At 36.2% G+C, this 57,671-nt stretch carries 49 protein-coding genes and 2 pseudogenes (2 of these 51 running past the window's edge); 25 read left to right on the top strand and 26 right to left on the bottom strand.

The annotated features are described in order from the left end of the window. From ACZ1GR_RS16765 to ACZ1GR_RS16755, 3 genes are all read right to left on the bottom strand, one after another. Window positions 1-408: the 5' portion of a hydantoinase B/oxoprolinase family protein gene (locus ACZ1GR_RS16765; RefSeq protein WP_472609994.1), read on the bottom strand. It extends 1,257 nt beyond the left edge of the window; the window shows 408 of its 1,665 coding nt (coding positions 1-408); the start codon lies at window positions 406-408; the stop codon falls past the left edge of the window. A 10-nt stretch (window positions 409-418) separates the two neighbouring features. Then, window positions 419-2,473 carry a hydantoinase/oxoprolinase family protein gene (locus ACZ1GR_RS16760; protein ID WP_377768207.1) on the bottom strand — a complete coding sequence of 685 codons (2,055 nt, stop codon included), beginning with the start codon at window positions 2,471-2,473 and terminating at the stop codon, window positions 419-421. Window positions 2,474-2,571: 98 nt separating this feature from the next. Next, a complete protein-coding gene (locus ACZ1GR_RS16755) occupies window positions 2,572-4,926 on the bottom strand; it encodes a TonB-dependent receptor (RefSeq protein WP_472609993.1) in 2,355 nt (784 codons plus the stop codon). Window positions 4,927-5,039: 113 nt separating this feature from the next. On the opposite strand from ACZ1GR_RS16755, the gene ACZ1GR_RS16750 reads away from it, so the two are divergent. Next, window positions 5,040-6,275, top strand: a complete 1,236-nt coding sequence (locus ACZ1GR_RS16750) for a hypothetical protein (protein ID WP_377768205.1) — start codon at window positions 5,040-5,042, stop codon at window positions 6,273-6,275. A 140-nt stretch (window positions 6,276-6,415) separates the two neighbouring features. Here ACZ1GR_RS16750 and ACZ1GR_RS16745 read toward each other — a convergent pair whose 3' ends face one another. The 18 genes and pseudogenes from ACZ1GR_RS16745 to ACZ1GR_RS16660 form a co-directional block, all read right to left on the bottom strand. Continuing rightward, entirely contained in the window at window positions 6,416-7,696 is a 1,281-nt protein-coding gene (locus tag ACZ1GR_RS16745; RefSeq protein WP_472609992.1) for an NRAMP family divalent metal transporter, read from the bottom strand. Between the two features lie 5 nt (window positions 7,697-7,701). Next, the gene (locus ACZ1GR_RS16740) at window positions 7,702-8,370 is read right to left on the bottom strand and encodes a bifunctional 4-hydroxy-2-oxoglutarate aldolase/2-dehydro-3-deoxy-phosphogluconate aldolase (protein WP_472609991.1); all 669 of its coding nucleotides are present in this window, start codon (window positions 8,368-8,370) and stop codon (window positions 7,702-7,704) included. Between the two features lie 8 nt (window positions 8,371-8,378). Then, window positions 8,379-9,419 carry a PfkB family carbohydrate kinase gene (locus tag ACZ1GR_RS16735; protein ID WP_472609990.1) on the bottom strand — a complete coding sequence of 347 codons (1,041 nt, stop codon included), beginning with the start codon at window positions 9,417-9,419 and terminating at the stop codon, window positions 8,379-8,381. A 44-nt stretch (window positions 9,420-9,463) separates the two neighbouring features. Beyond that, window positions 9,464-10,219, bottom strand: coding sequence for an SDR family NAD(P)-dependent oxidoreductase (locus ACZ1GR_RS16730; RefSeq protein ID WP_472609989.1), 756 nt, complete (start codon window positions 10,217-10,219; stop codon window positions 9,464-9,466). 10 nt (window positions 10,220-10,229) lie between these two features. Beyond that, on the bottom strand, window positions 10,230-10,994 hold the full coding sequence (locus ACZ1GR_RS16725; protein ID WP_472609988.1) for an SDR family NAD(P)-dependent oxidoreductase: 765 nt from the start codon (window positions 10,992-10,994) through the stop codon (window positions 10,230-10,232). Window positions 10,995-11,017: 23 nt separating this feature from the next. Beyond that, entirely contained in the window at window positions 11,018-12,304 is a 1,287-nt protein-coding gene (locus tag ACZ1GR_RS16720; protein WP_472609987.1) for an MFS transporter, read from the bottom strand. Window positions 12,305-12,517: 213 nt separating this feature from the next. After that, the gene (locus ACZ1GR_RS16715; RefSeq protein ID WP_472609986.1) at window positions 12,518-13,225 is read right to left on the bottom strand and encodes a FadR/GntR family transcriptional regulator; all 708 of its coding nucleotides are present in this window, start codon (window positions 13,223-13,225) and stop codon (window positions 12,518-12,520) included. A 180-nt stretch (window positions 13,226-13,405) separates the two neighbouring features. Next, a complete protein-coding gene (locus tag ACZ1GR_RS16710; protein WP_472609985.1) occupies window positions 13,406-14,353 on the bottom strand; it encodes a polysaccharide lyase family 7 protein in 948 nt (315 codons plus the stop codon). Between the two features lie 10 nt (window positions 14,354-14,363). Then, a complete protein-coding gene (locus ACZ1GR_RS16705) occupies window positions 14,364-15,263 on the bottom strand; it encodes a polysaccharide lyase family 7 protein (protein WP_472609984.1) in 900 nt (299 codons plus the stop codon). Between the two features lie 22 nt (window positions 15,264-15,285). After that, complete coding sequence (locus ACZ1GR_RS16700) at window positions 15,286-16,293, bottom strand: PKD domain-containing protein (RefSeq protein WP_472609983.1); 1,008 nt, start codon at window positions 16,291-16,293, stop codon at window positions 15,286-15,288. Between the two features lie 16 nt (window positions 16,294-16,309). After that, window positions 16,310-17,743, bottom strand: a complete 1,434-nt coding sequence (locus tag ACZ1GR_RS16695) for a RagB/SusD family nutrient uptake outer membrane protein (protein WP_472609982.1) — start codon at window positions 17,741-17,743, stop codon at window positions 16,310-16,312. Between the two features lie 19 nt (window positions 17,744-17,762). After that, complete coding sequence (locus ACZ1GR_RS16690) at window positions 17,763-20,882, bottom strand: SusC/RagA family TonB-linked outer membrane protein (protein WP_472609981.1); 3,120 nt, start codon at window positions 20,880-20,882, stop codon at window positions 17,763-17,765. A gap of 163 nt (window positions 20,883-21,045) precedes the next feature. Then, on the bottom strand, window positions 21,046-22,599 hold the full coding sequence (locus tag ACZ1GR_RS16685; protein ID WP_472609980.1) for a PKD domain-containing protein: 1,554 nt from the start codon (window positions 22,597-22,599) through the stop codon (window positions 21,046-21,048). Window positions 22,600-23,115: 516 nt separating this feature from the next. Continuing rightward, window positions 23,116-23,487, bottom strand: coding sequence for a cupin domain-containing protein (locus tag ACZ1GR_RS16680; RefSeq protein ID WP_377768191.1), 372 nt, complete (start codon window positions 23,485-23,487; stop codon window positions 23,116-23,118). Window positions 23,488-23,526: 39 nt separating this feature from the next. Continuing rightward, window positions 23,527-24,417, bottom strand: coding sequence for a polysaccharide lyase family 7 protein (locus tag ACZ1GR_RS16675; protein WP_472611834.1), 891 nt, complete (start codon window positions 24,415-24,417; stop codon window positions 23,527-23,529). Window positions 24,418-24,546: 129 nt separating this feature from the next. Then, window positions 24,547-25,539 (bottom strand): annotated as a pseudogene (locus ACZ1GR_RS16670) (polysaccharide lyase family 7 protein); the annotation flags it as partial. A 705-nt stretch (window positions 25,540-26,244) separates the two neighbouring features. Beyond that, window positions 26,245-27,186, bottom strand: coding sequence for an NHL repeat-containing protein (locus tag ACZ1GR_RS16665; protein WP_472609979.1), 942 nt, complete (start codon window positions 27,184-27,186; stop codon window positions 26,245-26,247). A gap of 84 nt (window positions 27,187-27,270) precedes the next feature. Then, window positions 27,271-28,389 (bottom strand): helix-turn-helix domain-containing protein, encoded by a 1,119-nt coding sequence (locus ACZ1GR_RS16660; protein WP_472609978.1) that lies wholly within the window; start codon window positions 28,387-28,389, stop codon window positions 27,271-27,273. 500 nt (window positions 28,390-28,889) lie between these two features. Here ACZ1GR_RS16660 and ACZ1GR_RS16655 point away from each other — a divergent pair, with 500 nt between their 5' ends. From ACZ1GR_RS16655 to ACZ1GR_RS16630, 6 genes and pseudogenes are all read left to right on the top strand, one after another. Continuing rightward, window positions 28,890-30,023 carry a helix-turn-helix domain-containing protein gene (locus ACZ1GR_RS16655; protein ID WP_472609977.1) on the top strand — a complete coding sequence of 378 codons (1,134 nt, stop codon included), beginning with the start codon at window positions 28,890-28,892 and terminating at the stop codon, window positions 30,021-30,023. An 84-nt stretch (window positions 30,024-30,107) separates the two neighbouring features. Then, a complete protein-coding gene (locus ACZ1GR_RS16650) occupies window positions 30,108-31,304 on the top strand; it encodes a leucine-rich repeat domain-containing protein (RefSeq protein WP_472609976.1) in 1,197 nt (398 codons plus the stop codon). Between the two features lie 207 nt (window positions 31,305-31,511). Further along, entirely contained in the window at window positions 31,512-32,834 is a 1,323-nt protein-coding gene (locus ACZ1GR_RS16645) for a serine hydrolase domain-containing protein (protein WP_472609975.1), read from the top strand. A gap of 146 nt (window positions 32,835-32,980) precedes the next feature. Continuing rightward, window positions 32,981-34,279, top strand: a complete 1,299-nt coding sequence (locus ACZ1GR_RS16640) for a metal-dependent hydrolase family protein (protein ID WP_472609974.1) — start codon at window positions 32,981-32,983, stop codon at window positions 34,277-34,279. Between the two features lie 26 nt (window positions 34,280-34,305). Further along, entirely contained in the window at window positions 34,306-35,139 is an 834-nt protein-coding gene (locus tag ACZ1GR_RS16635; protein WP_472609973.1) for an alpha/beta hydrolase family protein, read from the top strand. A 58-nt stretch (window positions 35,140-35,197) separates the two neighbouring features. Further along, window positions 35,198-35,438: pseudogene (locus ACZ1GR_RS16630) on the top strand (transposase); the annotation flags it as partial. A gap of 331 nt (window positions 35,439-35,769) precedes the next feature. Here ACZ1GR_RS16630 and ACZ1GR_RS16625 read toward each other — a convergent pair. Next, complete coding sequence (locus ACZ1GR_RS16625) at window positions 35,770-36,144, bottom strand: hypothetical protein (protein ID WP_472609972.1); 375 nt, start codon at window positions 36,142-36,144, stop codon at window positions 35,770-35,772. Window positions 36,145-36,262: 118 nt separating this feature from the next. Between ACZ1GR_RS16625 and xerA the strand changes: the two genes are divergently transcribed. From xerA to ACZ1GR_RS16590, 7 genes are all read left to right on the top strand, one after another. Then, entirely contained in the window at window positions 36,263-37,336 is a 1,074-nt protein-coding gene (gene xerA, locus ACZ1GR_RS16620; RefSeq protein ID WP_472609971.1) for a site-specific tyrosine recombinase/integron integrase, read from the top strand. A gap of 80 nt (window positions 37,337-37,416) precedes the next feature. Then, window positions 37,417-38,331, top strand: coding sequence for a restriction endonuclease (locus tag ACZ1GR_RS16615; protein WP_472609970.1), 915 nt, complete (start codon window positions 37,417-37,419; stop codon window positions 38,329-38,331). A gap of 463 nt (window positions 38,332-38,794) precedes the next feature. Then, complete coding sequence (locus tag ACZ1GR_RS16610) at window positions 38,795-39,514, top strand: hypothetical protein (RefSeq protein ID WP_472609969.1); 720 nt, start codon at window positions 38,795-38,797, stop codon at window positions 39,512-39,514. A 78-nt stretch (window positions 39,515-39,592) separates the two neighbouring features. Next, entirely contained in the window at window positions 39,593-40,360 is a 768-nt protein-coding gene (locus ACZ1GR_RS16605; RefSeq protein ID WP_472609968.1) for a restriction endonuclease, read from the top strand. Between the two features lie 155 nt (window positions 40,361-40,515). Further along, entirely contained in the window at window positions 40,516-41,034 is a 519-nt protein-coding gene (locus tag ACZ1GR_RS16600) for a hypothetical protein (protein WP_472609967.1), read from the top strand. A gap of 148 nt (window positions 41,035-41,182) precedes the next feature. Then, the gene (locus ACZ1GR_RS16595; RefSeq protein WP_472609966.1) at window positions 41,183-42,922 is read left to right on the top strand and encodes a hypothetical protein; all 1,740 of its coding nucleotides are present in this window, start codon (window positions 41,183-41,185) and stop codon (window positions 42,920-42,922) included. A gap of 506 nt (window positions 42,923-43,428) precedes the next feature. After that, the gene (locus tag ACZ1GR_RS16590) at window positions 43,429-44,262 is read left to right on the top strand and encodes an alpha/beta hydrolase family protein (RefSeq protein WP_472609965.1); all 834 of its coding nucleotides are present in this window, start codon (window positions 43,429-43,431) and stop codon (window positions 44,260-44,262) included. 278 nt (window positions 44,263-44,540) lie between these two features. Here the strand turns inward: ACZ1GR_RS16590 and ACZ1GR_RS16585 are convergent, their stop codons facing one another. Beyond that, a complete protein-coding gene (locus ACZ1GR_RS16585) occupies window positions 44,541-45,596 on the bottom strand; it encodes an IS110 family RNA-guided transposase (RefSeq protein WP_472608679.1) in 1,056 nt (351 codons plus the stop codon). 482 nt (window positions 45,597-46,078) lie between these two features. Here ACZ1GR_RS16585 and ACZ1GR_RS16580 point away from each other — a divergent pair, with 482 nt between their 5' ends. The 3 genes from ACZ1GR_RS16580 (at window position 46,079) to ACZ1GR_RS16570 (ending at window position 48,608) form a co-directional block, all read left to right on the top strand. Further along, window positions 46,079-46,984: a BRCT domain-containing protein gene (locus tag ACZ1GR_RS16580; protein ID WP_472609964.1), complete on the top strand. Its 906-nt coding sequence runs from the start codon at window positions 46,079-46,081 to the stop codon at window positions 46,982-46,984. A 241-nt stretch (window positions 46,985-47,225) separates the two neighbouring features. Beyond that, complete coding sequence (locus tag ACZ1GR_RS16575) at window positions 47,226-47,981, top strand: hypothetical protein (RefSeq protein ID WP_472609963.1); 756 nt, start codon at window positions 47,226-47,228, stop codon at window positions 47,979-47,981. Between the two features lie 6 nt (window positions 47,982-47,987). After that, on the top strand, window positions 47,988-48,608 hold the full coding sequence (locus tag ACZ1GR_RS16570; protein ID WP_472609962.1) for a hypothetical protein: 621 nt from the start codon (window positions 47,988-47,990) through the stop codon (window positions 48,606-48,608). Between the two features lie 280 nt (window positions 48,609-48,888). Here ACZ1GR_RS16570 and ACZ1GR_RS16565 read toward each other — a convergent pair whose 3' ends face one another. Further along, on the bottom strand, window positions 48,889-49,944 hold the full coding sequence (locus ACZ1GR_RS16565) for an IS110 family RNA-guided transposase (protein ID WP_472608679.1): 1,056 nt from the start codon (window positions 49,942-49,944) through the stop codon (window positions 48,889-48,891). 196 nt (window positions 49,945-50,140) lie between these two features. Beyond that, window positions 50,141-51,214: an IS110 family RNA-guided transposase gene (locus tag ACZ1GR_RS16560; RefSeq protein WP_472609463.1), complete on the bottom strand. Its 1,074-nt coding sequence runs from the start codon at window positions 51,212-51,214 to the stop codon at window positions 50,141-50,143. 723 nt (window positions 51,215-51,937) lie between these two features. Between ACZ1GR_RS16560 and ACZ1GR_RS16555 the strand changes: the two genes are divergently transcribed. The 8 genes from ACZ1GR_RS16555 to ACZ1GR_RS16520 all read left to right on the top strand — a co-directional run bounded on the left by ACZ1GR_RS16555 (window position 51,938) and on the right by ACZ1GR_RS16520 (window position 57,157). Beyond that, the gene (locus ACZ1GR_RS16555) at window positions 51,938-52,489 is read left to right on the top strand and encodes a TIR domain-containing protein (RefSeq protein ID WP_472609961.1); all 552 of its coding nucleotides are present in this window, start codon (window positions 51,938-51,940) and stop codon (window positions 52,487-52,489) included. A 2-nt stretch (window positions 52,490-52,491) separates the two neighbouring features. After that, the gene (locus tag ACZ1GR_RS16550; protein WP_472609960.1) at window positions 52,492-52,890 is read left to right on the top strand and encodes a hypothetical protein; all 399 of its coding nucleotides are present in this window, start codon (window positions 52,492-52,494) and stop codon (window positions 52,888-52,890) included. Window position 52,891: 1 nt separating this feature from the next. Continuing rightward, complete coding sequence (locus ACZ1GR_RS16545) at window positions 52,892-53,476, top strand: TIR domain-containing protein (RefSeq protein ID WP_472609959.1); 585 nt, start codon at window positions 52,892-52,894, stop codon at window positions 53,474-53,476. A gap of 777 nt (window positions 53,477-54,253) precedes the next feature. After that, window positions 54,254-54,886 (top strand): DUF6088 family protein, encoded by a 633-nt coding sequence (locus ACZ1GR_RS16540; RefSeq protein ID WP_472609958.1) that lies wholly within the window; start codon window positions 54,254-54,256, stop codon window positions 54,884-54,886. After that, the gene (locus ACZ1GR_RS16535; RefSeq protein ID WP_472609957.1) at window positions 54,879-55,871 is read left to right on the top strand and encodes a nucleotidyl transferase AbiEii/AbiGii toxin family protein; all 993 of its coding nucleotides are present in this window, start codon (window positions 54,879-54,881) and stop codon (window positions 55,869-55,871) included. The genes ACZ1GR_RS16540 and ACZ1GR_RS16535 overlap by 8 nt, the downstream gene beginning before the upstream one ends. A gap of 15 nt (window positions 55,872-55,886) precedes the next feature. Continuing rightward, a complete protein-coding gene (locus ACZ1GR_RS16530) occupies window positions 55,887-56,063 on the top strand; it encodes a hypothetical protein (RefSeq protein WP_472609956.1) in 177 nt (58 codons plus the stop codon). 168 nt (window positions 56,064-56,231) lie between these two features. Next, window positions 56,232-56,516, top strand: a complete 285-nt coding sequence (locus ACZ1GR_RS16525) for a hypothetical protein (protein ID WP_472609955.1) — start codon at window positions 56,232-56,234, stop codon at window positions 56,514-56,516. A gap of 149 nt (window positions 56,517-56,665) precedes the next feature. Further along, window positions 56,666-57,157 (top strand): DUF3592 domain-containing protein, encoded by a 492-nt coding sequence (locus ACZ1GR_RS16520; RefSeq protein WP_472609954.1) that lies wholly within the window; start codon window positions 56,666-56,668, stop codon window positions 57,155-57,157. 286 nt (window positions 57,158-57,443) lie between these two features. On the opposite strand, the gene ACZ1GR_RS16515 is transcribed toward ACZ1GR_RS16520, so the two are convergent. Further along, window positions 57,444-57,671, bottom strand: partial view of an IS110 family RNA-guided transposase gene (locus ACZ1GR_RS16515; RefSeq protein ID WP_472608679.1) — the 3' end only. It continues 828 nt past the right edge of the window; only the last 228 of its 1,056 coding nucleotides appear in the window; its start codon lies beyond the right edge, outside the window; the stop codon is at window positions 57,444-57,446.

Raw genomic sequence — 57,671 nt, 5'->3', positions numbered from 1 at the left:
AACCGAACCTGGAAAAGTACCTCCTAGTTCTGTCCAATGCGCTTTATTTACGGTAAAAGCCACGAGTTTCCCGTCATAAAAAACTGGAAAGATTATTGAAACGTCGGATAAATGTGTTCCACCGCCTGCATATGGGGTATTTGCTATAACAACATCCCCCTCCCTTAGCATATTCTCACCGTGAAATTTTTTTAAGGTGTCCCGTACCACTGAATCCAAGGCGGCCAGAAACGCCGTAACACCATTACCTTGAGCTAATAATTCTCCTTTAACATCAATTATGCCAACGGCATAATCTAAGGACTCATAGATAATAGGACTCATACTGGTGCGTTGCAGGGTCTGAAACATTTCGTCTCCGGCTGCTACTAATGCATCTTGTATTATCTCAAGTGTGAACCTTTCCATTTTAATGTTGTTAAAGTGTCAAAATCAAATTTCCATATTCATCTATACTAACATCGTGCTCTGGCGTAACTACTGTTGTTGTTGCTTTCTCAGCAATTATAGCAGGGCCTTTAAAATTCATTCCTGGCTCCAAACCTTCTCTTCTATAAAATGATGTTTGCTGTTTTCCTAAATCATCAAAGTCTACTTCTCTTTCATCAAAAACAGCTTGTTCAACCTGTTTACCAGAACATTTCATTTGTGGAAAATCTGGTTTATCAACTTCAACTTCAGCTACTAAGTGATAATTAACCAACTCTACCGGAGCATCTAGCTGAAAGGTAAACTGTCTTTGATGTTCTTTATGAAAAGTCATAATCACATCTTCTAAAAAATTAGCACTTGAAAGACCTTCGAGCTTTACTTTTACATAATGTTCTTGCCCCATGTACCTTAAATCTGCGTAATGCGAAAAACTTGCTTGAGCTTCTTCATAATTATCCTTCTTAAAGTTTACCAATGCTTCGTTCTTCATATCTTGAAAGTTGGCGGTAATTACATTCGTTGCATCTTGATTTAATGAAATTACACTAGTTCTAATATAGTCTCTTCGGATATCTGACATCAACATGCCAAAAGCAGAGAAAACGCCTGCGTTTTGAGGAACGACTAACTCTTTTACTTGTAATTCGCGAGCCAAATCCGCACCGTGCATCGCACCACCACCGCCAATAACAATCATGGTGAAATCTCTTGGATCATGTCCTTTATTTACAGAAATTAATTTTAGCGCATTTATCATATTGGCATTGGCTACACGTAAGATACCTTTTGCTATCTCTTCTTTACTAGCTTTTAAAGCAGTACAAAGTGGTTTGGAGGCATTTTCGATATTGTGGTAATCTGGTTGTAGTTCTCCGCCCAAAAAATAATCTGGATGAATTCTACCTGTAATGATATTGGCATCCGTAGTAGTGAGGTTCTCGCCTCCACGACCGTAAGCTGCTGGGCCAGGAATAGCACCTGCACTTTTTGGACCTACGTGCATTTTACCGCCTTTATCTATCCAGGCAATACTTCCGCCACCATTACCAATTTCTACAATCTCTATGACTGGGGTTTGGATGGGATAACCAGCCTTTGTTCTAGAATGTTCTATTTTATAATTAGTGGTAATCTTAACTTGCCCGTTTTCTACTAATGCACACTTAGCGGTTGTTCCTCCAATATCAAGTACAATCAAGTCTTTTCTACCTATTACTTTCCCTAAGGCGATTGCTCCGAAAACCCCGCTAGCCGGTCCGGACTCGACCATGGTAATTGGATTGGATTTCACATCATTAATGGTCGTAATGCCGCCATTAGACTGCATGATGTAAGGTGCATCTCTTAGTCCATTCTTGTTCAGTTTTTCTTCTAAATTGCTTAAATATCTCTTTGCGATAGGAAGCACATATGCTGATAGCACTGTAGAACTCGTACGTTCATACTCCCTCCATTCTCTTGTAACTTCATAAGAAGAAATTATCTCAATATCCGTGTTGAGTTGAGCTATTTCTTTTGCTATAGCTATTTCATGTTCGGGATTTTTATAAGCATGTAAAAGACAGATGGCAATGGCCTCTACTTGTTCTTCTTCACATGTCTTAATAATTGCTTTTAACGTACTTGTATTAAGACTCTTTAAAATTTCACCCTTGTAATTGATACGTTCCTCAACTTCAAATCTGAGAAATCGCGGAACAAAAGGGGCCTGTTTTACAAAATTAAAATTGAATAAGTCAGGTCTATTACAGCGAGCAATCTCAAGTACATCCCTAAACCCTTTTGTTGTAATTAAAGCTGTTTTCGCACCTTTTCTTTCCGTTAAGGCATTAATGACTACTGTTGTGCCATGCGCAAAAAAATCAATCTCCTTTAAATCAATAGTAGCTTTTTCAATGGTATTTAAAATACCTTCTTCAAAGTTGGCGGGTGTAGTATCAGATTTGCCAACGCGCACTCCTATTGGTTTACCGCTTTCTTGATCAAATTCCAAACACACCAAATCCGTAAAAGTTCCACCAATATCTGTAGCAACCCTCATAAATATTTTTTTTTAAGAAAAAGAAAACCACCAATACTTTAGTGGCTTTCTTAAACTAACTCTCACTCAAACTTAATTTTGTAGCGTAAATGCCTTAATTAAAACCTATAGGTTAAAGTAGCACCGTAAGCAGAAGGCTGACCTAACCAGGTCAAATCAGAACCTCCATTGGAAAAGGTTTGATCGAAAAATTCGGTAATATACTGGGTATCTGTAAGGTTTGTTCCCCATAGACCAATGGTAAACTTGTCGAATGTAAAATTAGCCCTGGCATTCAATAAACTGTATCTAGGAGAGACAGCCGCATTATCTTCATGCCAATACATTTCACCTGTTCCTTCTAAATTAACATTACCATTAAAAGCAATCTTATCAGAGATATCAAAACGAGATTCCAGTCCTAAGCTATAACTATCTTGCGGTACCAACGGGGTGGCATTGCCAGAAACATCTATTGTTTCATTCGCTCCCGTACTAACAGTTGAGGTACCATTTTCAATTCTTGATTTACTTACACCGTAACTAGCTAAAATATCTAACCAATTACTAGCTCTAATTCGCATGTCTGCCTCAAATCCAACAGATAGACTCTCTGCAACATTAAAGTTTCCAATAAGTATCTGCCCTGCTCCACCATTAAGTACTAGTGCATACAGCTGTTGGTCTGTAAAGTCTATATAGTATCCCGACACATTCAAAATAAAGCGATTGTCCCAATAAGAATTTTTAATGCCTATCTCGTAATTATCCGTTGTTTCAGCATTAAACGAGGTATCATAACGAACGGTTTGCCCCTGATTAAAACCACCAGTTCTATATCCTTTACCGTAGTTGGCATACATCAACATATTGTCTGTTGCTTGAAAAGCCAAGGATACTTTAGGCTGTAATTGTGTATCTACTCTACTTGGCTTAGTTCCTTCACTTCTATTGTCTTGACTAATATTGTCACTATCATATCGTAACCCTGCCGATAGCGTTAACTTGTCCGAAACTTTAAAATCCATAAAACCGAATACCGCGAACGTTTTGTATGTATTGGTAAAATCTCCTACGGCTAGCGGACTCTGGGTACCTGTTGGCTCAAATGGAGGGCCAAAGAAACCAAAATCAGCAGATGCTCGAGTAATCAAGGTTTTATCCAAATTTTGATAGAATGCTCCTAAATCCCAATTTATCTTGCTATCTGCATCAGTAACCGATCCTAAACGGATTTCTTGATTAAAAGTCTTGGTATCACTATCTTGGTCTTGCCTAAGAACATCTGCTGGAGTAAAGTCTAAATCACCAAAGGCATTTCTTTTTCCCTCATTATAGGTAGTCAATGATGTAACCTTAACCTTATCTAAATTAAAATCTACTTTTAAGTTTCCGTATGTACCCTTAAGCGTACCAACACCTCTTTGATCGGCAACAATACCTAAATTATCGTAATCATCTGGTGCAATTTTAGCACTGCCATTGGTTGGTGAAGCATAGTAAACCGCTCCCGCTTCAGTATCAATTATTTGACCTGTTAGCGTAGCAGAAACTTTTGAAGATAAGTTGGCCTTTATTTGTGCCCTTAAAGATAAATCTTCAATAAAATCAGGTGAGTTATTCAATGTCTCATTATTTAATAGGCCATCCCCCTTTTTGTAGGATCCTGAAATGCGGTAAAATAGTTTGTCCTTTACCAATGGTCCTGTAGAGGACAATTGTGCCTGTAACAAATTACCGTTTCCGTAACCTACTTGAAATTTGTTTCTGAACGTATTGGTAGGTTCATTGGTTACAATATTAATTGCTCCTGCGATTGCATTTTTACCATATAAAGCACCTTGAGGACCTTTTACTACTTCAATAAGAGCAACATCGAATAGTTCTTGATTCAAAAGGTTCGCATCTGGCAATGTAACACCATCTATTACAAATGCGATAGGCGCATCACCATTTCTTATTTGTGAAATACCGCGCACTGTAATAAAATTATTACCCACATTCTGAGAAGTCGTAAAATTTACATTAGGAATTTGGTCTGCAAAAGTTTGCACATTGCTAATACCCTTTGTTTCGATATCTTTTGCTGTAAATGTGACTACAGATTCGGGTATAGATTGGACGGATTCTGCCCTTCTTCTGGCTTGACCGACAACATTTTCGAATCCTTTTACCACGACCTCATCCAATTGTGAAGCATCCTCCTCCATGGTAACATCTATCGTATTTCCTGTTACTGCAACTTCCTGCGTTTTATAGCCTAAATACGAGAAAACCAATGTAGCACCATTTCTTACGCTAATGGCGTAATTTCCCTTGTAATCTGTTGTCGTTCCATTTGTTGATCCCTTTTCCACAACGGACACTCCTAAAAGAGGGCCTTCCGAAGCCGTAACATTACCGCTGACCTCTGTCTGCTGGGCAAACATTGCACTCGGCACAATCAATAGAATTAAAATAATAGCTCTGAACATAGTCTTTTTAGTTGTTAGTTATTCCCTAAATGTAAATTATCTATTATTCCAAATCATTTATTCCAAATAGTTTTTATATTTTTAGTAATTCCAATATAAATAATTGGAATTTTATGGAATATAAAAAACTTCAATCAGATAATAGTCCTTTGTTGCTCACCAAATACACCTTTAATACTTTATTAGAGGCAATTGTTCGACATTTTAAAAAATCGCATGCTATTGAAAACTACAAAGATTTTCAACTTTATGGTTTCGGTAATTACGATAGTGAAAAGCCAAACTTAAAAAACGACTTGGAACTAGTCTTAAAGGACTATGTGAATGGAAAATACCTCTACAATAAGCAACGTGAGTTAGTATCCGGCAAGCCCATTGTGAAAATAAGTAGAGAATATCGAGATTTATTTTTTAACTATTTGGGGTATACAGGGGTCTATGACTTTATAGAGAAGGAAATCAGTAGTAAAGATGAGCACTTAAAACAAATAACACTCCTGCAGAATCTTTCACAAAATGAAGAATTCTACTATGTATGTTACTATTACGGTGAAGATAAAAAAATGACCAAAGGTCAGTTAACCATCCATAATAACTGGAAAACTTTTGAACTCACTTTTGTTTATCTAAACTCGCAAAACGAACCTGTTTTTTATGACTTGTTCGGCACTATAAAACAAGAGAACAATTTTGTTCATTTTGACTGTAAGCACTTCATTCAGAATAAGAAAATACAAGGTTCTAAAATGATTTTCTATGTAGGCATGGCCTCATATTCTGAAAGGCCCATTTTAATTGGCGCATATTCCTCATTTGATAAATACGACCATAGTATTGCTGGAAAATTAATGCTGGTGCAAATGAATTCTCAACAAGAAATGGAACAAGAATCAAAATCTGTCCATTTTCATCCTGCTATATGCCAAGAGCTAATCAAATTTCGTCATATAGTTCCTAGTAGAGTTCCAATACAATTATCAAAAATATCGCCGCAAAGCCCATATGCTAGCATATTTGCTAAAATACCAAATGATTATAAGGCTATCTTTTCGTTAGAAAATGAGCAGATTGAGCTAGATTTTCGCATTCAAAAATATCACTATAATATATTAAGCAATATTGAGGATATTGAATTAGAGAATGATAGAGTTACCATTGCGGGCAAGGGTCAAATATTGGAACTTCACTTTGATATTACTGGTATTTTTAGGTTACTAAAGGCTTCTTTGTACATTAAAAATTATGAGCTTCTTTCTGAAAACAAAGCAGGTACGGGAACTTTTTCTGGAGTAGATATCAATAATAATCCTGTTTCAGGAGCAGTGAGGTTATTAAACATAAACGACTAATTTGGATAGGTCATAACAAGTAACATATTGATATTCATTAAAAAGGGTATAAATCTTCATCCATCAAAACAAAGGTATCCTCTAAAAATCCGCTTTAATCTTGTGCCTACCTCGCATCCTGCTTAATCGTCTTTAAATTCTTAGGTAAAATAACCTATCAGCCCCAGAATGCCATTATAAGAAATTACACAAGAAAAAAATAAGGCCCCTAATAAGCTTAAATTGACAAGCAAACTCGTCTTATATAGTTTTCTTGATTTTTTATTATTGATCAAGATCAATATTCCTATGATTACAAGTGGCAACACAAAAACATTAAATACTTGAGATACAATTTGCATTTCTATTGGATTTGCTCCAAAAACAGGAACAATCAAAGCGAAAAGGCATGCAAAAAAGGTAATTAACTTAAATTGACGTGAAGTAGTATCTAATTTTCCTGATTGGTAATCCGCAACTAATATAGGCGCAATTAGAATACAGGGGAATATTGACGATAAACCAGCACTTAAAGTTCCAAAAAAGAAAAGGGTAAGTGCAAATTTTCCAGCAACTGGCTCTAATACTTCAACCATATCTAAAACCTTGGTTACAGGTTGCCCACTCTGAAAAAGTGCACCACATGCAACAGCCATAATTGTAGCACTGATAAAAAAGACCAAACACGCTGCGATAATGGCATCTTTCTTTTGTTGTTTAAGGTTCTTAATTGTCCATCCTTTTCCTTGAACAAATAAAGGTCTCGAAAGAAATGTAGCTGCTGCCATTGTAGTACCTACGAATGCTGCCACCATCATTTTACCTCCTTCTACAGAAGGAATTGAAGGAACTAAACCTTTGGCCACCTCAATGGGTAAAGGATAAACCATAAAAAGCGATATCAGAAAAGAGAACGCCATTATGGTTACAAAAACAACCAAAATCTTTTCAAAAAATGTATATCTCCCTACCATTAGTAGGCCATACATAATAGCAATTACTAAAATTGCTATTATTAGAACAGTCTCATATTGATGGTCACCGACTGTTGGAAAATAAATATGAATAATTTCAAAAATGATATTTGATGAAATACCCATTATCCCCATTAAGGAATTCCATTGCCCAAAAGCGATTCCTACAATAATCAAAATCGCCATGACCTTACCCCACTTCAAATGCTTTTTAAAGGCAAACAAGGCTGTTTCACCTGTCAGCAAGGTATAATTACCGTAAACGTAAATCAGAACTCCTGAAAAAAGACAACTTAGTAACAGCACCCATAACAATTGCATACCATGGGTGCTTCCTGCAACAATCATTGATGTTACGCTGCCCGTTCCAATGGTGTAACCAATAGCAAAAATTCCAGGCCCAAAGGCTAGTAGCGCTGCAAGTATTTTTTTGAGTAATGATGTATTACTTGCGCTTACCTTGTCCATACAACCTAGCTTCTTACTTGGGTTATAGTCTTTAAAGTAGTACGGACTTTTTCTTCAAGTCCTTTAAAATCCCCATTGGAAAGCATCTCTTTGCTAATTAGTTTAGAGCCCATACCAACACAAGTTACACCAGCATCGAACCATCCTTTTAAGTTTTCTTCATCAGTACTAACACCGCCGGTTGGCATGACATGCGTCCATGGTTGTGGCCCCTTAATGGCCTTGACAAAACCTGGACCATAAGTAGATCCCGGGAATAGTTTAACAATTTCACAACCTAGTTCTTCTGCATTGTTGATTTCAGTTAACGAACCGCAGCCTGGTGACCACAATACTTTTCTTCTATTGCAAACTTTAGCAATATCTTCTCTCAATGAAGGAGTAACAATAAAATTAGCACCCATCTGCATGAACATACTTGCCGCAGCAGCGTCGGTAATTGAGCCTACTCCCATAATCATTCCCGGAAGCTCCTTAATTGCATATTTGCTCAACTCTAAAAACACTTCAAACGCAAAATCACCTCGAGCAGTGAACTCCATCAATCTTGCTCCGCCATCAAAACATGCCTTTAGTACCTTTTTACCCACTTCAACATCAGGATGATAAAATAAGGGAACCATCCCTGATTCTTTCATCACATTTGCAACTTCTATTCTTGAATATTGTGCCATAACTATATCTATCTTGCTACACGACCAGAAGCATCTCCACCCATTAATTTTTCAACTTCTGCTACCGTAACCAAATTTGCATCACCTTTAATGGTATGTTTTAAACACGAAGCGGCAACAGCAAAGTCTAAAGCATTTTGATCATCCTCAGGGTATTTTAACAATCCGTAAATGAGGCCTCCCATAAATGAATCTCCTCCTCCTACTCTATCAACAATATCCGTAATTTGATATTGGCGCGTCTCATACATTTTATTTCCATCATATAAGACACCTGCCCATGTATTATGAGAAGCAGAAATAGAACCCCTCAAGGTCGTAATTACTTTTTTTGCCTTTGGAAATTTCTTCATCATCTGTTTACAAACCGATAGAAAAGCTTCTGCCTTCACCTCATGACCATGTTTATGAACATCTAGGCCTTCTGGATGGATACCAAAGTGCTTTTCTGCATCTTCTTCATTACCTAAAATAATATCGCAATAGCTTGTTAGTTCTGTCATGATCGCTTCTCGATTACCACCATATTTCCAAAGTTTTGCTCTGTAGTTAAGGTCAGTAGAAATAGTAATACCTTTAGCCGATGCCGCCTTTACAGCTTCTAAACAAACATCTGCAGCCCCTTGAGAAATGGCTGGGGTAATGCCTGTCCAATGGAACCATTCAACCCCATCGAAGACAGCATCCCAATCGATCATTCCCTTTTCTATTTCGGCAATTGCGGAATATGCCCTATCGTAAACTACTTTTGATCCTCTTGAAACTGCACCGGTCTCTAAAAAATAAATTCCTAATCGGTCTCCTCCAAATATGATTTTATCCGTGCCTACACCACGTTTGCGCATTTCCATCAGAGCACAATCACCAATATCGTTTTTGGGTAATCTTGTCACAAAATCTACTGGCACACCATAGTTGGCCAAGGATACGGCCACATTAGATTCTCCACCCCCATAGACCACATCAAAACTATTGGCCTGAGAAAATCTTAAAAATCCCGGCGGTGCTAAACGAAGCATAATCTCACCAAAGGTCACTACTTTCTTCATCTAAAAACTTAATTATTTTAATTGCTATTATTCTGTATGTTGTTTTAGCTAAAGGCCAAACCTCCATTTATATCTATATTGTTTCCTGTTATAAAAGAAGACTCGTTAGAAGCCAAATAGGCAACTAAATCTGCAACTTCTTCCGCAGCGCCCTCTTTTCGTAGTGGTGTTGAAGCCGCTACTTTAGCACGAATCTCATCTTTTGTAAAGTCATCATGAAATTTAGTGCCAATTAGACCAGGGCAAATCGCATTCACCCGAATCCCTTTTGGGCCCAATTCTTTTGCCATTGCCCTACTAAAGGTTGTTACAGCACCCTTAGAAGAAGCATATAGCGCTGAACCGCCGCCGCCGCCATCTCTAGACGCCTGTGAAGAAAGATTTATTATGGAGCTACCAGAACTCATTAAAGGTGCAAAAGCTTGGCTTACAAACACAGTAGATTTAAAGTTTACGTTCATGACCAAGTCATAAAACGCTTCGTCAAATTCTTGTAAGGTCTTGCGAGCGAAAAGTCCACCGGCATTATTTACCAAAATATCCACATTATCACCAAAGGCTTCTATGGTCTTTTGCTTTAAATGTTCGATATCTGAAAGTTTTGAAACATCGGCTTTGACTGCTATTGCTTCTTGACCTAGCACTTTTATTTTTGAAACAGTTTCATTTGCCCCTAATTCAGTATTGTAGTAATTAACTACAACTTTAGCGCCTTCTTTTGCAAGCTTGATCGCTATTGCTTGACCAATATCTCTAGATCCTCCGGTAACTACAGCTACCTTTCCTTTTAGTTTGCCCATTTAATTTAAATTATATTCCTAAAGCTTGTCCGCCTCCAATTTGAATCGTTTCCGCCGTAATGAACGAGGCATCCTTGCTCGCCAGAAAGGAAATTACTCCCGCAACATCTTCGGGCTGCCCTAACCTGCCAAGCATGATATTATTCGCCCACGAAGCAAAAACCTCTGGCTTGGTGGCCTTTATTTGTGCATGGAAAGGCGTGTCTATAGTACCCGGTGAAACCGCGTTCGCCCGTATACCATACTCCGCTAAATCCTTTGCCAATGCCCTTGTTATCGCATGGACTCCCGCTTTTGACGTACCATAGATACCTGCTCCAGGTCCTCCTGCCGTCCAACCTGCGTTCGAAGTGTAATTGATTATGGATGGATGCTCCCCTTTTTTAAGAAAAGGTATCGCGGCTCTTGAAGCAAAAAATACCGAATCAAGGTTAAGGGCCATTACGAACCTGTAAAAATCCGTCGTCATTTCTTCGAATCGTGATCTTCCGCCAAGGCCTCCGGCATTGTTCACAAGCACGTCTATTTTACCGTACTTCTCCCCGATCTTGGTAATATTGGACGTCACGGCTTCTTCACTGGTAACGTCGAAACCATAATATTCAGCCTTGATACCCTTGGCAACAAGCTCTTTTACCCGTTCCTCCCCGACCTCATCTTCTATACCGTTCAAAACTACGGTATAACCATCTTCACCTAATCTTTTTGCAACTTCAAAACCTATGCCTCCTGTTGCTCCTGTTACTACGGCAACTTTACCTACATTCTTACTCATCTTTTATAAGTGTATTTTCTTGATTAAATTTTATTTTCTGTTTTTACTAACCCTACTTTTCTAATTAAAAAGAAAATTGATATTACTGCCAATACCACCGATAATGTTATAGCAATAAAAGCTGGGGTATACGAACCGCCTTTGGTTATATTACCTATAAACCAATTCATTATTATTGGGGAAAAGGCTGCAACTGTTCCTGCAAGGCCTGCTAAAGTACCAACTGACGGTCCTTTAAATAAATCACTGGACAGTGTTTGAATGTTTCCTATAGCAAACTGAAATCCGAAAAGTGCTATTCCTGCCAAATAAATAAAGGTCATATAATTGGAATCACTAACGAACATTATAATGCAAACAAATCCTAGAATGATTAAAGCACTTCCTACTACTATACTAGCTTTTCTTCCAAAATCTACGGAAGTACGTTTTATAATCAACTCGGTAACATAACCCCCTACAATTCCGCCAGCAGCGGCCATTAGATATGAAATCCACATGGTGTTTCCAATCTCCTCTATACTAAGGCTGAATTTTGAATTCAAATAAATTGGCATCCAACCTGCAAAAAACCACCAAATCGGCTCAATAAAGAATCTACAAAGTAAAACTCCCCAAGGTTGTTTAAAACTCAATATTTCTAAAACCCCTAAGCTTTTGGCACCTTCAACCGCCACATCATTATTGGCAATTCTATCATTAAGTATTAAGTTTCGCTCATCCTCGGTCATCCAAGGGTGATCTTCAGGTTTTGACTTGTTCACTATATACCATGGAACTACCCACAACAACCCTAAACCACCTAAAATCAGATAAGTTGATTTCCATCCAAATTGGGCATAAAGAAAAACGATGATTACTGGAGCCACTACATTACCTATTGATGCTCCAGCATTAAATATGCCCTGTGCCAAAGCCCTTTGTTTTACTGGGAACCATTCGCCATTACTCTTTACTGCTCCGGGCCACAATCCTGCTTCGCCAAGCCCCAATAAACCTCTCACTATGGACAAGGTTGCTACACCTCTTGCAAGTGCATGAAAAGCAGCGGCCAAGGACCATACTACAATGGACACTATAAAGCCTATTCTAGTTCCAATCTTATCATACAACCTACCGGATAAAAATTTACTTGCGGCATAGGTAATCATAAAAATATTGAGCATTAGGGCGTAATCAGAATTATCCATACCTAAGTCTTCACCCATCTGTGGCCAAAGTAAAGCGAATGCCGTTCTATCGATGTAGTTTATAACGGTAGCTACAAAAATCAATATTATAATCCACCATCTTAATCCTTTTACTTTCATAATATATGTTCTAATTACTACTTGATAAAAACCCCGCCGCAAAGCTTTAAAGCCTTCTCGCAAGCCCTTTACGACTATAGTCTATATAGTAAAATCGGATATTCAATGACCGGCATAAAATGGTATCGACATGTAATCCATCAAATTTTACTCCCTCCTTATGATATACATTGAAAACAAAATCGTGCACTTTTTGTTTTCAAAATTTTCAACTTAGTTATTTGTATGATAACAATATTGATATAATACATTGAAATGAACTTTCATCATCTCTTTGGCTCTTTTTGGGTCTTGGTCTTTAATCGCCATAAATATATTTTCATGTTCTTGAATACCTTTAAAAGATTGATTTGAATCACAAACATGATACTTTTCAAAATTTGTAATAATCTCAGGGGTAATAATCAACATAAACGTATTCATAGAGCTGTTCTTACTTGCTTTGGCAATAGCAAGGTGAAATAACAAATCTTCTTCTACAGCATCTTCTTTATTCAACACCTTATTTTTATAGGCATCCAAGGCAGATTGCATTGCCTCTAAATCTTCATCTGTTCTTCTAAGCGCCGCCAATCGCACTGTTTTAAGTTCCAATAAAATTCTTGTCTCTACTAATGATTTAAAATCTGGTTCTTCTAGTCCAAGGATATCCTCCATCATACCGCTCATAGCAACACGCCCAATATCTGCAATAAAAGTTCCGCTTTGGGGTTTAGAATATAAGATTCCATAAAACTCCAATTTTTGAATGGCTTCACGAATATTACTTCTACTTACCTCGAACTTTTCGGATAGCATACGCTCTGAAGGTAACTTATCACCAGGCTCTAAGTTTTTATACTCAATTAAATCGCGAAGTTTAGCAATTATACTTTGCTGCACATCTCGTTTCTCATTGTTGGTTAAAACCTCAACTTTCATAGTATTTTTTTAATTGACCAAATTGGTTAACCAGATTGGTTTGTTAAATTTATGAAAATTACTTCAACTATCGGTTATTGATTTCAATTATATAAACATTATTTCAATGTAGTTTACAAAGGCTGTTAATAAGGAAAAAATCAACAGCCCATGTCATAACTAAACTAACTCAAATACTTATTAATGTTCAACTAGTAAATCATAATATTTAACTTTTGCAAATGCCTCTGAATCCGTAGTTTGCAAATAATTTCCTGCCTTAAAGTAGTTTTCAAAAACGCCCCATTTTTCTATGTGAACACCTTCGAACACTTGAGAATCACTTTCATTCAATATCACTTCCATCCTTCCTTCCGATGCTTTTATTTCAATCGTAAATTTTTCAAAATCAACTTTATCCGGAAAAATATAACTCTCTCCATCCTGCCAAGCATCTGTATACAGTATTTCGGTATCCGAAGCGGACAAATCTTTTAAGGCTTTTGTTACAACTCTTACTGCCCCATCTTGCCAATAAATTTTTAGCATTGGCGGTGCATTATTATCATTTTCACCTATTAGGTCACGCTGTGCATTTGTTAATCTTCCGTGAATTTGCATAATCATAGTTCGGTGATAATCACCATCATTATCTTTAGAAATTTCTTCTAAGGAAAGTGTCCCTTTCATACTTCCACCCTCTGCGAACGTCCAGTTTGTTGAATTACTACCGGGGTCCATTTGCTCTCTTAACTCAGTTCTTGAATACGATGAATTTGTTGTTGTAGCACCGGGGTACGTATAAAAAACCAGTGCACCATTAATTGAGTCGTTATACATAAATGGTTTCAAAACCTCATTGTTAGCATAATCTAAAATTTCAGGGGGTTCAACTTCAATTGGTTTTCCATTATTTGAAATTGGTAAAGTAACTTTCCAATTGTTCAAATCTATTTCAGGTAGAACAAACGAAGGATTATTATCTTCACCAATGGTATCATCTTCTAGAATAACTTCTTCCTCTATTTCTTCAATTGGGATATCCTTTCCTTCACTATTACAACCGTAAATTAAAATCATGGCAATAACAATGACGAACAGTTTCTCCGAGATATGCTTTAAAAGTTTAAAGTTCAAATCAAGTTTCATATAGTCATTTTTAATGTGCTACATCCAGTTCATAAAGTTTAACACTTGCATAAGCACCTTTATCTCTCGTTTGAAAGTAATTGCCCACCTTAAAATAGTTTTCAAATATTCCCCAACGTTTTATACTTGCGCTATCATAAACAAAAAATTCATTTTTATTTAATGAGACTACCATTTTACCATCAGTGACTTTAACTTCTATCGTAAATTTTCTAAAACCTACCTCTTGTTCAAAATTTTGACCTTTATCGTCAGTCCATGCTTCTTTGTATAAAATTCCTTTTTGATCAACACCCGCAAACTTTAAAACTTTCGTTTTTACTCGAATCTTTCCGTTTTGCCAATAAATCTTTAAAATGGGCGGCGCATTGTTATCTTTTTGACCAATCAGTTCACGTTGTTCATTTGTTAACCGCCCATGAATTTGAGCAATAATTACCTTATGATACTTTCCATCATCAGCCCTAGAAACTTCGCCCATTGCCATTTTTGCCTTTAGATATCCACCTTGAGAAAATGTCCAATTAACCTTATCATTACCAGGCTCCATTTGTTCTCTTAGCTCTGACCTAGAATATTTGGTGTTCGCTGTAGTAGCATCTGTTGGATAGGCATAAAAAACCAAAGCTCCTGAAACTGAATCATTATACATGAATGGTTTTAAAACTTCATTACTCGCATAATCAAGAATTTCAGGTGGTGATACACTTATCGCCCCTCCCTTACCTTTGCCTTCAGGAATCGTTACCTTCCAATGACTTAAATCAATTTTTGGCAGCTTTACCCTCTTTTTTTTATTCTTTTTCTTTTTTGCACTCAATTGTACATCAGTTCTATCATCATCAGATTTTTGCGCTGATGTAATAGCGCTCGTTAGAATAAAAAAACAAAAAACTACCAAAAATTTCATTAAGCTTAATTATGGTTTATCGCTAATTAACTGCAGTAATAGTTACAGAATCAATTCTAATCTCTTCATCTCCACTTGAAAAACCATATCTGGCAAAATCGGCAGGATCTTCAGGACCTGCATTTCCAATTCCTCTTATATACAGGGCAACGCTATCATTAGATCCAGAGTTGAATATGAACGTAAAGGTTCTGTATTCGCTGTCTGCTGGATTAGTGACCACTTGAATATCCAAGTTGTTATCTGCAATTAAAGTCTGATCAACAGAAGTATAGCCAAAACCAGACTGTGGAATCTCAGTAGTATCAGTAAAATAAGCAGGAGTATAGCCATCAACATAACCCTCACCAGCCAGCACACGAATCTCTAACGAACTTGGCAAATTACCGGTAGCAATATCCGATTGAAATAAATACGGTATTTCCACTCTATAATCAGCGTTTGGTGTAACTGCAAACTCTTGATAAACATGGTCTGGTTCACGATCATCAAATTTTAAAACATCAGAACCATTTCCACTACTTGATTCTCCTTGTTCACCTACATCCGTATTAATCCATCCAGAACAAGTACAATCTGAACCTGAAGATTTCGGCGACCTTACAAACTCAGGATTTAACAATACTGGATCAGGTACTGCCGGAGCATCTGGCTCAATCAATTCAAATGTCTCTGAATAAACATCCGTTTGGCCTAAAGCGTCAGATACAGTAAGTGTTACTGTAAACTCGCCTTCTCCCGGATAAATTACTACAGGGTCTATATCAGTCGAGGTTGTGCCATCTCCAAGGTCCCAAAGAAAATCGGTAGCATTATCCGATTGATTTGCAAATTGAACCTCATTAAAATTTTCAACTTCAACACCTGCAGAAAATGTAAAAAATGCACTAGGCGGTGTTTCATCATCAATAGAATTAGCCTCAGGCAAATCTTCTATAAATTCGCAACCGGCAAATACCATTGTAATGACCGCAAATGCGCCTATTCCAATTTTTGATATTATACCTTTTTTTAAGTTTATTGTCTTCATAACTCTATTTTATTTTTTAATATCCTGGGTTTTGCACCAATAATCCTTGACTTATAGATATTTCAGCAGAAGGAATAGGTAATAGTAAATCTGTTGCCTGAAAATTAAAACTATTTGCCGCAGAAAATGCTGATAGCACCTCTTGTGCTACTCCAAAGCGTTTTAAATCTAAGAAACGGTGATTTTCAAACGCTAGTTCAACGCGTCTTTCATCCATTAAGTCTTGCTTAGTAATATTTGTTACGGTATCGGTAAGTCCAGCTCTATTTCTAACCGCCTGAAAAGAAGCTAGGGCAGCAGCAACACTGGTTTCTTGACCACCAGCCATTATCGCCTCTACATGTAACAATAAGACATCTGCATATCGTATTACAATTAAATCGTTACCTGCAATTCTAGGGTTCGCAGGTGCAGAGGTAACGCCAACTTCTTCATCGATGATTGGCAAATATTTTGCGCACTGAAACAAGCCAGGGTTACCCGGGTCTTCTCGAAAAGAGACCGGACCTCTGTTACCACCTATCACGTCGAAAAGTGCAACAAGTTCTGAGGTGGCATAATTTGATCCCGTACCACGGCCAACGGCATCTAAAAATTCAGCCGAAAAACCTTGACTATCATTAACAACGGTATCATCATAACCTATTGCAAAAATTGTTTCGTTGTTATCTTCATTATAAAAAACATCTAAAAGACTATCTTCTAATTGGTAATCGCCACTATCTATAACATCTTCCAATAAACGCTGTGCAGCCAAATAATTTGTACCTAAGGTCATATACACCTTAGCTAGTAAAACTTGTACTGCGGCTTTAGAGGCTCTAGTGCGACTGCTATTATCCAACTCACTAGCCTCAGCAAATTCTAGATCACCTAAAATCAAATCGTAAATTTGACTCTCAGCAACTCTAGTAAAACCAATTTCAGTTTCTTCTGGGCCTATTACCCTATCTACTAATGGTACATCTCCGTAATACCGAACTAAATTGAAATAGGCATAAGCTCTTAAAAATCTAATTTCAGCCTCAAAGACATTTCTGTTTCCGGTTGAAGCGTTATCCAAATTTTCAAGTACTAGATTTGCTCTAAAAATGACATTATACATACTGCGGTAGTATGTGGTTACTGCTAAAGTTTCTGGCAATACATCAAAAGTTTCAAAATCAAAACCTTGAGGTGAACCACTTTTGGTTCTTCCATTATCACTTAATGTCTCACCAAGCTGATACTCCACCTGTACGGACAAGTATGGGTTATTAAAACCACCTTCACCTTCTAATGGATTGCTCCCTTGAATTCCATCATATATGTTGATGATTCCTGAAAGTATTTCATCATCATCATTGAAGAAGTTTTCAACCGTAGTTGCTGACTCCGGAATCGGGTTTAAGTCACATGACCCTATTAAAATGGCCAAACTTAACAATGAAAATATTTTTATTTGTTTCATAAGTCTTGTTTTTAATCTATTAAAATTCAACATTTAGCCCAAAGGATATTGTTCTGTTAATTGGTGTACCTCCTCTTTGATAACCAAAAGTTTGAACACCTAGAGGTAAATTTCGAATATGTTCCGGATTCCAACCTGTGTAATCCGCGGCTGTAATGAACATTAGGTTTTGACCAGTTGCGTATAATCTTAAACTAGACAAATTTAATTTAGAGGTGATTTTTGATGGGAAATTATAGCCTAAACTTACGGTACGTAGTGCTAAGTAACCGGCATTTTGAACCAATTGACTTGTAAAAATTCGCTGTACCAATAATTCTTGGTTAGGTGTAGTAGCCCTATCAAAATCTACCGTGTTACTATTAAAGAAATCAAAAACATACTGATCACCTAAATTATAGGTCTTAGCTCCGTGACTTCCTTGAAATAAGAAACTAAAATCTAAATCACCAATTTTTAAGTCGTTACCAAAACTCCAAACAAGATCAGGAAAAGGGTCTCCAAGAATAGTTTTGTCGTCATCATCAATTATTCCATCACCATTCAAGTCTTTTGCATATACGAACTGCGTTCTATTACCTACTTGTCTAAACGGATCATTTAAGTTTTCGAATGCAATATCCCGATCAAACACATAACCATAAAAAGATGATATCGGCTGTCCTTCTAAATTAATCCATTCAACCTGTCTACTTCCATCACCCGTATTCACGACCTGTCCGTTAGAATCAGCTAAATCCGTTAATGTATTTTCGTTAAAAGAACCTATAAATGAGGCACTCCATCTAACTTTCTCGGTGTTTAAGATTCTTGTTCTCAATTCGAACTCGATTCCTTCATTCTCTACTTCACCAAGATTTACAAGTCCATTTGTAAACCCTGTTGTACCTGCAACTGGATTATTCAATAATAATTTATCACTGGTTCTTTTATAATAATCAAATGATCCAGAAATAACATTATTAAAAAAGCCAAAGTCAACCCCTGGGTTTATTTCCACCGAACGCTCCCATTGAAGTAATTCATTTGGTAGGTTCGCTGGGTTAAACGCACTTGTTACCGTTCCATCAACAACTGCACTCGAAGTCTCTAATAGTGCCAATGACGGATAATTATCCGTTAAAAAACTGGTATTTAAATCATTAGTACCCGTAACACCATAACTAAAGCGGAACTTAAGTTGATTAACAACATCGCTATTCTTTAAGAAATTTTCATTTGATGCTACCCAACCTGCGGAAACAGCAGGAAAATTACCATACTTAACATCAGCTCCAAAAATAGAACTACCATCACGACGTATACTAGCATTAAACAGGTATTTATCATCGAAAGAATAAATAACCCTACCTAAGAAACCGTTCAAAAAGTTTTCATAGAAAAATGCAGTTCCTTCATTGATAATCGAACCACCACCAACGTTTGGTATTAAATCCGAAGTAAAACCTGATGTTTCCAACTGAGATTCTTCAAAATCTCTATGCTCAAAAGTAGCACCAACAATTGCATTAATCTGATGTTTACCAATTGTCTTATTAAAACTTAAGATATTATCATTGATTAAGGCCAGACGACTTCTGGTATCATATGAGGCGTTTGCACCAGCAGCACCATTCCTTGATTCATTAATACCCTGATAGTCCGTATTGATTCTATTCTCATAAGTGGCCGTAAGGGTAGATTTAAAACTAAAATCATCTGAAAGCTTATAATCCCCATACACACTTCCATAAAACTTATATCTATTCTCAAAACGTTCGCGTTCTAATAGTTTTGCTAAAGGGTTAATATTACTTGTGTTACTTACATCCGTTCCGCTTCCAACAGGAATTCCTATAAAGTTACCATTGGCGTCAAAAATACTGGTAGCACCCGCTGGAAATTGAAAATCATCAAACATTCTTTGCAGCACGTAATCGCCTACTTGAGCATCAGCGTATCTACCACCATCCCTAACTCTATTTACAAAATTGATATTGGTCTCATCTAAACGTGCCGGCACCCATGAAGGCTGACGAACAACATCATAAACACCCGTAGCACTGAATCTTCTTCGTTTAGAAAAAGAAGGGGTGAAACTGGCTCCTAATTTTAGCCTATCCGTGACTTGCGAGCTTATTTTTGCTTGTGCCGTATATCGCTCAAAACTATCGGTCAAAAGAACACCATCATCTCTTACATAACTAAAGTTTAAATTAAACTTAGTCTTCTTAGTACCACCTCTGGCTCCAAAACTGTGACTGGAAATAGTACCACCGTTGATGATAATATCTTGCCAGTTGTTTTCGGCATTAATTAATTGACGCATTTGGCTACCTAGAGAAAGTCCTCCCGTAATAGCTATTTCTCTGTCTAATTCTCCTTGAAAATCGATGTCATAAGCATCACTTTTATAACCTTCCTTAAAACCAGTGAATGTGTTATACGTAAATCTAGTTTTACCTTCTTTACCTTGTTTTGTTGTAATTTGAATAACACCGTTTGCACCTCTCGAACCAAAAATAGCTCCTGAAGCAGCATCTTTAAGCACTTCAAAAGACTCTACATTGTTCATGTCGAGGTTGGTCAGAAAGTCAGAATCGACTACAGCCCCATCAACGACCACTAAAGGACCGCTATTTGAAGTTATCGAACCAACTCCTCGAATTCGTATCGTTGGTGCAGAACCGGCTTCACCTTCCGAGTTTCGAATATTCACACCAGAAACCTGACCTATTAAAGCTTCATCGACTCTGGAAACAGCAATTTGATCCAAATCTTCATTTACAACTTTAGATATTGCACCGGTAAGCAATGATTTTTTTTGCGTACCATAACCAATAACTACAACTTCATCCAATTGCTCTGTATCTTCTTGCAAAGTAATGTTGATTGTTGCCTGACCATTTACAATCTGTGTTTGGGTGGCATAACCTATGTAGGAAAACTGCAAGACGTCATTATTTGACGCACTAATGGAATAGTTACCATCAAAGTCTGTTTGAACACCACGCGTAGTATTTAGTACGACGACATTTACACCTGGAACAGGAACCCCATCAGAATCAGTAACGGTACCTGTAACCGTTAAGTTTTGAGCTATTAGCTGAATATTTATCAGCAAAATAGCAATCATTAGTATTCTCTTTTTTATATTCATGAGTTTTGAATTAATTTTCAACTACTTATAACAAAAACCATGGACTGGTATTTGTTGAAAAATATTTTGTTTATTGGATATTATAAAATGGTTTAAACGCTTAAATTTTAAGCTTTTATAAACCCGACAACCTTAGGGTTGACGGGTTTAATTTCTATTCAAATTAATTTAAACTTGGAGTTTCTATTTCAACATCTGTTAAAAACACTTCATTATCACCAGTAACAGTACTTGTAGGAGCAAAATAAAGTATCACAAACTCTTGGTCAACTGAGGTCAATATTCCACCTGTGGCTATACTTTCATCCACTCTACTTTGAGGGAAATTAAAAGTTGATCCAGCTATGAAACTAAATGAAATTTGTTGCCACTCATTAATTCCATTTGATGTTACTGGCACCGTAGCTAAGGCTATCGAAGCCAAATCAGTTTCATCTGATGGCTGATCTGATAAAATATAAAAAGTACCCTCTACATTGCCTACAGGCGTGGTTTCCGACTTAACAAAAGCAGAAATACTATAAAGAACCCCAGTTTCAACTTCAAATGGTTGGTACGCCCTTTCACCAGCACTATCCATTTTATAAGATCTGTCTGACGTTCCGCCTGCAGAAGTCGCGTCTGTACCTGAAGAACTTGCCTTATCAGTACCGCCTATTGCTGTGACAAAAGCTTCTAAATCATCATTTCGCCAGAAATTAAAAGGCGTATCGCTGTTATCATTAAAAGTATTATCCGGATCTATAGTCCAAGCATCAACTAAGTCGTTATTATTCTGCTCTGCTGTTGGATATGTTTGCATGTCACCATTTTGCAAAGCGGCAGCAAAGGTAGCTTGAAGCCCTGGGTCGGCCGTTACAGAAACACTTTGCGTAGTGGTAGAAGAAGTCTCGCCCAATACATCATCAAAGGTAATTGTTAGGGCAACTTGATAGGTGCCCGCTGCACCATAGCTGTAGCTAGGATCAGCAAGGGCCGAAGTACCTGTTCCATCTCCAAAATCCCAAGCATATGCGGTTATATTGCCATCATTGGCCAAAGACGCATCTGTAAATTCTACATCTAAATTAGTCGCAACAAAAGTAAAATCAGCTACAGGAGCAACAGGTCTGGGTTCAACAGTAATCATTTCAGTTACCGTATCGGTATCATCAGTTCTACTTGTTGCTATTAAAGAAACTGTATATGTACCACCTGCTGCATAAGAATAGGATGGGTTTTCCTCTGTTGACGTTCCTGCACCATCTCCAAAATCCCATTCATAGGAAACACCATTAACAGAAGTATTGGTGAAAGCTACATCTAAGAAATCAATCTCACTTGTAAATGATGCAGACGGATTAATCATCTCCCTTCCGACAGTTACTTCTCGAGTTACAATTTCTTCTTGACCTCCTTCACCTTTTACTACTAGTGTAATAGTATAAGTACCATCTGCTTCATAGGTATAACTGGGCTCAAACTCAATTGAAGTATCGTCATCTGCATCTTCTACTCCAAAATCCCAAGCGTAAGCGCGTCCATTAGCAGAAGTATTAGTTGTCGAAACTTCTAAAAACACGGAAGATGTCGTAAAGTTCACCGAAAGCGGGGCTGGATCATCTTGACTTTGGTCAGCGCGCAAACCTTCTTCTTCATTCTCACAAGAAAAGAATACAATGCCCAACAAAAGCATCCAGAAAGACCATCGGTTATTTAGTAATAATTTGTTTTTCATGATAAAGTTCTTTTATAACTTTTAGTTTAGTTTTTAAGTTCATTCTCATTTAGTCAATTACAAAAGCTCAAATTGCTATCCTAACAAAGTAGTAGTATTAACAAGTGACTTTAGTTAATCACATTTCATGGACAAATTTTACGTGGAATTTCATTACTTTTGAGTTCTTCAAATTTGCATTTAATGTGTATTTGTCGAATTTTACTTCCCTCCGAAAGAAGTAATCTTTTTGAAAAGGATAGGCGTGCACCTATCCTTTTTTTATGCTTAAGGTTTTATCATATAAATAATTTAGTTTTAGTGTTTTTGTTTGGTAAACCAAATTGGTTTACCAGTTTGGATTACCAAATATATGTTATTGAATCGTTAATAAAAAACGATTTCTTTATTTAAATGTTAAAATTTTAGGAATTATGTGGTTTTGTTTAACTTAAAAAAAATAATTCTTGACAAAACAAAATGAGCCACTCCACATGGACCCAATCCTAATGATTTTGAACTAGTTGTTTTTCTGCACTATTTGTCTCCGAAATAAGAGACAGCGCCACCACTTAAAAAATCTTCTCTTACAGGGCTAAATGTGTCAATTAGCATTCCTTCTTCTAAACAAACTGCACTGTGCAATAAATTAGGTTCAATGTAAACTCCATCACCAGCTTCTACAATTTGCTTAACCCCATCAATTTCGAATTCAAATTTACCCGAAACACAATAGGTTGCCTGGGTGTGAAAATGTTGATGTGGAGAACCCAGCGCTCCTTTTTCAAACTTTACTTTTACCATCATTATTTGATTATCGTAACCTAAGAACTTTCGAGAAACTCCGCCTCCTAGTTCTTCCCATTCCATTTCTTTTGTGATGATATATTTCTCACTAAATCGTTTCATAATTTACTGTTCTTGATTCGTAATAAATGTAGATTTAATTTATTTGTTAGGTTCACCTAAACCCACAGTCGCTTCCCTGAACCACACTTCAGTATAGCAACCATTTGCATATTGTTTCGCAATATCACCACCATAGGTTTCTGCACCAGCACACCAAACCATATTTGTTTCAGGGCTTTTTCCATTGGTCTGGTTATAAGCGCCTTGCTTAAAATAGCCCAATTCACCACTATAGGCCGTAGCTCTTTCCGTGCCGTCTTGACCTATTGGAACGAATAGTTTTTTAACTTGAGCGGGTAAATCTGATTGGTTTATATATTCAGATTTAATGAGATTTTTGGTAAATGTTTTTGTTTCATGGTCAGGACTGGAAAAAGTAAGGTACATGATACCTTCGTATACATTTATTTCGTAACTAAATTCTTCACCCAATTCAATTCCGTCTAAAGGCTCTGTGGGAGCTTCATCTCTACTTTTGCCAACAACAGACATATTATGCCCCCATACGGCAGTCGAAAAATCCCATCTTCCAGAATTATCATCCCCAGCTGTATTGATTTCATAATTCCAGAATACGGAACCTTTATCATGGCCAGGAAATTTTTTGTAGAATATTTTTAGGGGTTCATTCTCATGGCCTTCTCCACTATGAATCTGACCAACCACAACCGAGTACGAAGCGGCAACCCTAGCATCACCAGAAGTTGAAACCTGCATAACCTTACAGGTGCCTGTCAGCTTCCCGCCTTGCTCAGGGGTCCATTCCCGTTTTTCATGCAATTCGGTTCTTGTATTGCTAGAATTTTTTGAAGTGACACCAGAATTGGGTGTTTTATAAACTACCCAGCGTCTTGTGCCATCAATTACCGTATAGAAAAAATCTTTGTTTTCGAAGTCGACCAAATCTTCAACATTGGTGCCATCGCCCATTAGCATCTTAAATTTATCCATAAAAGGAATTACCTCACTTGGGTAGACCGTTTTTGTGCTCAAGCCATCATTGGCTTTAAAATACCCCGCATTGGAAATGGCCTCATCTGGAATGATGATACTTGCTGATTTAAACCATACTTCAGCATAATTACCATCTGTATATTGTTTTTGTAAGTCACCCCCATGGGTTTCGGCTCCAGAGCACCAGACCTTATTTACTTTAGGGTCCTTTCCATTCGTTTGGTTATAGCAACCCAACTTAAAAAAAAGTCCTTCGTCTGTATAAGCATTTTCACGTTCAACACCATCTTGGCCGATGGCAACGAATAAGCGTTCGACTTGTTCTGGAATATTTGAACGTTTTGCATATTCTGAGGAAATAAGATTCTTGGTAAATGTTTTCGTTTCATGCCCTTTGCTTGAAAACGTAAGATGCATTATACCCTCTCTAATTTGCACTTCATAACTGAATTCTTCCCCCAAAGCAATACCATCTTTTGGTTCTGGAGGATACGTATTTTTATCAGTACCAACTATCGAAAAGTCATAGCCCCAAATCGGATAAGAATAATCCCATCTTCCTGAATTATCGTCACCAGAAGTATTGATTTCATAATTCCAAAAAACGGAACCCTTATTATGCCCTGGGAATTTTTTATAAAATATTTTTAGTGGTTCGTTCTCATGCCCATCAGCACTATGAATTTGACCAACCACTACTCAATATGTTGAAGCTACTCTCGCATCACCCGTAGTTGACACATTCATAACCTTAAGTGTCGCATTCATTCTAGCATCATTCATTGGTGACCACTTCTTTAATTGAGCTAACTCAGTTCTCGCATTATTCGAAGTGCCATGGGTATTGCCAGCATTAGGCGATTTAAAAACGACCCAATCACCGTTGTCATCTGTTTTTGTAAAAAAGAAATTTTTGTTCTCATAGTCTATTGCCCGACCAGCATTGGTGCCATCACCCAAAATTAAATTCCAATCTTTGAAAAATGGGATAAGGTCATTTGCTTTAACAGTATTGTTAGCTATCTCAGCATTTTTGACTTCTTTTTCATTCTTGGTTTTATCTAAGCAACCAATGAAAACTAAAAAGACGCCTAACATTAATAAGGTTTGGGTATAATTGGATTTGAAAATTTTGAAGTCCATATGAAATAATCTGTATCAAAAATTGGTTTACCAGTTTGGTTTACCAAAAATACATATATTTGTAAGACATGCAAATATTTGACATAATTTCTGCTTAAAAAGTATAAATCATTAACCAACTATGAGCGGACATATAAAAGAAATTTCAAGAAGAAATTTCACAAAACTTTCAGTCACAGCCCTCAGCAGTTTGCCATTACTGGTATATGATAACACTCTTCTAAATTCACCTACAAAACCTAGCGAGGCTCTTAAAGTGTACTTATTGTCAATGCATTTAGTCATATCAGGCAATTTCCCTACCGCTATTTAAGACTTACTGAAGCTTACCCATATCTTCTTGTAACTTCTTCTCTACTACATTTGCATAAATCTGATTGGCAATAAGCTTAGAACACTCTAATAACTTTGATACAGTGGCTATTGCCAATCCGTTAGGGAGGGTAACTGGTAGCAAATGTATGCCTTGCGATATGGCTGGTCACTTTTATATCAATTTCACGTAAGGTGGCGATCTCCTTTAAAAAAGTATTTATTTTTTAAGTTTAGTATTTAGGCATTACTAAAGAAAGAAGAATCAGAAAAAGTTTGTTATAATAAACCCCTTTAAGTTTGATTTTATATCAAGTACCTAAAAGGGTTTATGGGTATTAGTAATAACTAAAATTTAATAGCTCTTAATCCTGGTTCCCCAAATTGAGAGATATATAGAATACGTCTTTGTTCATCAGCCGCAATACCATTTGGTTGGGAAAAAGTAGCTTCATCCAATTTTCCATCAGCACTACCGTTTTCCCCCGTTCCTGCAAAGATTTCGGTAGTTCCATCAAAATCAACTTTATAGATGACATTCTCATTAATTCCCGTTGCATAAACTGCATCCTCAAAAATGGTCATATATCCAATTGCGAATCCTGGGGTAGTATTTGGAATTTTTGCAATTAATGAAACTTCACCTTCTTGGGTAACTTTTAAAATATCTGCAGTAAAAAAATTAGCTGTTATTATATTTCCCTCGCTATCAATGTCGATTCCTACACAGCCAAAAAGTCTATCATCTGTTGCCAAAATAGAAATAGTACTATCTGGCATCACTTTATGTAACGTAGGTGCAAAGAAATTTGCAACATAAATAATATCTTCATCATCTATAGTTATACCCGAAGGCCAACCTGAAATCTCCCCTACCTGTGAAGATGAGCCATTTGGTGAAACTTTAACTAAAACCCCGGAAACAGCATCGTTGTTGTTCTCGGTATTAAAGTAAAGGTTACCATTACTATCCAACGCACTGCCCATAGGAGCTTCAAAGCCACTTACTTTCTCGGTTACTTTTCTATTGCGCTTAACTTGGAAAACTTGTGTGCCATTGTATTTGTTAAGCACTGGGTCAAACGTGCCGAAATTTGAAGCTAGCACGGTACCGTCAGGTGCTACATGGAGACCATCATTTGCAGGAAATTCTGAACCTATAATAGTATTTACTTTTTTAGGTTTTGGGCCTCCACCAATAAAGTCTTTAACACAACTACTGGTTATGGAAAGGGATAAGGCGCAAATTAATGCCAAAGTTGTTTTTGAGAATACATTTGATTTTTTCATCTTGATTAAAGTTTTAACTATTATTGACTAAAACTATAAATGAGAAAATCCAATATCGACGCAATGGGCACATCAGCACCTATTTTAAGCCACATTTCGGTTTTTTAGATATTCTCTGGGGGTTGTACCAATAACAGATTTGAACACCCTATTGAAAGTTGACTTTGAATTGAAACCGACATCCATGGCCATTGCCAAAAGCGTATGTTTTTGATGTTCTCCTTTATCAATCTTTCCAATAAAGTCTTCAATTCTATGATTATTGATATAGTCATAAAAAGAGCTTTGGTAAATTTGGTTCAGCAACCAAGAGAGATTGTTAGGTGAAGTATTTAATTTTTCAGAAAGCTTGTTTAAAGTTAAATCGGATTGTCGATAGATTTGCTCATCAGAAATATAGTAATGAAGCCTTTTTTGCAGTTTTTGAATTTCTTCTGGTTTTAAGCGGTCTTTTTCTGTTTTCGACCTATTCTCAAAAGGTACCCTAAAAATTTCAGGTTGACGTAAAGTATAATACCCTATTACGTAAATGAAAAGAGGTGTTGAAATCCACATTGTCGCATAGTTGACATAAGCTAAGGGCTTTTTTAGAAAATTAATGCTTAAAAAACTCATCAACCATAATACCATAAAAACACCCAAGGTTAATTGCAACAGTATCAAAAATTTATTTATCGACTGATGATATGATAACTGCTTGCCTTCTTCATTTCTATACTGCCTTATTAGTAAAAAGGTCTTTATCCAATAAAAAATAAAAGATGCCAGTCCGGCTGCTTCTACAATAAAGAATAAAAGGTTGAGCTTGCCTGAAAAATACAGTTTATTAAATTCATCTAACGGAAAACTCAAAGTCCAAAAATAGTATCCTAAATGGAGGACTGCAGGTAAATAATGTTCTAATCTTAAACGAAAAGGTGGGTTTTCATTAAACATTAATCGTCTAACATAAGTGTAAATAAATGGTCCAAAAAGAAAAATTGTAGTATCAATTAATACACCGAACCGCCATACCCAATTTTCAGGAATGCGATAAGCTGAAATTCTTCCAAAAAGCATGAGAACGGCAATCAAAAGCAAAAAGGAAAGTATCTTGTTTGCTGACTGATTTCTATTATGTATAAGCCGTAGGGAAACAGATAAAAACAAGCCCTGACTTACTCCTAAGAATAATATGATATCAATAAAATTAAATGAGTACATAAAAAAGCTTCAAAAAACAAAGGTACGTTTAACCATATCAATAAAGGTGTCACTGTGACCAATGGCACTTAGAAAATGATTCAAATCAGTCATTAAAGCTTGAAGATAATTTTGTGAAAGCTTGCAAAACTGAGTTTCATGATGCAATCGCAAATTGCACATAACTTCATCGGATTTTTTTGCCAAATCTTAGTTTTTTAGATTTTATTTGGTTCAAAATCTTTAATACTTTGTTTCGTTCTTTTCTACAATTTTCCTTGAAGATATAATTATCAGATTCGGTAATTCTATACTATTGGAAACCTACTTTATGTTTTATGATGGAGCATTTTTTTTTTGTAAAATTGTTGGATAAATTATTAGACCTGCCCAGTGTTTTGATTAAGTATGGTAGTGCTCGCATCTTTGCTTGTAATCGACACAATTGTTAAAATAGTAATTCTCATACAATGATCCCAAACTCATGAATTAGTTTTGTAGTTATAAAACTATAGCGATTTATGAAGTTCAACCTTATTAGCATCCTAATTTTTTTCGGTTTACTTCAAAGTGCAATAATGCTGTTTTTGATATTCAAGAATAGGGATTGGCGGCAACCCCGGAACAAACTACTAATACTGATTTTAGTTGTGGTCGGTCTTTCATTGGTCCCTACATTTTTAGGCAATACTGGGCTGATTGAGACGAATGATTACCTAAGATTCATCCCACTAAATCTGGTCATTTTCATTTTTCCGTTGTTATATCTCTATTTCGAATCGATACGCAAAGTCAATTTTAAGCTAGATAGTAAACGTATTGGGCACTTCATAGTCCCTGTGATTTTTACTTTATACTATGTTGTCGTTTGGGTAGGTAGTTTATTTGTTACTATTCAAGATAAGGGGAACTTACTATCGAAGCTGGCTTATTTTGAGGTGCAGTCCACATATTATTTTGTGCTTTTGTGCCAGGCATTTGCTTACACGACACTATCACTTCTAGAATTGAAAAAGAATGGCAGGGTACAACTTTTGAAAGACAATCTTAAGTATCGCAACTGGTTGATTTATTTGTTTTTATTCTTTTTCGCCGGTGCCCTTTTTGAATTGACCTCTACCCTTATAGGCAGAATCTATGGCTATTGGAGGAGCTCGCCTTTAGACGATTGGTTGGGTTTTTCGCTCACTATGGCGGTTAAGATATATAATGCCGTACTGCTTTATGTTATTTCATTGGTGGGGTATGTGACCTACTCTACCTTTAGGTCAACTAAGATGGGCTTCGATAAAACGGTAATCGAAAGACAGCTTAAAAACATCCTTCATAAAATGGAAACCGAAAAGCCCTATTTGAATAAAGATTTTTCGTTGTCCACTTTTTCCAAACAACTTCAAGTAACCCCTGCCGTTTTGTCAAACTTACTGAACACTCATTTGAATGTGACTTTTAATGACTTCGCCAATAAATTTCGTGTAGATGAGGTGAAGGATAAAATACAAAACGGGGCATACACTAATTTTACCATCGAATCAATTGCCGCTGATTCAGGTTTTAAATCAAAAACCACCTTTTATAGGGCCTTTTATAAATTCACTTCCCGAACGCCAAAAACATATATTGGCCAAGTCTCCGATAAGAAAAAGGTTTCATAGTATACTATGATACTTTTTTTAGGGCAATTTCTTTTTTAGAGCAACTAGGTTTATTGATTTTTGGGGAAATCAAAATTCTTTCTTATGGATACTTTAAAGATAATCGTATTGACCCTGACACTGATTTTTGTTACACTGGCCTCTGCCCAAGATCCTGATAGTATTGTCGTAATTGAAGATTTTTACCTAGAACACGCAATTCGAGAACGTTTTGATAAACCGACAGGGGCACTTACAAAGGCCGATTTAGAATCATTGACCCGTTTTTCAGCAGTAGGGAGGGGGGTCAAGTCTTTAAAAGGATTGGAATATGCTAAAAATCTTACTTCTTTAAGACTGGATAACAATTCCATTAGTGATTTAAGTCCGCTGTCAGGCTTGATCAAGCTTAAGAACCTGGTCATTAACGGTAATAAAATCAAGTCGCTAGAAGCTCTTGAAAACCTTGTTAACCTTGAGCACTTTCTTTTTGATAGAAACCAGCTTACCACTATTGGTCCGTTATCGAATTTAAAGAAGCTCACGGGTATTTCAGGAAATTTCAATAATATCAAAAGTATAGAAGTTGTCAAAAACTGGACAGAATTGATACATTTTAATATGGCGTTCAATGAATTGGAAGATATTACACCCCTAAAAGAACTGACCAAGCTAGAAGGGATATGGATTCCGAATAACCACGTCACCAATATCGAAGCGGTAAGGGGATTGAAATCATTGGAAGTGTTGATATTGGAAAAAAATCCCATCTCGGATATTAAAGCTATGAGTGGGCTCCATAAATTGGTTCAAGTAAACTTAATGGATACAAAAATCGAAGACTTTAGTCCTTTGTCAAACATAAAAAGTATTGGGGTCTTAGTGCTTCGTAAAAATAATTTGAGGGATTTGGGTTTTCTTAAAAATCTGACCAATATTGAATGGCTTGATTTACGGGAAAATAGCATTGAGGACATTCAAGTCTTAAAAAATCTAAACAAACTTAGAAAATTGTTCTTGACGGGCAATAAAATCAAATCTATTGAGCCTTTATCCAATATGAAGCACTTAAAATGGGCTTTGTTGGCTGACAATGAGATTGGCAATTTATGGCCACTATATGGTCTACAAAGCCTAACGGACATCTCATTTCATGGTAACCCTATTAGGGCGACGCAGGCCTTGATTAACATGAATACTAGCGTCATAAAAAGATTGGATGTAAAAGGAAGCTATGTCATAGCTGCAGACGAGAAATTCAACTCCATTTATGGGCTTGAACCCAGCAGAAAACGCCAATAATTATAAGCTTTTGAAAAATCTTGTAACCTTCCCACCTAATTTATCGTCACATGGTAAACTGCCTCGGGTAAGGCTATCTGCCGAGAAAGGTAGGCCCATGAGGTATACAAATGAATCTAAATCTATATTTCGACACATGTATTGGAGCATCCAATCTCAATTGTCAGGCAAAAAATAATAACCATAAACCCAAAATACCCATATACTATGAGAAACTTAAAATTTCTTTTTCTAATACTTACCGTTTGTGCCTTTGGCCAAGGTGGAACTACTTCCGATCTTGAAGAAAAAGTACCGAAATGGCAAGAAGAGTATAAAGTTCCTGCCGTTGCCATTGGCATTATTGAAAATGGAAAGGTTACATACAACAAGGTTTTTGGAGAACAGCGCATCGGGTTGCCCGCAAATAACCAAAGTATTTTTACGGTAGCTTCCCTTACCAAACCCATATTTGCCACCGTAGTACTTAATTTGGTGTCGCAAGGAAAGTTATCGCTTGATGAACCTCTGTATAAATATCACTTAGACCCCGACCTGAAGGTAGATGACAATCTCAAAAAGTTGAGCGCTCGATTTGTCTTAAGTCATCAGTCAGGTTTTGTCAACTGGAGAAATATGAGCCCTTCAAAGAAATTGAAATTCAATTTTGAACCCGGTAGTCAATATCTGTATTCGGGTGAGGGCTATGAATACCTGCGAAAGGCTTTGCAGAACAAATTAGGTGAAGATTTGCCAAAATTGGCCGAAGAGGTGCTTTTTAAACCGCTTGAACTTACTAATATAGCCTTTACCTGGCAGTCGAATTGGGATATGAAAAAAGTAGTTTATCCTTTTGACAAAAATTTTGGGGAGTATGAATATGCCCCAAGAACCGAATTAAATGCTGCCGCGGGCTTGTTGACTACTATTAAAGACTATACGGAAGTATGTGCTTACGTAATCAATGGGGCGGCCTTTTCTAAACCGGTTTTTGAAGATATGGTCTCACCACAGGTCAAGGTCAAAGAGAACTTATTTTACGGATTGGGATGGGAGGTAATACCTGAACTTTCCAATAAAGAGTCGGTAATCATGCATTCGGGTGATGAAAATGGTATCAAGACCTTCGCGGTGCTATTACCTAAATCTAAAAAAGGAATGGTCATTTTCACCAATGCCAACGAAGGTTATAAGGTATATCAAAAGGTCGTAGAGACCTATCTTGATGAGGGTAAGGAAATCTTTGAGATCAAGGCTAAAAAAATGGTTCCAACCGAAAAATATATCGTGCCCGTCGAGAACTTAGAAAATTATACAGGTACTTTTCAAATCAAGGAAAATGTTACTTTCAATATTGTTGCTGAAAATGGAAAGCTCAACCTGGTCATCCCTGGTCAGAAATCCGTGAGATTGGTGGCGCAAACGGAAATGGTCTTCTTGGTAGATGAAGAACTGAAAGTAGAATTCGTAAAAGGCGGAAACCAATCGTTTGACAATGTGGTTTTATATCAATATGGTGTAAAATCATATGAAGGTAAACGGGTAGAATAAAAAGGTGATTTTCTGGGTCGCTATATTCTGAATTACTGAAATATGCTCATTTTGGGAAGTCCCTCCTTTTGAAAAATGATTTTATTCATACGCTGAATTTCTGAAAATCAAAATAGAAGCACTTATTAACAACTATCAATAGCTTCATGAAAAAATCTGTAGTGTTCGCTTGCTTATACCTTTGCTTTGTAGGTTTCGTATTTGCACAGTCTATAGAAACGGAGGAAATAAAATATATCAAAGCGGGAAGGTTGTTTGATTCTGAAAAAGGCAGGATATTAAGTGACCATATCATTAAAGTCGTAAATAATACGATATTCGAAGTTGGGACTACTATTCCCATCCCGAAAAACGCATCGGTAATTGATTTGTCTTCTTACACCGTTTTACCGGGTTTAATAGATGGGCATACACATCTTTTGCATTCAGAAACCGTAACGGACAAACACCCTATTGCCAATGAAATCTTGTTTCAAGGAGATGCCCTAAGGGCATTACGTGGTGCGAAAAGGGCAAAATCATTTCTTGAAAGTGGTTTTACCACTGTAAGGGACTTAGGTAATTCAGGGCAATTTTTAGATGTTGCCTTAAAACAGGCCATAACCGAGGTAACTGTTGTCGGACCGCGCATGTTCGTTTCTGGCCCCATTATTTCTTCGGAAGGTGGACAGGTTGTGGGAATACTCAAGCATCACCATCAAATTACATCCAACGAATACAGGATTATTAAAAATGTAGATGACGCGATTAATGCAGTAAGGGAAAACGTAAACTATGGGGCGGATATCATAAAAATCTGTGCCAATAATACGCCCAATAACACGAGCTTGACCATCGATGAAATGAGGGCCATTGTCAAAATGGCTAACCGCTACAACAAAAAGGTTACGGCGCATGCAACTAGCAACTTGGCTGTTTGGGAAGCAACTACAGCTGGGGTAGATGCCATTGAACATGGTTATGCTATTGCTGACTCCACACTGACCCTTATGGCTAAAAAGGGAACTGCGTTAGTGCCTACTGATATATCGAAAAAACTACTCTATAAGTACTTTGAACTCCTAGACTTTAAGGGAGATCTTGAAAAGGCAGTAATCAGTTACCAAAGTCGTAAAAGGGACCGCTTGCAAAGGGCCATAAAAGCAGGTGTCACCATTTTGACAGAATCTGATAATTATATGGATTTTGAAATTCCGCAAGGTGAGGCAGCTAAGAACATCCTTGTTGCGTATCAAGAAGAAGGCATGGAACCCCTTGATATTCTGAGATCATCCACATACCTATCCAGTAAATTTATGAATATGTCGAATCGTATTGGGGTTATCAAAAAAGGGGCCTTCGCCGATATCATTGCTGTAAAGGGAGACCTTGAGAAAGATTTTTCAGATACCATATTCAATGTGGTTTTCGTCATGAAGGATGGAAAAGTACATATTAAAGAGTAAACACCGCTAAAATCAATCACTATGAAATGAAACAAATTAAAATAGCATCTAATTCAGAGACACTATCAGCCACCCTTTTTGAAGCTAAAAAAGATAATCCTTTAACTATCATCGCCTCAGCAACAGGCGTGAAACAGGAATATTATCAAAAATTTTCTGCTTACCTATCTCACAACGGAGTTTCGGTTATGACATTTGATTATAGTGGTATTGGTCGCTCATTGACAACACCTATTAAAGAACTAAATAACAATGCTGCCGATTGGGGCAAAAATGACTTGGAATATGTTATCCAATATGCTTTAAAGAATTATCCCAACTCTAAAAAAGTAATTATCGGACATAGTATAGGCGGTCAACTTATTGGGTTGGCTAAATCTTCAACTAATTTAGATAAAATAATACTTGTTGCTGCCCAATCTGGTTATTGGAAATTTTGGAAAGGAGTTGATAGAATGAAAATGTGGTTTAATTGGTATATTCTATTCCCTACTCTTCTAAATTTGTTTGGGTATCTCAACTCAAAAAAGCTGAGTGGAATGGAAAATCTACCAAGAAATGTTGCTAACCAATGGCGAAATTGGGGTAAAAAGCCAGATTATATACAAAGTGATAAGTCAATAGACTTGAAATACTATGATAAAATTGAACTTGAAATTAGTGCAATCAGTATTGAAGATGATGATTATGCTCCCAAAAAAGCTGTAGAATGGATGGCCAATCAGTATCAAAATTCAAAAATCAAATCAATTCATTTAAAACCTACTGATTTTGGAGTTAAAAGAATTGGACATTTTGGAGTATTTAAAGAACAGTTTAGAACTACAGTATGGAAAATATTACTAAACGAAATAAAATAACGAACTGCCGACAAGTTAGATATAAAAATATTAGTTGATAATTAAGAATATTTTAATTACTCAAAGCATGAGTCGAAAAGCGAATTGTTGGGACAATGCTATGGCAGAAAGCTTTTTTAAAACCCTTAAAGTTGAATTAATATATCATCAGAACTTTAAAGCAACCCAAGAAGCAAAATCAGCAGTCTTTTGAATATATGGAAGTAAGGTACAATAGAAAACGTTTACACTTTTCTTTAGGATATAAAACTCCCAAAGAAATGGAACAAGAATTTTATCAAATCAAAAATGTGGAATAGGTCTTAGAAAATTTGTCCGACTTTTTGTTGCAAGTCCAATTTATCAATAGGACCCCTTCAAATATGATTCTAAAACTATTCAAATGAAATCAAGAAAAAGGTAATTCCTTGATTTCATTTGTTTAGAAAAAAGATGGTATTTAAAAATACCTATTTTGTCGGGGTGGCAGACTGAAATAACACATCTTACCACATTGACTTTCAATATTTTACCTTACTAATTTCAAGCTGTACACCGTATTGCAAATTTTAACACAAATAGATGTAAATTGATATAATCTTTAATGGATTAAAAATACTAAAATTAATTGGGTTTTTCTCTTTTGCATACTTAACCCATATAATCTTGCCATGTGACCAAAACATATTTATCATTACCATTAATCTTCTTTGCTAAAAATCCATAGTCATAAACAAACAGATATACATCCCCTTTTTTATTCTTCCAATAATGGGTGAAAAATTTAGGGTTGAATCCCTTATCTTTCAATTCGGATTTTCGAATGGTTGTATATCCAGATTTATTATAACGCTTTAATAGCTTTCTATTTGTTTTGAGCTGTTTATCAACTGTTAAATAGAATTTCTCACTCTCTTGGCGATTTTCGTATTGACTGATCGATTTACACTTTGCGGAACAAAACAACTTATCTGACCTGCCCTTTACTAATGATGCGCAAACGGGACATTTTCTAATCTTAATCATTTGTAAAAGTATATTATACGTATAATATATGTTTTATAATTTAAAACTTGACTACTATTGTTATATGAACTCACTCCAGTCAATCACTCTTTATCATTTAATGATCAAAAATCAAAAGATGATTGGTATCAAATTTGTTCCCAATAAATTAATACAAAGCTTGATCAAGGGTTTACCAAACGCTAAATGGAGCAAGCAGTACAATATGGCCTATATTCCCAATACCAAGAGTAACCTTGGTGTTATCTTTAATACATTCAAGGGTCTGGTTTGGATAAATTATAACCGCTTTTTAACCAATAAGCCCATAAACACTAAAAATGAAAGTATTGATGTAGAGTGGTTTAGAAAAAGAAAAACTGTCCCTGAATATAGAGTCTGTCCTGAAGAGTATTTGTTGAAGTTGGAATTGAAAAGGTACGCTAATAATACAGTTAGAACATATGTATCATTTTTTGAAATGTTCATCAATTACTACAAGGATAAAGAACTAAATACAATCAATGAAAGTGATATTAGAGCTTTCCTCCAAACACTTATCCGAAGAAAAGTATCCAATTCCTATCTTAACCAGGCAATTAACGCTATCAAGTTTTATTATGAGGTTGTGTTGGGCATGCCCAATCGTTTCTATGAAATTGAACGTCCACGTAAAGAGTCAAAACTACCAAAAGTAATATCAAAAGAAGAGGTTCTTTCTATTATAGCATGTACCAACAATATAAAACATAGATGTATTGCAGAGCTTTTGTATAGCTCGGGCCTGCGTCGTAGTGAATTGTTAAACCTTAAAGCCACAGATATCGACAGTAAACGCATGTTGATTAGGGTAGAGGGTTCGAAAGGAAACAAGGACAGGTACACTCTGTTGTCCAAAACAACTCTTGAGGACCTGCGTATTTATTTCAAGGAATGGAAACCAAAGGAATATTTGTTCGAGGGACAGAAAGGTGGCAGATATGGTGGTGAAAGCGTTCTTAAAATAGTTAAAACAGCGGCACAAAAAGCTAATATAAAACAAGTTGTTACCCCACATGTATTACGTCATAGCTTTGCCACCCATCTTTTGGAATCGGGAGTAGACCTAAGACAAATTCAGGTTCTACTGGGGCATGGATCGAGCAAAACAACAGAAATCTATACCCATGTGGCAACAAATACTTTTAAAACCATTAAAAATCCCTTAGATTAGGGTATTAACAAAATAGAAATAAACAAACTAGTTTGTTTATCCCTACGTTGCATGCCATGAATAAAAAGAAAAACCATCGAATGAAGAAAATATCAAAATCCAAATTAATTGCTCAAAAAACGATTTACGCAACATTCAAAATCTTGCAGGAAGCAGGAGGAGAAATGCGTGGTAAAGAAGTGGTCGATAAAATAAGAGAGACAGTTGAGTTTAATGAGTACGAAAAACATCGATACGAAAAGACTGGATATATTCGGTGGGAAAGTATCCTTCATTTTTATACGATAGATTGCATGAAAGCAGGTTTTTTAAGGAAACAAAAAGGAATTTGGTATTTAACAAAAGAAGGAGAAGAAGCAATAAAACTTGGAGCTGAAAAACTTCTCGAAACAGCAACTAAAAAATATCGAGAGTGGGACGCAAAAAATAAGAAGTCAAAAGATATAGAAGAAAGTGATGATGATTTGGATATCGAAACAACGGAAGATAAAACACAAAAACAAAGTGCACTTTTAGACCAATATGAAGCGAGTGCTTTAGAAGGACTAAGGGAATATCTGATTGACAAGAACCCTTATGAATTTCAAGATATTGTAGCAATTCTTCTAAGAGCAATGGGTTATCATATTTCTCATATTTCTCCAAAGGGAAGAGACGGAGGAATAGATATTATTGCATATACTGACCCACTTGGAGTAAAGCCACCAAGAATAATCGTACAAGTAAAGCATAGACCCGAAGCAAATATTTCATCAGATGATATACAAAGATTGGCGGGAACAATGAAGAGAAGTTCAGATGTTGGAATTTTTGCAACTTCGGGAGGATTTAGTTCATATTCAATAAACGAGGCAAGGTCAACAGATAAGCACATCGAATTAATCGACTTTGATAGATTTATAAGTTTATGGCAAGAGTATTACCCCAAGATGACAGATGAAGAAAAGAATAAACTTCCACTTCATCCAATTTATTTTTTGGGAAGTAACGAATAGAAAATGAATAAAAAAAGAACACGGCATGCAACAAAGTGTATATGTCCATGGCGGCTAATCGCCACCACGTCACATACACGAGACGTTAGAGCACATTCAGCTGAAGCTGACTTTTTTTGCTCCGTGCTATGCACTCCCACCCAAAAAGAAATGTGCTCTAACGACCTGCTAAACCAAATTGCTTAGTCACTTTTACTACAAGCAGCTCTCAGCTGTCCGCTCAAGCGGCTAACGTGCAATAACATAAGCTAAAAGCAATTTGGCTCGGTAATTTATACTCCCAATAACGCAAAATCAACAAGAATACGTCCGCTAGCGCGGACTCCTTGACGAACTATATAGCGAATCTATAAGGACGACTAATATCCGCTACATAGTTGATTTGATTTTGCTATATTTCCGTAAAAATCACCGAACTGCGTTTAGCAGGTCGTTATGAGCAAGCAAAATGAAAAAATGATAAATGGGAATTTTCGATAGAATATTTGGAAAGAATAAAAACAAGAAACCTAAACATCAAATAGGTGTAGAAACGTATCTGAATTTTAGTTCTCATTCAAATCATATAAAGTCTGCAGAATTCAGAAAGATAGTGTCAAAAGAAATAGCTCCAGGTTTAAGAGAAATGTATTGGAAAGGTAGCGGGTTTGATTATCAAAGAATGAAATATGGAGTGAAAAATGAAATTAAATTTCAAGGAAGAAGAGCAGGTCAGAAATTTTGCATTAATTTAATTACCGAACTTGAATTAAAACAAACTTTTGAAAATAAAGCAATCAATGAATCAAATGTTTGGATATTTTCAACTCGATTAACACCCAATGATACTTTTGATTTTTGGTGGGAATATCCAATTAGAAACGGAAATTATGATGTACTAGTTAATGAAATTGGAAATCTTTTTAAGTTAAAATTGGATAAACACTTCAGCAAATGGGATAACTGGGAATCAAATATTTCGAGCCTAAAGACGAATGATTTGGATAGTGAAATTGCGAATAATTTATTCTGGGGATCATCGGAATTTTCGAGGCAACTAATATGTTCAATTCACAATTTGTATGCTGGAAATAAAGAAAAGGCAATAGATTTTGCAAACTTAGCAAAAAATGACATAAAGGATAATTTTGGTAGAGGTAGAATTCCTTTGTTAAACGAAATAATAAAAAGGGCCAGCTCATAACAAGATTCATGTCGTTATAGCCGCTATCGCGTCTACACCGCATGCACCTAATCCGTTAGGTGCAATCTGAAAATAATTATGGCTATAAAGAAAATTTCGGAAGAAGAATTTTACAATAATGATGTTATTAAATACCCAATGGCTTCTGTACTTGGAAAAGAAGTCAATTGGTTTTCTGAAAAGGAAAATAATCTTCTAGCAACAATTATTAATGATAAAATCGATAATGATTGGGGTTATGTCATTCTTGTAAAACAGCCAAATAATGAATATCGCGCAGAAGAGGTTGAAATGTCATTTGAGACAAGGGAAATTGCGGAATCAAAAGTTTTGGAAAAACTTGAAGAACTAGTTGCTACCGGAGAGTACATTGAGGAACTTTATGAGGATGATAATGAAATAGAAGAACAGAAACAAAATATCATAATTACGGATATTAATGAAGAGGTTAAGAAATATTTCAAAAAGCATCCCGAGAAACTGTATGACTTATCACCAAGAAAATTTGAGGAATTAGTCGCAAGCATTCTCGAAGATATGGGATTGGATATTCAATTGACAAAATCAACTCGCGATGGCGGAACTGATATTATTGCAAGTATTAAAAACGCACTAACCAGCATATTAATTTTAGTTGAATGTAAAAGATATGCGCCTGATAATAAAGTTGGAGTCGGAATAATAAGAAATGTTGTTGGAGTTCATACATTGAGAAATCCAGCTAAAAGTATAATCGTAACAACAAGTACATTTACTAAAGATGCTTTGAAAGAAGCTGAAAAATTAGAAACCAAACTTGACTTGAAAGATTATGATGATTTAAAAGGTTGGTTAAATAAATACTAATAAAAACTGCACCTAACAACGTGTATAATTAATTGCTTAGGTTAGTGCCACTCGGAAAATCCTTCGGATTTTCCTAAGGTTCGGTTTCCTTTTGCTAAATTAGTTGCGCGAGACTCGCAACTAAACCATACACCAACCGTTAGGCGCAATTTCAAATGAGCACGAAATCGAAGTCGGAAATTAAGTGGATTCTATTAATTGGGGTCTGTTCTTTAGTGCTCACTTTTATCATATTGTCCCAATTTCAAAACTACAATTGGACTCTAGGACATGAACACTCAGAGATGTTCTGGATTTTATGGATTTTTATTTCGCTAGCGGGTATAACAGGCGGAATTGTTTATTTCTTCAGATTTATAATGGCCAAAGAACACAACAGACTTAAAACCAAATTGACTTTATTATTTCTGTCTATATCCGTTATCGGATTTTATGGAATTGCCAAAGTGGCGAATGGACTTGAAAAATATCTTCTCCCTACCTCTGAAAAAACTAAAAACGGATTTACAATTTATCCACCTTTAACGGCAGATGTCAAGCAATGGGAACAATTGAATGGACTGAAAAGCCAAGCTGCAACGGCAAATGGACTTATGTTTCTCATGATATCTCTGCTAATTATAACTGCTGCGATTGTATGGAAAAGAAAAAAAACTGCGCCTAACAAAGCCTAAAATTCATTGCTTGCGGATTTCCTAAACGGAAATCACGCGCAAAAAGCTATCTTTAGGTTCGGCTGGATTGTCCTTCGGACGAATCACAGCAACGAACCTTAGCCCAACCGTTGTATGCAATGCTGGAAAACAGAAAAACGAATATATTATGATGGGACATTTAATTAAGTTTTCCAACTTCTACGGTTCAGAAGTTCCCGAAAATCCTATCGAAATCATTAAACTTTTACCGAAAGAGGAGATTTTAGCTACTATAGCTGCTATTAATGCAAGATTAAAGCCAATCGATAAATCTTATTTTGATGATTCACGAGAAACTCAAGTTGAATGTTTAAGAGTCCTGTTTCTTGATAATAATAATCATCCATCACAATCAAACTGCCCACAGTTTATTTTAAAGTATTTAAAAACACCAGAAAACCATAACCTATTTTCAAGAGTAACTTGTCTATACGCTTTTCAAGAAGTAATTGACACAGAAGGTTTTGTTGAGGAAACACCAGAATACACAATTGATTTAAGAGAGCGTATTTTAAAATATTTACTTTCAGTTAATGAAAACATTTTGCTTTTTGACCAAGAGTATAGTGGAGATGGCCACAAAACTTTAGGAAAAAAATTCTTTGAATATTTTATGTTTAAAGAATTACCACATAATCAATATTATGCCACTTCAAATTCTATAAATTTATTTTTTAAAGCATTTAGTTTATTTAAATCTATTGACTTTGATGAAACTTTTGGCAACCATTTACGAGATTATTTAAAAGAGACTTTTGGAGTTGAATCAATGAATGATTTTTTCAAAAACCAGATGTATTCGTATTTCGTGAGCTATGACAAAAACTTAAAGTTCCAATATATTAACATAAAAAAGTCAGAAAAAGATGCAATAAAAATTCTTGATAAATTGAGTGAAAATCAAGACATTCCTTTGCCCGAAAAAACCGATTTAAAAATTTTTGAATTTTTGAATATCAAGAAAAGCCCTTTATATAAAAATTCAGGAAAAGACGGGAAAGATATTATTACATATTTGGTTCTTGACAATACATTTCTAATCGAAAAAACATATTCTTTGTTTATCAACGATTTTTGGTTTGACTATTTAAAAGCTAAAAATATTTGTAATAGAACTGATTGGGGAAACTTCATTGGTTCTGTCTTTTTTGAACCTTTCTTAGAAGAGATATTAAAGAATTCGTTTAAAAACAATAAAAGAACAATATTAAGAGCAACCGATGATTTAAAATTTAAACTGAATGGACGTGATGAAGTCGAGTATGCGGATTTTTATGTGAGAGAGAAAAATAAAATAATAATTGCGGAAGCTAAAAGTAATTATCTTCCAGTAGTAAATGGTTATAAAACCGTTAAAACAATCGCTGATTATCAGGCTTTGAATCTCGATAAATTTTATAAAGATTATGGCTTAACCCAATTGACAATGAAAACAGTCAAGCTATTTCACAACTACAAAAAGTTTATTAATGATATGTCGTTCAACTTTAATCGAAAGGTAAAGTTATTTCCCGTTCTAGTTGTAAATGACCCTATCTTCAGCTCTGGGTTAGCTTCTTTTGCCTTCAAACAAAAATTTGAACAAAGTTTAATAGATGAAAACATCGAGATTGAAAATGATATTCATAAAATTATACCACTAACAATAATTAATGTTTCTGATTTTCAAGATATGGAACAATCTCTGCACGATGGAGAAGAAAACATTTTTAATATAATAAGATATTTTCACTCAATTTCGAGTAAAGAAAGAGTTCCAACGGAAGGTACAACTGTTGTGCTAAAAACAATTGAGCACGCAATAAATAAGAGAATTAGACACAAACTAATTGCGAATAGGATTAAGAATTTGACTTGGTTAGAATAAAGCACTGCATACAACAACGTATATAAAAAATAGCGGCGGATGGTTAAACGAATTCAATTTCCTACTTTTAAAAAACAAAATCCTAATCGGAATAAAACGTAGCACCAAAACCGCTACTTTTCATATACAATACCGTTAGAGCACATTCAGCTGAAGCTGACTTTTTTTGCTCCGTGCTATGCACTCCCACCCAAAAAGAAATGTGCTCTAACGACCTGCTAAACCAAATTGCTTAGTCACTTTTACTACAAGCAGCTCTCAGCTGTCCGCTCAAGCGGCTAACGTGCAATAACATAAGCTAAAAGCAATTTGGCTCGGTAATTTATACTCCCAATAACGCAAAATCAACAAGAATACGTCCGCTAGCGCGGACTCCTTGACGAACTATATAGCGAATCTATAAGGACGACTAATATCCGCTACATAGTTGATTTGATTTTGCTATATTTCCGTAAAAATCACCGAACTGCGTTTAGCAGGTCGTTGGCAGTCATTAAGACAAACAAATGAAACAAATCAAAATATTATCTAATTCCGAAACACTTTCTGCAACTATTTTTGAATCAAAAAAAGATGATATTCTGCTTGTTATCGCTTCAGCAACTGGTGTCAAACAAGAGTATTATCAAAAATTTTCCACATTTCTATCTGATAATGGAGTTTCGGTTCTAACATTTGATTATATCGGTATTGGTCGTTCGCTGATAAGACCAATTAAAGAAATAAAAAACAATGCAGCTGATTGGGGGAAAAATGACTTGGAATGTGTCTTACAATATGTGATAAAAAATTTTCCCAATTCTAAAAAAGTAATTCTTGGACATAGCATAGGTGGTCAACTTATAGGGTTGGCTAAATCTTCAAGTAAATTTGATAAAATAATACTTATCGCTGCCCAGTCTGGTTACTGGAAATTTTGGAAAGGAATTGACAGAATAAAAATGTGGTTTAATTGGTATATTTTGTTTCCTACACTTTTAAATTTATTTGGATATCTAAACTCAAAAAAGTTAAGTGGAATGGAGAATTTACCCAAAAATGTAGCTAACCAATGGCGAAATTGGGGTAAAAGACCTGATTATATACAAAGCGATAAGTCAATAACCTTAAAATACTATAATAAAATTGAAGTTGACATTAGTGCATTTAGTATTGAAGATGATGATTTTGCACCGCAAAAAGCAGTAGAATGGATGACCAGTCAGTATCGGAATTCAAAAGTCAAGTCAACTCATTTAAAACCTACAGATTTTGGAGCTAAGGAAATAGGACATTTTGGGGTGTTCAAGGATAAGTTTAAAACTACGATTTGGAAAATAATACTGAATGAAATAAAATAACGAACTGCCAACAAAGGCTCCTATGAAAAGCCATAGTCCAGTGTCCCAAAGATAGTTAATATGTAATTTTTATCTTAAACCACTTTTTTCTTTTTAGTATAACTTGCTCAGCATCCTATATGTGATCGTCTTTAAAGTCGTCACCAGCATCTGTATGATTATAAGCTATAATACGTTCAATCACTTGCTAACCGATGTGATGACCTGAATACGGGCCTCACCTACATTGTTATGTGCTTTGAACGTTTGCCTTTAAATGAGCTTGGCTATCATTGTTTTTATTCTACTACCCCTATTTCATAGGGCGTCCTTGTTTTGATAACGGCCAATGTCCGGCTCAATAGCTTTCTGGCCACTTTAACGATTACTTTTTTAACGTTCTTTCCTTGGTGTTTCCTGTAATACCGCTGCATAATGGGGTCGGCACGTATCGCCTGCCATGATGCCTCAATGAAATAACTGCGCACCAAACGGTGCGCACGCATGGCCATTCCCGTATGTTTTAGAGTGTCCCCGCTTTGGTAAATGCCAGGGGAGAGACCAACATAGCCCGCCAGCTGTTTGATGTTCCTGAACCTTCGCAGGTCCCCCAGCTCGCTCAAGATGCCACTGGCAACTATGGGGCCGATTCCCGGGATACTGCGCAGGAGCATATAATCTTCTTTGTAATGTTTCTTGGTCCATTTGCGCAGTTGTGTGGAAACGTCCCTGAACTCCCGGTCGATGAACCTAAAGCTCCGCATGCGGCTCTCCAATGACTCCTTGCCCGTTTGGAACTCAAAGTCCAGGGCATCCAACCAATGCCTGAAACCATGGCTCCAGTGGTCGTTGTCGTACTGTTCGGGCACCTTGATACCATAATAGAGCAACTGCATCTTGATGTAGCTCTTTATCTGGCGCATGTCCTTCACAAGGTCGTTCCTCCTTCGGAACAGGCTGCGAAGCTGCTCACGCTTGGGATCCGGTACCTCGATACCGGCCAACCTGCCGTCCTTGAGCTCCCTTGCCAATAGTTGCGCATCTATGCTATCGGTCTTGGTATGGCGCTCCTTGCCACGGCGGAAAACATCCGCCGGGTTCACTACCATTGAATCCCAACCATAGGACTCAAAACAACGGTGGGCGGAATAACCGCAGCAGCCCGCCTCATAGACAGTGCTGACATGGTGGCCACCATAGTACTTGTTCACGTAGCTCTCCAATTGATAAGCGTCCGGAACCATGGAAAAGGTCTTGCCCATTCCGATATCAGTGGCACAATGTACCTTCCAGCTCCGTTTGTGGATGTCAATGCCAATGTATAACTTAGGTGTTGCAGTAATTTGAGTGTCCATATCTTAAGTTTTTTGCTAACCTTTAAGATACTCGACTTACTGCTTTTTCATAGATGCTAAAACGTTCATATCCAGCAAAAGCTGGCTACGCCGTTTAGCCGAGGCGTTAGAGCACATTCAGCTGAAGCTGACTTTTTTTGCTCCGTGCTATGCACTCCCACCCAAAAAGAAATGTGCTCTAACGACCTGCTAAACCAAATTGCTTAGTCACTTTTACTACAAGCAGCTCTCAGCTGTCCGCTCAAGCGGCTAACGTGCAATAACATAAGCTAAAAGCAATTTGGCTCGGTAATTTATACTCCCAATAACGCAAAATCAACAAGAATACGTCCGCTAGCGCGGACTCCTTGACGAACTATATAGCGAATCTATAAGGACGACTAATATCCGCTACATAGTTGATTTGATTTTGCTATATTTCCGTAAAAATCACCGAACTGCGTTTAGCAGGTCGTTGCCATTAATACGAAAAAAACACATCGATGAGCGAATTAACAAAAGAAGAATTAAATATTGTCACTTCAAAAGCGAGAGCAGATAAAGCTATAAACTCATTGAAAGGAATATTGCTCGGAATAAATTTGGACGAAAAAGTTAATGAGAAAGAATTAATTGAACTTAAAAAATGGTCTGAAAATCATCGTGAAATGATTAACAGAAATCCGTTCAGAGAATTTATGACAATTATCGATGAAACTGTTTCTAATAATATTCCAGCAACCGAAACTATTAAAGACTTATTTTGGCTTTGTCAAAAATATGAGAGTGATAATTATTATTACAACACTGTAACTACCGATTTACAAACTCTTCAAGGAATTTGTCACGGAATTTTAGCTGACGGAATTATAAACGAAAAGGAAGTTTTAGACCTCGAAAAATGGCTTGAGGAAAATACTCATTTGAATTCATACTATCCATACGATGAAATTAGGAGTTTAATTTTATCAATAGTTTCAGACGGCAAAATTGACGATGAAGAAAAATTAGTGCTAAAAGCATACTTAAACCAATTTGTTAATTTAGAAAACAAAGAGATTTCTGACCAAATTGAGAAAGACACTTTTGATGTTAATATTTCCGGACATTGTACGAGTAATCCAGATGTTTATATTGACGGAAAAACATTTTGCGTAACAGGAATTTTAAAAAGCGGTAATCGTAAAGAAATCGAAAATATGATTTCAGATTTAGGCGGAATTCCGACAAAAACTGTCACCAAAAAAACAGATTATTTAATTGTTGGCGATAATGGAAATCAAGCTTGGGCTTTTGCGTGTTACGGCAGAAAAGTGGAAAAAGCATTAGGAATGAGAAAGACAGGACATACAATTTGTTTGATACACGAATATGATTTTATGGATGCCATCGAAGACCTACGCGGATAAGTACTAATGGCAACAATGTATATAAAAAATAGCGCAATTTGTTGCTAACACGATGGTTTGGGCATTTTTGGAAAGTCGCCAAATTTTTAAATTTGACGATTTCCAAGTAAAAAGATAAATAGTAAAATTTAAAAATTCGGCTTGTGTTTAATCCGAAAAGTAACAGCTTATTTTCAGCGCTACTTTTCATATACGGAGCCGTTGGCAGTAATTTGAACAAACCTTACCAAATAAAAAGAAAATGCGAACATACGATGTTGAATTAACCGTTTTTGGTAAAGTAATTACAAGAAAGACTGTCGATTTTAATACGGATAAAGAATTAGATGTCGGAAATGTATTTAGAAGTGATATAGTTATAAAACCTCACCAACAAGGAATTAGAATTTCTTCTACAGTATTTACTTCTAATCAAGATAGAGCATATAAAGTTGCTTTACTTTTTATTGGTAAAATGCTTGATGTTTTAGCCTTAAAAGTTAATACATCTGTTTTTATATCAAATATTGATATAAGAAATCTAATTGATAAAAACGTCGTTCGTGCAATTATTGATGAGGAGGAATTTAAACAATGCTTCGAGATTTCAAGGACTTTGAATTTAGAGCATACAGCTTTTTTAAGAGCATTAAATTGGTATAGAAAAGGACTTTATACTGACGACCCTTTTGATAAGTTTCTTGCCTTTTGGAATTCGATTAGTGTTGTTGCTGGAAAATATCACACACAGAATGAACGAACAAGAAATGGAATAATAAATCAAATTTGGAATTGTTTCGAGACTTTGTGGGGAAATAGCGTAAGTGAATGGCCAAATATCAACAATGACAGATGGATTAATCAACACAATGAAATAAGAAATAATATAGCACACGGAGTTATTCCTGTAGAAGTTGATTACGTTGAGGATGTAATAAGCAGACTTGAAAATGTACAAAGTGTAGCTTATAGTTTTTTAAAAGAATGGTCTGCAAGAATATTACATCAAGGAATTTAAGCGATAATGGAACAAAAAGAAATACCTGACATAGTACTTATTTATCCAGACGACTGTCCTGATAAATTTATTGAGGATGAAATCAAAGATTTTAACACAACCAATTTAAATTTAAAAATTCAAAAAGTTGAGAAAGATGCTTATATGGCTTTTGAATGGGTTGTTCCGACAGCTTTTGGTGTCTATATTCTTAAACCATATTTCGATTCTTTCTTAAAAGAAGCTGGTAAAGACCATTATTTGCTTTTAAAAAGCGGGTTAAAGAAAATTGTTGAAAAAGGAAAACACATTAAAGCAAGATTTATTACAGCGAGAGAATCAACAAAAAAATTATCTGAAAATTACAATCAATCAATAGTTGTATCTATTGAATTACAAACAAAAAACAATAGACATATAAAATTATTATTTGACAATGAATTGGAGAAAAGTGATTGGGAAGACGCAATTGACCAATTGTTAGATTTAGTAATAGAAAATTATGAATCGTTTCCGAATGACAAATTATCCAAAAATATAAATGACCGAATTGAAAATAATAGACATATAGTTTACGGAGTAATTAATCCTAAAACGAAAAAAGTGGAATTTTTTGACGACCGAAAACTTTGTGAAAAATATAAATAAAAACTACTGCCAACAATGGCTCCTATGAAAAGCCATAGTCCAGTGTCCCAAAGATAGTTAATATGTAATTTTTATCTTAAACCACTTTTTTCTTTTTAGTATAACTTGCTCAGCATCCTATATGTGATCGTCTTTAAAGTCGTCACCAGCATCTGTATGATTATAAGCTATAATACGTTCAATCACTTGCTAACCGATGTGATGACCTGAATACGGGCCTCACCTACATTGTTATGTGCTTTGAACGTTTGCCTTTAAATGAGCTTGGCTATCATTGTTTTTATTCTACTACCCCTATTTCATAGGGCGTCCTTGTTTTGATAACGGCCAATGTCCGGCTCAATAGCTTTCTGGCCACTTTAACGATTACTTTTTTAACGTTCTTTCCTTGGTGTTTCCTGTAATACCGCTGCATAATGGGGTCGGCACGTATCGCCTGCCATGATGCCTCAATGAAATAACTGCGCACCAAACGGTGCGCACGCATGGCCATTCCCGTATGTTTTAGAGTGTCCCCGCTTTGGTAAATGCCAGGGGAGAGACCAACATAGCCCGCCAGCTGTTTGATGTTCCTGAACCTTCGCAGGTCCCCCAGCTCGCTCAAGATGCCACTGGCAACTATGGGGCCGATTCCCGGGATACTGCGCAGGAGCATATAATCTTCTTTGTAATGTTTCTTGGTCCATTTGCGCAGTTGTGTGGAAACGTCCCTGAACTCCCGGTCGATGAACCTAAAGCTCCGCATGCGGCTCTCCAATGACTCCTTGCCCGTTTGGAACTCAAAGTCCAGGGCATCCAACCAATGCCTGAAACCATGGCTCCAGTGGTCGTTGTCGTACTGTTCGGGCACCTTGATACCATAATAGAGCAACTGCATCTTGATGTAGCTCTTTATCTGGCGCATGTCCTTCACAAGGTCGTTCCTCCTTCGGAACAGGCTGCGAAGCTGCTCACGCTTGGGATCCGGTACCTCGATACCGGCCAACCTGCCGTCCTTGAGCTCCCTTGCCAATAGTTGCGCATCTATGCTATCGGTCTTGGTATGGCGCTCCTTGCCACGGCGGAAAACATCCGCCGGGTTCACTACCATTGAATCCCAACCATAGGACTCAAAACAACGGTGGGCGGAATAACCGCAGCAGCCCGCCTCATAGACAGTGCTGACATGGTGGCCACCATAGTACTTGTTCACGTAGCTCTCCAATTGATAAGCGTCCGGAACCATGGAAAAGGTCTTGCCCATTCCGATATCAGTGGCACAATGTACCTTCCAGCTCCGTTTGTGGATGTCAATGCCAATGTATAACTTAGGTGTTGCAGTAATTTGAGTGTCCATATCTTAAGTTTTTTGCTAACCTTTAAGATACTCGACTTACTGCTTTTTCATAGATGCTATAAGTAATTGCTTGTTCTCGCCTACTTCTGAAAATCCTTGCGGATTTTCAGTTTGGTGTTTACTTGCAAAGTTAAGTGCTAACCCACGCAACTACTCATAGGTACTGTGTCAAAAAACAAGTTTTTTCTTTAAAATATTAGGAAACAAGTTGAGTAATCAATTTGTTATCCCGCGCAGCAAGGGCTTCATGCTTTTGCTGCTTTTTTATTTCAAACTCGGCATCATAAACTTCTTCGTTCTTCCATAGGGTGTACATCAATATCAATAGCTTTCTCTGAACCGCTACCAAGGCCACTAATGGCTTCGCTTTTTTAGGCTTCAGTCTATTATAGAATTGTTTCAGTGTTGGGTTACAGCGCACACAGGTCATCGATGGCATATGTAGCGCTGCTCTGATATGACTGTTCCCCTTTTTACTGATTCTTGTTTTTCCTTTGAAATTACCGGACTCTCGCAATACAACATCATAACCGGCATAGCCGGCCAGTTGTTTTGCGTTGGTTATCGATTCAAAACCTAAGGTCTCTCCAACGACCGTAGCAGCCGATATGAAGGAAATACCCGGTATACTCATCATAAAACCAATCTTCCTTTCCAACTCTTCGTTTTGTGAAATAAGCCCTTTCATCTCCGATTCTATCATTTCTATCTGTGCGTTGAGAAGTTTTAATCTGTTCTTGTGTCTCTTTAAAGCTTTGGCATTGCTATAAACACTAGATGCAATGGCTCCCTGGCGATTATTCTCTATCGTCCTGTCCTTTAACAAAGAGCTACGTTCCCTGCTCAATGCCTTTAATGCTTGAAGTGCCTTACTTGGTGGGTTCCAAAGACGAATAGACCTTTCCAGACCAAGCATACTGAGCATCCTACTATCCAGGGCATCGGTCTTAGAGCGTTGATCCAAACTCTGAGCATAACGCTTTACACGACCGGACTGCATCACACAAACATTATAACCATTATCATACAGATAATGGGCTATACCTTGGTGATAGACCCCAGTAGCTTCCATGACGACCAATAGTTCCACGCTAGGGTCAACCGAACCCTTTAGCCAGTTCAAAAGCTCTTTATAACCCAATATATCATTGGGTACATCTGGATGGGAATTGAATTCCTTGACCAGCTTATCCGTTAGAAATCCAAGGGACAATGATAAGTTCAATTTTGAAACATCGATTCCCAAACTTTGTTTTAACCGCTTTTCCATTTTATCATTTTTAAAGCTAAAATCCCCTGTATCATCTTTGCTCGCATTTGATTCGACCTCTATAAATAGGATCTAGGTACTGTTCAGATTCCAAGAAGATTATAGAAGGGCCGAAAACCTATGAAACGATATCATTCAATGTATCTAGCCGAGACCTCGATGTCCCTCCTATTTAAGCTTGTTAATTGCTTTCTAAGCTAAAGCTTTAGCTTAGAAAATATTTTGATAATTATAGTATCTTCATCATCAATAACAAACATACGAGCCGAAACCGTTAGCGCACATATTGCCATAAATGCAAAGCTGTACGCAATTGGTCCGGGTATTTTTAAAAATATAGACCAAGGTCTGTCTTTCCCCCTCTTTTTTAAAATTCTTTCGGGACACGTGATTTCGAAAAAATAAGCGTCTAAATCGCACTTATGGGCATGCCAATGTATTGCGATTCATGGACCTGCCGATCTGTACGCAATCAGAACGCAGCTGGACGGAAAAAAGAAAGAATTTTAAAAAGGGGGCCGGGGCGATTAATAATGATTTGGGTTTGCCGAACGGCGCGGGCGGCAACACGTGCGCTAACACTATGTATAATCAATGCTGGCATATCAGGGCGTGGAAAATCCACGTATTTTCAGTAAGTTTAGTGCATGGCCGGAAATCCTTCGGATTTCAAGGCCGCACTAATCATACATTTACCGTTAGCTGCAATGCGGATAGAAAAAAATGGAAAAATTTATATCGAAAACTTTTCTTAATAAAATAAGAACCGAAAATCTCAACGAATCGGTTCAAATGTTTTCAAATATAAAGGCAGCAAGAGATAAAAGAGAAAAACAAAATAAGGTCACTATTTTTATTTCGCATAAGCATAGTGATATAGACACTCTAAAATCTTTTCTTTATCTACTTCGTAAAATTGGCGTTTATGCTTATGTAGATTGGATGGATTACGATATGCCTAAAAAAACAGATGGCTCTACAGCTGAACGAATAAAGAAGAAGATTAAGGAACTAGATAAGTTCATTCTTCTAGCAACTGAAGATGCAATTGCATCAAAATGGTGTAATTGGGAATTGGGATTTGGCGATTCATTAAAGCATCCCAAAAATCTTGCAGTTCTGCCAATAGTTAACGACTATAGTGGCGATTGGTCAGGAAATGAATATTTACAGATTTACCCAATTATTACCACAGATTATGAGTATATTATTGGGACCTATTATGTTGAATACAAAGGCAGTAAAATTAAATTTACTGATTGGCTAAATAGATAATTATGGAAAAGAAAATGAAACACCTAGAGTTCATTCAAAATATCATAACAAGAATGAACTCGAACTCATTCAAACTTAAAGGATGGACAATTACGTTGGTTTCTGCTTTATTCGCTCTTGCAGCTAATGATAGTAATATTGATTATGTATTAGTTTCTTATATAGCCATTCCAATTTTTTGGATTTTGGATGGTTTCTACATTTCACAAGAAAGACAGTATCGACAACTTTACACTAAAGTATCTGCAACTGCGGAAAACGAAATTGACTTCTCACTTGATGCATCAAATTACAATAAAGGTAAAAATAGTTGGATTAGCGGAATTTTTTCCAAGACTCTTATACCGTTTTATGGAATTTCAATAGCCGTAACTCTAGTAGTAATGTTTTTAATTAATTAAAATGGCAAAAAGAGTATTTTTTAGTTTTCATCACGATGATGTTAAATCATTTAGAGCTAATGTAGTTAGACAACATTGGGTAACTAAACCAAATCGAGAAGTAGCAGGTTTTTTCGATGCCTCTATTTGGGAAAAAGCAAAAAAAGAGGGATTTACAGCATTAAAAAGGATGATAAATGCTGGACTTAAAAACACATCGAATACTTGTGTTCTTATTGGAACTGAAACATATAAGCGTCCTTGGGTGAGATATGAGATTTTTAAATCTTTGGTTAGAGGCAACCATATTTTTGGAGTTCATATTAATGGTATAAGAGATAAAAATAAGCAGACTAAAACTCTTGGTCGAAACCCATTTAGTTATTTAGGTTACAGATACAATGACGCTGGAACTCATATTACTTTTTTCGAATATCTAAATGGGAAATGGGTTGAATATTCATCGGTTGATAATAAATCTACATTTAAATTAACTAAAGCGAAACCGTCAAAGAAAAACAAGTTTGTGAAACTGTCTGAATTATATAAAACATATAAATGGAATAAAGACAAGGGTTATGAGAATTTTTCAAAATGGACGAAATAAGCACAGCAGCTAACAACGTGTATAATTAATTGCTTGATGGTGTTTAAAGACTTCTTGGGAAATTCTAGCGAATTTCCAAAACGCAGTCCCTTTTTGTTATCTTAGTACCTATCGCAACTAACCATACACGAACACGTTAGAGCACATTCAGCTGAAGCTGACTTTTTTTGCTCCGTGCTATGCACTCCCACCCAAAAAGAAATGTGCTCTAACGACCTGCTAAACCAAATTGCTTAGTCACTTTTACTACAAGCAGCTCTCAGCTGTCCGCTCAAGCGGCTAACGTGCAATAACATAAGCTAAAAGCAATTTGGCTCGGTAATTTATACTCCCAATAACGCAAAATCAACAAGAATACGTCCGCTAGCGCGGACTCCTTGACGAACTATATAGCGAATCTATAAGGACGACTAATATCCGCTACATAGTTGATTTGATTTTGCTATATTTCCGTAAAAATCACCGAACTGCGTTTAGCAGGTCGTTAGAGCCAATATTATTAACATTTTGTTTATAAAATTAAAATATTCTTGCTTCAGACAAGTTGATTATTGTTTTGGAAACAATTAACTTAACGCGCACGTTCAGTTAGTGCATGGCTCTTTAAATAAACCACTCTACTAATACTTTAAGGACTTTTTAAAGAGCCATGCACTAACTGAAGGAAACAAAAGCCAAAGAGACGGCGGGAGAAAGATAAATCTTTCTCCCGCCGTCTCTTTATGTATTGATTTCAAAAGTATATAGTTTGTTATAAATATTTACTAAATTTATAACATGGATAACAGTTCAAAAAATAGCTTATCAACTCATAATAAGATAGTTAGAAGAATTTCTAATTATAAGCGTGGAAAAATATTTTTCCCAAATAATTTTGTAGAATTTGGTAGTTCTCATGCCATAAACAATGTTCTAAATAAATTAGAAGATGATGGCTTTTTAATCCGTCTAGCACATGGCATATATCTATATCCGAAAAAAGATAAAACTTTGGGTATCCTTTATCCATCAATTGATGAAATTGCTAAGGCAATAGCAAAAAGAGATAAAGCCACAATCATTCCGACAGGAGTTAATGCTCTAAACAAACTTGGGTTATCAACACAAATACCAATGAACATTGTATATCTAACTAATGGATCGCAAAGAGATATTCAAATTGGCAATAGAAAAATAAGGTTTAAAAAAACAACACCAAGAAATCTTGCTGTCAAAGGAAAGCTATCAGGTTTGGCCATACAAGCACTTAAAGAGATAGGTCAAAAAAGTATAACCAAAGAAGTAATTAAAAAAATAGAGAATATTTTATCTAAAGAAGATGTTGAACTACTAAAGCATGATGCAAAATTAGCTCCTGCGTGGATAGCAAAAATTTTCTTTTCAATATTAAAAAAAACAAACCATGAATAGATGGTTTAATTTAACCAAAGAGCGACAATTAACTATAATAAATCAAGTTAGTGCTAAATCTGGTCTACCCGCTTTTGCTATAGAAAAAGATTGGTGGGTTACGCAATGTTTACATGCGATTTTCAGTTTAGAAATCTCCCCTAATTTGATATTTAAAGGAGGAACATCCCTTAGTAAAGCATGGAATCTAATTGAAAGGTTTTCAGAAGATATTGACTTATGCATTGACCGAAATGCATTGGGTTTTCAAGGAGAGTTAAGTAAAACTCAAATCTCAAAATTAAGAAAGGCATCATGCAATTTTACAAGTTCAGTCTTACCAGAAATATTAGAAGCTAAATTAAAAGAAAATGGGCTCAAGGACTTTTCAATTGAAATTCAAGAAACAAACGATTCGGACAAAGATCCACAAGTATTGGAAATTCATTATTCTTCAATTACAGAGCCCATACCATACATTTTTCCAAAAGTAATTATTGAAATTGGAGCGAGATCATTAACAGAACCTATCGAAAGTAGAGCCATACAGTCTTTAATTGGAATCCAATACCCGAAGGAGGATTTTTCCGATACTCCAATGCCTATACCTACTGTCTTACCAAAAAGAACATTTCTTGAAAAGATTTTTTTGTTACATGAAGAATTTCAGAAAAAAGAAACTCAAATAAGGACAGAAAGGATGTCACGTCATCATTATGATATAGAGAAATTAATGGACACAAGTCATGGAGTTGAGGCCTTAAAGGACAAAAAACTATATATGACCATAGTAAAGCATAGGTCAAAATTTAACCTTATTAGAGGTATCGATTACTCAATGCACTCGCCAGAAAGCATTTCTATTTTACCTCCTAAAACGAAACTATCCGAATGGAAAAGTGATTATGAAACAATGCGAGAGAGTATGATTTACGGAGAAAGTCTAAATTTTGATAAACTAATTAATAGAATTAAGGAATTGGAAAAAAAACTAAAATCGCCCTAAATACTGGCTCTAACAATGGCTATAGCAAATAGGGCAGAAAGTGCGATATTTAAAGGCTTGGGCGTGTTTGCTGAGTCCGCCAATCTTTTGGATTTGGCAATTAAAAAAGAAAAAATAATTACAAAACAAAAAGCTCTGGCTAGCAGACCAGACGGAAACGAAAAGTTTCCTTGCCTGCCCTACTTGCCATAGCCGAACCGTTGTACAACATTTAAAAACACCGTTCTGAAAGAATTAAGAATCTTACTAATAATTTTAACTCTTACCATTTTTGGTTGTGAATCTGACTTAAAAATAAGCGGAAATTACAATACTTGTGATAGAGGACTTTATGGCGAATTATTTTTTAAAAATGATTCTATGAGAATGGCGACAAGTATGGAATTCGTTTCGGATTGGAGGAAATATGAAATAAAAAATGATTCTTTTTATCATTATTCATTCGGAGAACCTGAATTTAGAGTTGCGAAAATAAATTTTTTGAAAAATAATAGAATCGAATTGATTTACCCAAAAGACAGTGTTATACATATATTTTCTAAAATGGACATTGATATAAGTTATGATTTGACCTATGAAGAATTCTTTAATGAATTTTATAAAAGAAAAGAGGATTCGAACTGTTTTAGGGAATCTGAAAAATAAAAAACGTTGTACAACACCGCGTATAGCTCATTGCGGCTGAATTCCTAATCGGAATTCATTGCAATTTGCTATATTTCGGTTACGGCGGAAAATCATAGCTGATTTCCCGCAACGAGCCATACACAAAACCGTTGTAGGTAATTTAAGAAATGAACATCGACATAAAAAAACACATATTACCAATTGGACTTTTGATAGTCTTTTTTAGTGCCTTTTTTTACAATCGAGATTTACTCGGAGGCCTAGTTTTTCTAGTTGTTGGTTGCGGATTTTTATACGCAGGATTCTATATTCGAAATACTAATAGCAGAATAAAAGCTAACGGAATTAAAACTAAAGCGAGAATAGTTGACTTTAAAAAAGACCGAAATAAAGACGCGGACGGAGATTCTTACGAATATCATTTTCCGATAGTAAGTTTTACTGACCGAAATGGAGTTGAAACAACTCAAAAGTTGGACTCTAGTGAAAACCCGAAACGGATTAATGAACTGATTGACATTATTTACCTGAAAAAAGAAAATGAATACGAAATTATAAAAGACAATGATTGGTGGGAAAAGAATCTACCAATGATTTTACTAATCGGTGGATTTTTATTTTCTGGAATCGGAATTATTTGGTTGATAAATAAAACCTGAATAAAAAAACTACCTACAACATTGTATCCTATGAAAAGCCATAGTCCAGTGTCCCAAAGATAGTTAATATGTAATTTTTATCTTAAACCACTTTTTTCTTTTTAGTATAACTTGCTCAGCATCCTATATGTGATCGTCTTTAAAGTCGTCACCAGCATCTGTATGATTATAAGCTATAATACGTTCAATCACTTGCTAACCGATGTGATGACCTGAATACGGGCCTCACCTACATTGTTATGTGCTTTGAACGTTTGCCTTTAAATGAGCTTGGCTATCATTGTTTTTATTCTACTACCCCTATTTCATAGGGCGTCCTTGTTTTGATAACGGCCAATGTCCGGCTCAATAGCTTTCTGGCCACTTTAACGATTACTTTTTTAACGTTCTTTCCTTGGTGTTTCCTGTAATACCGCTGCATAATGGGGTCGGCACGTATCGCCTGCCATGATGCCTCAATGAAATAACTGCGCACCAAACGGTGCGCACGCATGGCCATTCCCGTATGTTTTAG

The organism is Croceitalea sp. W27 (genome assembly GCF_055693185.1).
Note: the sequence above shows the minus strand (reverse complement) of the source record. Positions and strands in the feature narration are given on the sequence as shown.

What these genes read in the sequence shown, in the direction of transcription:
- ACZ1GR_RS16760 (WP_377768207.1), bottom strand. Translation starts at nt 2,473, where the DNA reads ATGAGGGTTGCTACAGATATTGGTGGAACTTTTACGGATTTGGTGTGT.
- ACZ1GR_RS16755 (WP_472609993.1), bottom strand. Translation starts at nt 4,926, where the DNA reads ATGTTCAGAGCTATTATTTTAATTCTATTGATTGTGCCGAGTGCAATG.
- ACZ1GR_RS16750 (WP_377768205.1), top strand. Translation starts at nt 5,040, where the DNA reads ATGGAATATAAAAAACTTCAATCAGATAATAGTCCTTTGTTGCTCACC.
- ACZ1GR_RS16745 (WP_472609992.1), bottom strand. Translation starts at nt 7,696, where the DNA reads ATGGACAAGGTAAGCGCAAGTAATACATCATTACTCAAAAAAATACTT.
- ACZ1GR_RS16740 (WP_472609991.1), bottom strand. Translation starts at nt 8,370, where the DNA reads ATGGCACAATATTCAAGAATAGAAGTTGCAAATGTGATGAAAGAATCA.
- ACZ1GR_RS16735 (WP_472609990.1), bottom strand. Translation starts at nt 9,419, where the DNA reads ATGAAGAAAGTAGTGACCTTTGGTGAGATTATGCTTCGTTTAGCACCG.
- ACZ1GR_RS16730 (WP_472609989.1), bottom strand. Translation starts at nt 10,219, where the DNA reads ATGGGCAAACTAAAAGGAAAGGTAGCTGTAGTTACCGGAGGATCTAGA.
- ACZ1GR_RS16725 (WP_472609988.1), bottom strand. Translation starts at nt 10,994, where the DNA reads ATGAGTAAGAATGTAGGTAAAGTTGCCGTAGTAACAGGAGCAACAGGA.
- ACZ1GR_RS16720 (WP_472609987.1), bottom strand. Translation starts at nt 12,304, where the DNA reads ATGAAAGTAAAAGGATTAAGATGGTGGATTATAATATTGATTTTTGTA.
- ACZ1GR_RS16715 (WP_472609986.1), bottom strand. Translation starts at nt 13,225, where the DNA reads ATGAAAGTTGAGGTTTTAACCAACAATGAGAAACGAGATGTGCAGCAA.
- ACZ1GR_RS16710 (WP_472609985.1), bottom strand. Translation starts at nt 14,353, where the DNA reads ATGAAACTTGATTTGAACTTTAAACTTTTAAAGCATATCTCGGAGAAA.
- ACZ1GR_RS16705 (WP_472609984.1), bottom strand. Translation starts at nt 15,263, where the DNA reads ATGAAATTTTTGGTAGTTTTTTGTTTTTTTATTCTAACGAGCGCTATT.
- ACZ1GR_RS16700 (WP_472609983.1), bottom strand. Translation starts at nt 16,293, where the DNA reads ATGAAGACAATAAACTTAAAAAAAGGTATAATATCAAAAATTGGAATA.
- ACZ1GR_RS16695 (WP_472609982.1), bottom strand. Translation starts at nt 17,743, where the DNA reads ATGAAACAAATAAAAATATTTTCATTGTTAAGTTTGGCCATTTTAATA.
- ACZ1GR_RS16690 (WP_472609981.1), bottom strand. Translation starts at nt 20,882, where the DNA reads ATGAATATAAAAAAGAGAATACTAATGATTGCTATTTTGCTGATAAAT.
- ACZ1GR_RS16685 (WP_472609980.1), bottom strand. Translation starts at nt 22,599, where the DNA reads ATGAAAAACAAATTATTACTAAATAACCGATGGTCTTTCTGGATGCTT.
- ACZ1GR_RS16680 (WP_377768191.1), bottom strand. Translation starts at nt 23,487, where the DNA reads ATGAAACGATTTAGTGAGAAATATATCATCACAAAAGAAATGGAATGG.
- ACZ1GR_RS16675 (WP_472611834.1), bottom strand. Translation starts at nt 24,417, where the DNA reads ATGGGCGATGGCACCAATGTTGAAGATTTGGTCGACTTCGAAAACAAA.
- ACZ1GR_RS16665 (WP_472609979.1), bottom strand. Translation starts at nt 27,186, where the DNA reads ATGAAAAAATCAAATGTATTCTCAAAAACAACTTTGGCATTAATTTGC.
- ACZ1GR_RS16660 (WP_472609978.1), bottom strand. Translation starts at nt 28,389, where the DNA reads ATGTACTCATTTAATTTTATTGATATCATATTATTCTTAGGAGTAAGT.
- ACZ1GR_RS16655 (WP_472609977.1), top strand. Translation starts at nt 28,890, where the DNA reads ATGAAGTTCAACCTTATTAGCATCCTAATTTTTTTCGGTTTACTTCAA.
- ACZ1GR_RS16650 (WP_472609976.1), top strand. Translation starts at nt 30,108, where the DNA reads ATGGATACTTTAAAGATAATCGTATTGACCCTGACACTGATTTTTGTT.
- ACZ1GR_RS16645 (WP_472609975.1), top strand. Translation starts at nt 31,512, where the DNA reads ATGAGAAACTTAAAATTTCTTTTTCTAATACTTACCGTTTGTGCCTTT.
- ACZ1GR_RS16640 (WP_472609974.1), top strand. Translation starts at nt 32,981, where the DNA reads ATGAAAAAATCTGTAGTGTTCGCTTGCTTATACCTTTGCTTTGTAGGT.
- ACZ1GR_RS16635 (WP_472609973.1), top strand. Translation starts at nt 34,306, where the DNA reads ATGAAACAAATTAAAATAGCATCTAATTCAGAGACACTATCAGCCACC.
- ACZ1GR_RS16625 (WP_472609972.1), bottom strand. Translation starts at nt 36,144, where the DNA reads ATGATTAAGATTAGAAAATGTCCCGTTTGCGCATCATTAGTAAAGGGC.
- xerA (WP_472609971.1), top strand. Translation starts at nt 36,263, where the DNA reads ATGATTGGTATCAAATTTGTTCCCAATAAATTAATACAAAGCTTGATC.
- ACZ1GR_RS16615 (WP_472609970.1), top strand. Translation starts at nt 37,417, where the DNA reads ATGAAGAAAATATCAAAATCCAAATTAATTGCTCAAAAAACGATTTAC.
- ACZ1GR_RS16610 (WP_472609969.1), top strand. Translation starts at nt 38,795, where the DNA reads ATGGGAATTTTCGATAGAATATTTGGAAAGAATAAAAACAAGAAACCT.
- ACZ1GR_RS16605 (WP_472609968.1), top strand. Translation starts at nt 39,593, where the DNA reads ATGGCTATAAAGAAAATTTCGGAAGAAGAATTTTACAATAATGATGTT.
- ACZ1GR_RS16600 (WP_472609967.1), top strand. Translation starts at nt 40,516, where the DNA reads ATGAGCACGAAATCGAAGTCGGAAATTAAGTGGATTCTATTAATTGGG.
- ACZ1GR_RS16595 (WP_472609966.1), top strand. Translation starts at nt 41,183, where the DNA reads ATGATGGGACATTTAATTAAGTTTTCCAACTTCTACGGTTCAGAAGTT.
- ACZ1GR_RS16590 (WP_472609965.1), top strand. Translation starts at nt 43,429, where the DNA reads ATGAAACAAATCAAAATATTATCTAATTCCGAAACACTTTCTGCAACT.
- ACZ1GR_RS16585 (WP_472608679.1), bottom strand. Translation starts at nt 45,596, where the DNA reads ATGGACACTCAAATTACTGCAACACCTAAGTTATACATTGGCATTGAC.
- ACZ1GR_RS16580 (WP_472609964.1), top strand. Translation starts at nt 46,079, where the DNA reads ATGAGCGAATTAACAAAAGAAGAATTAAATATTGTCACTTCAAAAGCG.
- ACZ1GR_RS16575 (WP_472609963.1), top strand. Translation starts at nt 47,226, where the DNA reads ATGCGAACATACGATGTTGAATTAACCGTTTTTGGTAAAGTAATTACA.
- ACZ1GR_RS16570 (WP_472609962.1), top strand. Translation starts at nt 47,988, where the DNA reads ATGGAACAAAAAGAAATACCTGACATAGTACTTATTTATCCAGACGAC.
- ACZ1GR_RS16565 (WP_472608679.1), bottom strand. Translation starts at nt 49,944, where the DNA reads ATGGACACTCAAATTACTGCAACACCTAAGTTATACATTGGCATTGAC.
- ACZ1GR_RS16560 (WP_472609463.1), bottom strand. Translation starts at nt 51,214, where the DNA reads ATGGAAAAGCGGTTAAAACAAAGTTTGGGAATCGATGTTTCAAAATTG.
- ACZ1GR_RS16555 (WP_472609961.1), top strand. Translation starts at nt 51,938, where the DNA reads ATGGAAAAATTTATATCGAAAACTTTTCTTAATAAAATAAGAACCGAA.
- ACZ1GR_RS16550 (WP_472609960.1), top strand. Translation starts at nt 52,492, where the DNA reads ATGGAAAAGAAAATGAAACACCTAGAGTTCATTCAAAATATCATAACA.
- ACZ1GR_RS16545 (WP_472609959.1), top strand. Translation starts at nt 52,892, where the DNA reads ATGGCAAAAAGAGTATTTTTTAGTTTTCATCACGATGATGTTAAATCA.
- ACZ1GR_RS16540 (WP_472609958.1), top strand. Translation starts at nt 54,254, where the DNA reads ATGGATAACAGTTCAAAAAATAGCTTATCAACTCATAATAAGATAGTT.
- ACZ1GR_RS16535 (WP_472609957.1), top strand. Translation starts at nt 54,879, where the DNA reads ATGAATAGATGGTTTAATTTAACCAAAGAGCGACAATTAACTATAATA.
- ACZ1GR_RS16530 (WP_472609956.1), top strand. Translation starts at nt 55,887, where the DNA reads ATGGCTATAGCAAATAGGGCAGAAAGTGCGATATTTAAAGGCTTGGGC.
- ACZ1GR_RS16525 (WP_472609955.1), top strand. Translation starts at nt 56,232, where the DNA reads ATGAGAATGGCGACAAGTATGGAATTCGTTTCGGATTGGAGGAAATAT.
- ACZ1GR_RS16520 (WP_472609954.1), top strand. Translation starts at nt 56,666, where the DNA reads ATGAACATCGACATAAAAAAACACATATTACCAATTGGACTTTTGATA.